At 68.9% G+C, this 57,671-nt stretch carries 48 protein-coding genes (2 of these 48 cut by a window edge); 5 read left to right on the plus strand and 43 right to left on the minus strand.

Annotated elements, in window-relative coordinates; genetic code table 11:
• The 18 genes from BVG12_RS09585 to BVG12_RS09670 form a co-directional block, all read right to left on the minus strand.
• Positions 1-183: the 5' portion of an FRG domain-containing protein gene (locus BVG12_RS09585; protein WP_075792197.1), read on the minus strand. 636 nt of this gene lie to the left of the window's left edge; 183 of the gene's 819 nt are visible here — the first part of the coding sequence; the start codon lies at positions 181-183; the stop codon falls past the left edge of the window.
• 19 nt (positions 184-202) lie between these two features.
• Entirely contained in the window at positions 203-1,801 is a 1,599-nt protein-coding gene (locus BVG12_RS09590) for a methyl-accepting chemotaxis protein (protein ID WP_075792198.1), read from the minus strand.
• Positions 1,802-1,832: 31 nt separating this feature from the next.
• On the minus strand, positions 1,833-2,915 hold the full coding sequence (locus BVG12_RS09595; RefSeq protein ID WP_075792199.1) for a porin: 1,083 nt from the start codon (positions 2,913-2,915) through the stop codon (positions 1,833-1,835).
• A gap of 159 nt (positions 2,916-3,074) precedes the next feature.
• Positions 3,075-4,028 carry a PDR/VanB family oxidoreductase gene (locus tag BVG12_RS09600; RefSeq protein WP_075792200.1) on the minus strand — a complete coding sequence of 318 codons (954 nt, stop codon included), beginning with the start codon at positions 4,026-4,028 and terminating at the stop codon, positions 3,075-3,077.
• A 16-nt stretch (positions 4,029-4,044) separates the two neighbouring features.
• Positions 4,045-5,067 (minus strand): Rieske 2Fe-2S domain-containing protein, encoded by a 1,023-nt coding sequence (locus BVG12_RS09605; protein ID WP_075796283.1) that lies wholly within the window; start codon positions 5,065-5,067, stop codon positions 4,045-4,047.
• A 17-nt stretch (positions 5,068-5,084) separates the two neighbouring features.
• Entirely contained in the window at positions 5,085-5,312 is a 228-nt protein-coding gene (locus tag BVG12_RS09610) for a recombinase-like helix-turn-helix domain-containing protein (RefSeq protein WP_075792201.1), read from the minus strand.
• 29 nt (positions 5,313-5,341) lie between these two features.
• Positions 5,342-6,310 (minus strand): VOC family protein, encoded by a 969-nt coding sequence (locus tag BVG12_RS09615; RefSeq protein WP_179966259.1) that lies wholly within the window; start codon positions 6,308-6,310, stop codon positions 5,342-5,344.
• Positions 6,307-7,803 (minus strand): aldehyde dehydrogenase, encoded by a 1,497-nt coding sequence (locus BVG12_RS09620; protein WP_075792202.1) that lies wholly within the window; start codon positions 7,801-7,803, stop codon positions 6,307-6,309. The genes BVG12_RS09615 and BVG12_RS09620 overlap by 4 nt, the downstream gene beginning before the upstream one ends.
• A gap of 7 nt (positions 7,804-7,810) precedes the next feature.
• A complete protein-coding gene (locus tag BVG12_RS09625) occupies positions 7,811-8,611 on the minus strand; it encodes an aspartate dehydrogenase (RefSeq protein ID WP_075792203.1) in 801 nt (266 codons plus the stop codon).
• Between the two features lie 10 nt (positions 8,612-8,621).
• Complete coding sequence (locus BVG12_RS09630; protein ID WP_075792204.1) at positions 8,622-10,307, minus strand: thiamine pyrophosphate-binding protein; 1,686 nt, start codon at positions 10,305-10,307, stop codon at positions 8,622-8,624.
• A complete protein-coding gene (locus BVG12_RS09635) occupies positions 10,300-11,103 on the minus strand; it encodes an SDR family oxidoreductase (protein ID WP_075792205.1) in 804 nt (267 codons plus the stop codon). Before BVG12_RS09635 ends, BVG12_RS09630 begins: the two co-directional genes overlap by 8 nt.
• 12 nt (positions 11,104-11,115) lie before the next feature.
• Entirely contained in the window at positions 11,116-11,952 is an 837-nt protein-coding gene (locus BVG12_RS09640) for an IclR family transcriptional regulator (RefSeq protein ID WP_075792206.1), read from the minus strand.
• 20 nt (positions 11,953-11,972) lie between these two features.
• A complete protein-coding gene (locus BVG12_RS09645; protein ID WP_075792207.1) occupies positions 11,973-12,866 on the minus strand; it encodes an alpha/beta fold hydrolase in 894 nt (297 codons plus the stop codon).
• Positions 12,866-13,405, minus strand: a complete 540-nt coding sequence (locus BVG12_RS09650; protein WP_075792208.1) for a cupin domain-containing protein — start codon at positions 13,403-13,405, stop codon at positions 12,866-12,868. The genes BVG12_RS09645 and BVG12_RS09650 overlap by 1 nt, the downstream gene beginning before the upstream one ends.
• Before the next feature lie 17 nt (positions 13,406-13,422).
• Positions 13,423-14,187, minus strand: a complete 765-nt coding sequence (locus tag BVG12_RS09655; protein WP_075792209.1) for an SDR family oxidoreductase — start codon at positions 14,185-14,187, stop codon at positions 13,423-13,425.
• 13 nt (positions 14,188-14,200) lie between these two features.
• Positions 14,201-15,040: an ABC transporter permease gene (locus tag BVG12_RS09660; RefSeq protein ID WP_075792210.1), complete on the minus strand. Its 840-nt coding sequence runs from the start codon at positions 15,038-15,040 to the stop codon at positions 14,201-14,203.
• Positions 15,037-16,020, minus strand: a complete 984-nt coding sequence (locus tag BVG12_RS09665) for an ABC transporter substrate-binding protein (protein WP_083685685.1) — start codon at positions 16,018-16,020, stop codon at positions 15,037-15,039. Before BVG12_RS09665 ends, BVG12_RS09660 begins: the two co-directional genes overlap by 4 nt.
• 43 nt (positions 16,021-16,063) lie before the next feature.
• A complete protein-coding gene (locus BVG12_RS09670; RefSeq protein WP_075792212.1) occupies positions 16,064-16,852 on the minus strand; it encodes an ABC transporter ATP-binding protein in 789 nt (262 codons plus the stop codon).
• Between the two features lie 323 nt (positions 16,853-17,175).
• Here BVG12_RS09670 and BVG12_RS09675 point away from each other — a divergent pair, with 323 nt between their 5' ends.
• From BVG12_RS09675 to BVG12_RS09690, 4 genes are all read left to right on the plus strand, one after another.
• Positions 17,176-17,910, plus strand: coding sequence for a GntR family transcriptional regulator (locus tag BVG12_RS09675; protein ID WP_075792213.1), 735 nt, complete (start codon positions 17,176-17,178; stop codon positions 17,908-17,910).
• A 102-nt stretch (positions 17,911-18,012) separates the two neighbouring features.
• Positions 18,013-19,323 (plus strand): MFS transporter, encoded by a 1,311-nt coding sequence (locus BVG12_RS09680; RefSeq protein ID WP_075792214.1) that lies wholly within the window; start codon positions 18,013-18,015, stop codon positions 19,321-19,323.
• A 27-nt stretch (positions 19,324-19,350) separates the two neighbouring features.
• On the plus strand, positions 19,351-20,631 hold the full coding sequence (locus BVG12_RS09685) for an MFS transporter (RefSeq protein ID WP_075792215.1): 1,281 nt from the start codon (positions 19,351-19,353) through the stop codon (positions 20,629-20,631).
• Between the two features lie 49 nt (positions 20,632-20,680).
• Positions 20,681-21,589, plus strand: coding sequence for an amidohydrolase family protein (locus BVG12_RS09690; protein WP_075792216.1), 909 nt, complete (start codon positions 20,681-20,683; stop codon positions 21,587-21,589).
• 120 nt (positions 21,590-21,709) lie between these two features.
• Here the strand turns inward: BVG12_RS09690 and BVG12_RS09695 are convergent, their stop codons facing one another.
• On the minus strand, positions 21,710-23,542 hold the full coding sequence (locus BVG12_RS09695) for a GGDEF domain-containing protein (RefSeq protein ID WP_307189109.1): 1,833 nt from the start codon (positions 23,540-23,542) through the stop codon (positions 21,710-21,712).
• 123 nt (positions 23,543-23,665) lie between these two features.
• On the opposite strand from BVG12_RS09695, the gene BVG12_RS09700 reads away from it, so the two are divergent.
• Positions 23,666-25,060, plus strand: a complete 1,395-nt coding sequence (locus BVG12_RS09700; protein ID WP_075792217.1) for an esterase-like activity of phytase family protein — start codon at positions 23,666-23,668, stop codon at positions 25,058-25,060.
• 16 nt (positions 25,061-25,076) lie between these two features.
• On the opposite strand, the gene BVG12_RS09705 is transcribed toward BVG12_RS09700, so the two are convergent.
• The 24 genes from BVG12_RS09705 to BVG12_RS09820 all read right to left on the minus strand — a co-directional run.
• Positions 25,077-26,609: a DUF4214 domain-containing protein gene (locus tag BVG12_RS09705; protein ID WP_075792218.1), complete on the minus strand. Its 1,533-nt coding sequence runs from the start codon at positions 26,607-26,609 to the stop codon at positions 25,077-25,079.
• Positions 26,610-26,657: 48 nt separating this feature from the next.
• Positions 26,658-27,200, minus strand: a complete 543-nt coding sequence (locus BVG12_RS09710) for a hypothetical protein (protein WP_083684848.1) — start codon at positions 27,198-27,200, stop codon at positions 26,658-26,660.
• Between the two features lie 39 nt (positions 27,201-27,239).
• The gene (locus BVG12_RS34695; RefSeq protein WP_075792220.1) at positions 27,240-28,532 is read right to left on the minus strand and encodes a CsgG/HfaB family protein; all 1,293 of its coding nucleotides are present in this window, start codon (positions 28,530-28,532) and stop codon (positions 27,240-27,242) included.
• Complete coding sequence (locus BVG12_RS09720; RefSeq protein WP_075792221.1) at positions 28,532-28,978, minus strand: curli assembly protein CsgF; 447 nt, start codon at positions 28,976-28,978, stop codon at positions 28,532-28,534. The genes BVG12_RS34695 and BVG12_RS09720 overlap by 1 nt, the downstream gene beginning before the upstream one ends.
• A gap of 47 nt (positions 28,979-29,025) precedes the next feature.
• The gene (locus BVG12_RS09725; protein WP_075792222.1) at positions 29,026-29,481 is read right to left on the minus strand and encodes a CsgE family curli-type amyloid fiber assembly protein; all 456 of its coding nucleotides are present in this window, start codon (positions 29,479-29,481) and stop codon (positions 29,026-29,028) included.
• Between the two features lie 88 nt (positions 29,482-29,569).
• On the minus strand, positions 29,570-30,148 hold the full coding sequence (locus BVG12_RS09730; RefSeq protein ID WP_075792223.1) for a hypothetical protein: 579 nt from the start codon (positions 30,146-30,148) through the stop codon (positions 29,570-29,572).
• Positions 30,135-30,515: a type II secretion system protein gene (locus BVG12_RS09735; RefSeq protein ID WP_075792224.1), complete on the minus strand. Its 381-nt coding sequence runs from the start codon at positions 30,513-30,515 to the stop codon at positions 30,135-30,137. The genes BVG12_RS09730 and BVG12_RS09735 overlap by 14 nt, the downstream gene beginning before the upstream one ends.
• The gene (locus BVG12_RS09740) at positions 30,509-30,985 is read right to left on the minus strand and encodes a type II secretion system protein (protein ID WP_075792225.1); all 477 of its coding nucleotides are present in this window, start codon (positions 30,983-30,985) and stop codon (positions 30,509-30,511) included. The genes BVG12_RS09735 and BVG12_RS09740 overlap by 7 nt, the downstream gene beginning before the upstream one ends.
• A complete protein-coding gene (locus BVG12_RS09745) occupies positions 30,982-32,949 on the minus strand; it encodes a secretin GspD/PilQ domain-containing protein (RefSeq protein WP_075792226.1) in 1,968 nt (655 codons plus the stop codon). Before BVG12_RS09745 ends, BVG12_RS09740 begins: the two co-directional genes overlap by 4 nt.
• A complete protein-coding gene (locus tag BVG12_RS09750) occupies positions 32,949-33,473 on the minus strand; it encodes a hypothetical protein (protein ID WP_075792227.1) in 525 nt (174 codons plus the stop codon). The genes BVG12_RS09745 and BVG12_RS09750 overlap by 1 nt, the downstream gene beginning before the upstream one ends.
• A complete protein-coding gene (locus tag BVG12_RS09755; protein WP_229503846.1) occupies positions 33,470-34,015 on the minus strand; it encodes a hypothetical protein in 546 nt (181 codons plus the stop codon). The genes BVG12_RS09750 and BVG12_RS09755 overlap by 4 nt, the downstream gene beginning before the upstream one ends.
• An 11-nt stretch (positions 34,016-34,026) precedes the next feature.
• Entirely contained in the window at positions 34,027-35,286 is a 1,260-nt protein-coding gene (locus BVG12_RS35040; RefSeq protein WP_229503847.1) for a hypothetical protein, read from the minus strand.
• Entirely contained in the window at positions 35,279-36,937 is a 1,659-nt protein-coding gene (locus tag BVG12_RS09765) for a GspE/PulE family protein (protein WP_156895837.1), read from the minus strand. Before BVG12_RS09765 ends, BVG12_RS35040 begins: the two co-directional genes overlap by 8 nt.
• A 38-nt stretch (positions 36,938-36,975) precedes the next feature.
• Positions 36,976-38,163 (minus strand): type II secretion system F family protein, encoded by a 1,188-nt coding sequence (locus BVG12_RS09770; protein WP_075792230.1) that lies wholly within the window; start codon positions 38,161-38,163, stop codon positions 36,976-36,978.
• 43 nt (positions 38,164-38,206) lie between these two features.
• Positions 38,207-39,022: a coiled-coil domain-containing protein gene (locus BVG12_RS09775; RefSeq protein ID WP_075792231.1), complete on the minus strand. Its 816-nt coding sequence runs from the start codon at positions 39,020-39,022 to the stop codon at positions 38,207-38,209.
• A gap of 2 nt (positions 39,023-39,024) precedes the next feature.
• The gene (locus tag BVG12_RS09780; protein ID WP_075792232.1) at positions 39,025-40,695 is read right to left on the minus strand and encodes a putative porin; all 1,671 of its coding nucleotides are present in this window, start codon (positions 40,693-40,695) and stop codon (positions 39,025-39,027) included.
• 223 nt (positions 40,696-40,918) lie between these two features.
• Complete coding sequence (locus BVG12_RS09785) at positions 40,919-41,287, minus strand: hypothetical protein (protein WP_075792233.1); 369 nt, start codon at positions 41,285-41,287, stop codon at positions 40,919-40,921.
• A 362-nt stretch (positions 41,288-41,649) separates the two neighbouring features.
• Positions 41,650-42,015 (minus strand): hypothetical protein, encoded by a 366-nt coding sequence (locus BVG12_RS09790; protein WP_075792234.1) that lies wholly within the window; start codon positions 42,013-42,015, stop codon positions 41,650-41,652.
• A gap of 322 nt (positions 42,016-42,337) precedes the next feature.
• Positions 42,338-43,039, minus strand: a complete 702-nt coding sequence (locus BVG12_RS09795; protein WP_075792235.1) for an energy transducer TonB family protein — start codon at positions 43,037-43,039, stop codon at positions 42,338-42,340.
• Positions 43,036-43,443: an ExbD/TolR family protein gene (locus tag BVG12_RS09800; protein WP_075792236.1), complete on the minus strand. Its 408-nt coding sequence runs from the start codon at positions 43,441-43,443 to the stop codon at positions 43,036-43,038. The genes BVG12_RS09795 and BVG12_RS09800 overlap by 4 nt, the downstream gene beginning before the upstream one ends.
• A 10-nt stretch (positions 43,444-43,453) precedes the next feature.
• Positions 43,454-43,858, minus strand: coding sequence for an ExbD/TolR family protein (locus tag BVG12_RS09805; protein ID WP_075792237.1), 405 nt, complete (start codon positions 43,856-43,858; stop codon positions 43,454-43,456).
• Positions 43,859-43,867: 9 nt separating this feature from the next.
• On the minus strand, positions 43,868-45,583 hold the full coding sequence (locus BVG12_RS09810; RefSeq protein ID WP_075792238.1) for a DUF2341 domain-containing protein: 1,716 nt from the start codon (positions 45,581-45,583) through the stop codon (positions 43,868-43,870).
• Positions 45,584-45,608: 25 nt separating this feature from the next.
• Positions 45,609-57,035: a filamentous hemagglutinin family protein gene (locus tag BVG12_RS09815; RefSeq protein WP_075792239.1), complete on the minus strand. Its 11,427-nt coding sequence runs from the start codon at positions 57,033-57,035 to the stop codon at positions 45,609-45,611.
• On the minus strand, positions 57,035-57,671 hold the end of the coding sequence (locus BVG12_RS09820; RefSeq protein ID WP_075792240.1) for a ShlB/FhaC/HecB family hemolysin secretion/activation protein. It continues 977 nt past the right edge of the window; only the last 637 of its 1,614 coding nucleotides appear in the window; the start codon falls outside the window, past its right edge; the stop codon is at positions 57,035-57,037. The genes BVG12_RS09815 and BVG12_RS09820 overlap by 1 nt, the downstream gene beginning before the upstream one ends.

Consider the following 57,671-nt stretch of genomic DNA (forward strand, 5'->3'; position numbering starts at 1 on the left):
GCGGATCGCCCTCTGCTCGCGTGCGCGCCAGCTGGCGCGGTCGGGGACATAGGCGTTCAGGTAGCGCGACAGGGATGTGAGCAGCGGCCAGGCGGCGTCCTGCTGGCCACGGAACGCCCAGCCGTCGAGCTCGGCGCTGAGCGACATGAACTCGTTCCATGTGGTCACGCGTACTTCGTCCATTGGTGTCTTTTCCGGTAACTCAGGCGGCCAGGCGTTTTTGCCACAAGCTTACCACCGGCGTCGCAGGGCCGGCGTCCCCGTCGAGCCGGAAGGTGCTGACCAGTTGCGCGAGGTGGAACGCGCGGTCCTGCAGGGCCTGCGCCGCCGCCGCCGCCTGCTCCACCAGCGCGGCATTCTGCTGGGTGCTCGCATCCATCTGCAGTACCGCCGCATTCACCTGGCCCAGGCCACTGCTCTGCTCGGCGCTGGCGGCCGCGATCTCGCTCATCGTCGCGGCCACCTCGGCGACGCTGCCCACCACGCCCCGCATCGTGGCGCCGGCCTGCCGCGCCAGCTCGCCGCCGCTGTCCACGCTGGCGCGCGACGCCTCGACCAGGCGCTTGATGTCCTGCGCGGCCGCGCCGGCGCGCTGGGCCAGCGTGCGCACCTCGCCGGCCACCACCGCGAAGCCGCGGCCCAATTCGCCCGCGCGCGCCGCTTCCACCGAAGCGTTCAACGCCAGGATATTCGTCTGGAAGGCGATGCCGTCGATGACCCCCGTGATATCGGCGATCCGGCGCGACGAGGCGTCGATCGCCGCCATGGTCTGCACCACGCGCTCGACGACCGCGCTGCTGTCGACGGCAATGCCGCTCGCTTCGCGGGCGCGGCCGCGCGCGGCGTCGGCGTGCGCGGCATTGCGGCTGACCGTGGCGCTCAATTCTTCCATGGTGGACGCCGTTTCCTCCAGGGCGCCGGCCTGCTGCTCGGTGCGTTCCGACAGATCCATATTCCCTCGCGCGATCTCGCGCGCCGCGTCGGCGATCGCGTCGGTGCCGCTGCGGACCTCGCCCACGATCCTGCGCAGGCCGCCGTTCATCTCCTTCAGCGCCTGCATCAACTGGCCCACCTCGCCGCGCGCGCCCACGTCGATCTCGCTGCTCAGGTCGCCGCCGGCAACGCGGCGCGCCACCCGCACCGCCTGGCGCAGCGGCACCGTGATCGAGCGCGTGATCCAGACACCGAAACCGACCGCCAGCACGCACGCCAGGCCCGCCAGCAGCACGATCTGCAGGCGCTTCTGCCGATACAGCCCGGCCGCGTCGCGCCCGCTCTGTTCCATCAGTTTGCCGCCGCCGGCCAGGAAGCCCTTCATGCGCCCGACATACGCCAGCTGGTCCTCGCGCAGGCTGGTCATCAGGAGCGTGGACGCATCGACCGTGCCGCCGCTGGCGGCCAGCTCGAGGAAGCGCGCCTGTCCCTGCTGGTATTTCGCGCGCAAGGCCATGACCTCGCGGTAGGCCTTGCGGCCGGCTTCGCTGGACACCATGCCGCCCAGCTTCTGCAGGCCGGCCGCGATCTTCCGCTCGCCCGCCCCGACCTCCGCCGTTTCCCGTTTCAGCACGTCCGGCCGGTCGGCCAGCAGCATGTTGCGCATCGCGATCGCATTCTCGTCCAGTTGCAGCAGCAACTCGGTGGCGAGCACCACTTGCGGATAACGGTCGTCGACGATCTGCGCCGTCGCCTGGTTCAGGGCGGCCAGGCTCTGGAGCGCGATGGCGACGATGCCGGCCAACAGGCCGATGACGATGGCGAAACCGAGGCCGAGGCGCGCGCCGATCTTGAGATTGCTGAACATGGGATTTTGCGTGGTCGTGGTCGGTAGGAAGTCAGAACAGGTGGTGCAGGCCGATGGTCGTCACCAGCTGCTTGTCGTCGGACGACGCCCCCGTGTAGTTCTGGAAAGCGAATTTCGCCGCACCGCCCGCCTTCTGGTAGGCGGCCTGGACGTAGAACTCGGTGCGCTTGGAGAACGCAAGCACGTGGCTGACGCTGACCTGGTTGTAGCGCGCCCCCTCCAGGCGGGTATGCGTGTAGCCGAAGTTGAGGGTGGTGCGCGGACCGTAGCGCCAGGCCGCCCCGAGGTCGGCATTCTTCTGCGTGAAGCCGGGCGCCGCCGGCATGGCGACCCGGCTCTGGGTGTAGAGCGCGTTCATGCGCCAGTCGCCGACCGTGTAGCCGGCGCCGCCCGCCCACGTGGTCAGGCTGTCGAACACGGTGGTCGCGTTGCCCCGGCCCAGAGTGGCCAGGTACGCCCCGGCGTAACCGGCGGCGCGGTTGTTCTGGCGGCTGTACGCCAGGACCATGCGCAGCGGCCCCTGGGCGTAGTTGGCGCCCGCGCTCAGGTTGCGGTTGCGGCTGGCGTCGCCCGGCTGCTCGCCCAGCCCGGCCATCGCGCTGACCGTCAAGCCGTCGAATGCCGGCGAGGTATAGCGCACCGCATTGTTGAACTGGTAGGTGTTGGCCAGCGTGTCCAGGTTCCCCGGGTGAAACAGGTAGAAGTTCGTCAGCTGGAATCCGTTGCTCAGCTTGCCCGCATAGTCGAACACGATGTCCGGCATGTTCCCCAGCGTGACAGTGCCCAGGCTGCCCTGCAGGCCGACCGTGGCGTTGCGGTTGAACAGGCGGCCCGCATTGACCTGGTTGCCGGTGTCGGTGGCAAAGCCGGCTTCGAGCTGGAACAGGGCTTTCATGCCGCCGCCCAGGTCTTCCGTGCCGCGGAAGCCGATGCGGTCCGGCTGCATCGTCCCCTGGTCGAGGCGGGTCACGGCGCCGCCGGCCAGATTGTTGATGTAGGCCACGCCCGCGTCCAGGCTGCCGTAGACCGTGACGTTGCTCTGGGCCTGGGCGCTCGCCGCGGCAACGCTCCCGAGCGCGGCGACGGCGGCCATGATGGACAGATGCGATTTCATATGAACTCCCCTATTGTTTTGGCGGCGGATACCGCGTTTCATGGATAAAACGGCGTTTCAGATGTGATTTGGGCGCAAAAAAAACCGGACCAGCGGTCAGGTTCTTCTTGCGGGTTTGGCGCCGGGCGCGGCGTCTCCTTCCCCGCCCGGCGCGCAGCGTTACAGGTCGAGCACCAGGCGCCGTCCCTTGCAGCCGGACACGCAGACCATCATCGTCTTGCCGGACTCGCGCTCGGCCTTGGTCAGCACCCCGTCGCGATGGTCCGGCACGCCGTCCACGACCCGGGTCTCGCACGAGCCGCACACGCCTTCGCGGCAGCTGTGGTCGACATCGACCCCGGCTTCGAGCAGCGCGTCCAGCAGCGACTTGCCGGTCGGGACGAGCACCATCTTCTGCGAGCGCGCCAGATGGCACTCGTAATCGCTGCCCTGCGCCGCGACCACCGGCTCGGCCGGGGCGAAGCGCTCGATGTGCACGTTCGGCAGGCCCAGCGCTTCGCACGTCCGCTCGAAGGCGCCCAGCATCGGCGTCGGGCCGCAGCAATAAAAGTGCGCACTGCCGGGTTTGGCGGTCAGGTAGGCGCGCAGGTCCGGCGGGCCGCCCGCTTCGTCGTCGAAGTGGGTCTGCACGCCGTCCGCGCCGAGCAGGCCCTCGACGAAGGCCGCTTCGGCGCGGCTGCGCGCGCAGTACAGCAGCTCCACCGACTTGCCCAGGCGGCGCAGCTCGTTCAACATGCCGTAGATCGGCGTGATGCCGATGCCGCCCGCGATCAGGACCGTGTGCGCCGCCGTCTCGTCCAGCGGGAAGTTGTTGCGCGGCGCGCCGATCGTGATCGTGGCGCCGACCCGCAGCTGCTCGTGCACGTAGCGCGAACCGCCGCGGCTGTTCTTATCGTGCAGCACGCCGATGACGTAGCGGTGGCGCTCCTGCGGCGAATTCCACAGCGAGTAGCTGCGCACCACGCCGTTCGGCAAGTGCAGGTCGATATGGGCGCCGGCGGCGAAAGCGGGCAGTTCGGCGCCCTGCGGCGACACCAGCTCGACGCTGACGATGCCGTTGGCTTCGAAACGCATCGCCTGCACGCGCACGACGATCTGTTGGCTGTTGCTCATGGCATGACTCCGGTATTCAGGCGGCGGTTTCGGCCGCGGCTATCTGCGCCTTGGCCAGGGCGCGCAGGTGGCGGCGCAGGCGCACGATGCCCATGTCGTGCTGGTACAGCATTTCGCGCTGGTTGGCGTCCGGCTCCATCGCTTCCAGGATCACGCGGTCCTGCTCCAGCACCTGCCAGTGGCGCGCCTCCAGGCGGTTCTTGTACAGGAAGCGCCAGGTATCGCGCTGCCAGCCCTCGACCTTGCGCACGCGCCAGAAGAACACGGCGGTGGCGCCCTCTTCCATCGGCGCGTAGCCGCCGATGATGATGAAGTTGCCGCCGGGGCCGCCGGTCTTCGGATACGGGATCTCGAGGCGCATCCACTGGATGCCGGTCTCGCCGTACTCGGTCCAGTCGAAATTCACGCCGCGCTGGCCTTCCTTCTCGAACACGAAGCCGGTCTCGGTATCGCGCACGCGGAAGGCGGCCGTCGATTCGCCCTCGGCCATCGAATGCGACTGCTTGTGCAGGAAGGTGCCGTGCATCGGGTCGAGCACGTTGTCCAGCACGTAGCGGTAGTCGCCCTCCCACTCGGCGTAGCACAGGAAGTGCGCGTAGGCGGGATCGGTCAGCTCGGGCGGCAGGTTCAGCGGCGGCGCGTCGGCCACGTCCTTGCTGGCGTTGTAGAGGAAGATCGCGCCGGCCGCTTCCTTGACGTGGAACGAGCGCGTCGCCTTGGCGCCTTCGAGCTTGCAGCCCGGGCTGCCCGGGACGCTGGTCACGACGCCGTCGAAGCGTATCTGCACGCCGTGGTAGCCGCAGGCGATGCGGTCGCCCAGCACGATGCCGAGCGAAAGCGGCGCGCCGCGGTGCGGGCAGTGGTCTTCCAGCGCGTGCAGCGTGCCGTCGGCTTCGCGCCACAGGACGAATTTCCTGCCCAGGCGGCGCAGCGACACGGGTTTGTCGGCAACGAAGCCGGACGGGCAGATCGGGTACCACAGGTCTTTCAGGCCGGCTGCGAGGACGGCGTCGACGGGATCATTGGCTACGGTGCGCATCATGTGTCCTTTCGGGTTCAGCATTCGGAGGCCAGGCGCGCGATCTCGGCCTGGTAGTTTTGTTCGGTCCAAGCGGCGCCGCCCGGATAGTTCGGGCCGGTGCGGTTCAGGTGCGCCACCAGGGCGGACAGCTCGGTGATGCCGGCCGCGAAAGCGCGTTCGATCGAATCGCCCAGCAGGTCTTCCCACGAAGTCGGTTCACGGCGGCGGGTCTGGTGGACGGTCAGGTAGCGTTGTTGGTGCATGATGTTCTCCTCTCAGTTCTCGAAAACTGTCAGTTCTTGCTTTTCTCGGTCAGAAACTTGCCTTCGGGCGCCTTGGCGTGGCGCTGGCGGCGCGTATGGCCATCCAGCCCGCCGTCGATCGCCCATTCGGCGAACACGGTCGGTCCCGGCTCGAATTCGCGCGCTTCCCACGCTTCGTCGAGCTGGTCCTCGTCGGCGTAGTACTCGATCAGGCCGCCGGCCGGATTGCGGAAGTACCAGAAATAGGCCGACGAGATCGGGTGCCGGCCCGGGCCCAGTTGCGTGTCCCAGCCCTGGCGCGACACGTGCATGCCGCCGCCGAACACTTCGTGGATGTCGCGCACCGTGAAGGCCACGTGGTTCAGGCCCGCCTTGCGGTCCGGCGTCTGCAGCAGGAACAGGTCATGGTGCCCGCCCACGTTGGCGCAGCGCAGGAACGCGCCGCGGCCCGGGTAACGGTCGGAGGGCACGAAGCCGAAGTGGCTGCAATAAAAGTCCTCGCAGGCCTTCACGTCCTTCACGAAGAACACGACATGGCCCACCTCGATCGGCTCGGCGCGCTCGTAGGACGGACTGCGCGCGTTCTTGCGCGGGTGGTGCGACCAGGTGTTCATCTGCGCGCACTCGACGTCGACGTCGTGCTTGCGGCTGACCTGGAAGCGCACCGCCAGCCCGTTCGGGTCGGTGCAGCCGATACGGTCCCCCTCGTCCACCGGGTCCGGCAGCGCGCGCACGATGGCGCGGAAGCGCTCCAGCACCTCGGCGGACGACAGCCCCCACACGACTTCGCGCAGGGTCGGCCCCGCCTCGATCGCCGGCGGCAGCGCCGGATCGTCGGAGCGCCGCACGATGACGCGGCAGGCATTCATGGTTTCGAACACCAGCGCGCTGTCGCTGTCGTCGACCAGCTTCAGGCCCCAGTCGAGGAAGAAGGTCTTGCAGCCGGCGAGGTCGTCCGCGCCGTAGGTGATTTCGTCGATACCCAGTACGTCCATCATTGCGCTCCCTGCGCCCACGGCAGCGGCATGTCGTTCATGCCCCAGTAGACGCTTTTCTGTTCCATGTATTGCAGGATCCCGAGGCGGCCCTTCTCGCGGCCGAGGCCGCTGTCGCGCCAGCCGCCGAACGGGGTCGAGATCGAGAACTGCTTGTAGGTGTTGATCCACACGTTCCCGGCCTGCACCGCGCGCGCATAGCGCCATGCCTTCTTATAGTCGCGGGTCCAGATGCCGGCCGCCAGCGCGTACACGCTGTCGTTGGCCTGGGCGATCAGGTCGGCCTCGTCGGCGAACGGCATCGCCACCAGCACCGGCCCGAAGATCTCTTCCTGGCAGATGCGCATGTCGTTGCGCACGTCCTCGATGATGGTCGGCAGGTAGTAGTTGCCCTTCTCGAACTGCGCGCCCGGCGGACGCATGCCGCCGGTGCGCAGGCGCCCGCCTTCGGCCACGCCCAGCGCCACGTACGACTCGATGCTGTCGCGATGGCGCGCCGTGATGAGCGGGCCGAGCTGGGTACGTTCGTCGGCCGGGTCGCCGACGCGCAGCGCGGCGGCGCCCTGCGCCAGGCGCTCCATGAAGCTGTCGTAGATGCCGTGCGCCACGAACAGGCGCGAACCGGCGATGCACGATTCGCCCGAGGAGCTGAAGATCCCGTACAGCACGCCCGCGACGGCGTGGTCGATATCGGCGTCGTCGAACACGATGGTCGGCGACTTGCCGCCCAGTTCCAGCGACACCGGCATCATCTTGTCGGCCGCGATGTGCGCGATGTGTTTGCCGGTGCTGGTGCCGCCGGTGAACGACACGCGCCGCACCAGCGGATGCACGGTGATGGCGTCGCCGATCACCGAGCCCTTGCCCGGCAGGACGCTGACCAGGCCTTTCGGCACGCCGGCCTGTTCGCAGATCCTGGCCAGTTCCAGGGCCAGCAGCGGCGTCACCTCGGCCGGTTTCACGACCACGGCATTGCCGGCCGCGAGCGCCGGCGCCAGCTTCTGCGCCTCGCTGGCGATCGGCGAGTTCCAGGGCGTGATCGCCGCCACGACGCCCATCGGCTCGTACACGCTCATGGTCAGGTTGTCGCCGCGCGCCGGGGTGATGGTTTCTTCCAGGGTCTCGCAGGCGGCGGCGAAGAACTGGAAGGTGGCGGCCGCGCTGGCCACCAGGTTGCGCGTTTCCGTGATCGGCTTGCCGTTGTCGAGGCGCTGCAGCTGGGCCAGTTCCTCGGCGCGCTCGCGGATCAGGCTTGCCACCTTGTACAGCACCGCCGCGCGCTCGTGCGGCTTGCGCTGGGCCCAGCCGCTGGTGCGGAAGGCATGGTCGGCGCCGGTGATCGCTTCTTCGACGTCGGCCAGGCTGGCGGCGTTCAGATAGGCGACCGGCTCGCCCGTGGCCGGGTACAGGGTGGCGTAGCGGTCGCCGCCGCCCCGGCGCCAGGTGCCCGCGACGAGAATGTCCAGGGTCGCGGTGGAATCGAATGGTGTGTTCATGATGGTCTCAGATCGACAGTGCGTGTGCGCGGTTGTTCAGGGCGCGCACGACACTGAACACGGTGAGTGCGGACGTCTTCGGATTGGCCGCCAGCGGCTTGCCGCGCATGGTCAGCTCGAAGTTGCCGAAGGCGCCGTTGGCTTCCACGTGATGCACGTTCTCGGTGGCGTGCGGGTCGGCCAGCAGGCGCACCACGGTGCGGTCCAGGCCGAGACCGGCCAGCGACAGGGTGGCGGCGACGTTGGCGTTCTTCGGATACAGGCGGGCCGCCTCGCGCGCCGAGCCTTCGAAGATCACCACCGGCCCGGTCAGCGCATCCAGGTCGTAGGCCTGCTCGGCGGGCGTGTCCTTCCAGGCGCCGGCCGGCTTGCGGCCGGTGTACACGACCGAATCGAGACCGCCGATGCGCGCCGCGGCCAGGGCGTCGATCGCCCCGATCGCGCCCGACAGCAGCTGCACCTGGGTCTTGCCGCGCTGCGCGGCCAGCTCGAGCTTCTCGGCCAGGCCTTCTTCGGACAGCGCGCCCACCGACACCACCATGCACGGGATCCCGCTTTCCAGCGCCGGGATGATGTGCTCCTGGATGGCGCGGTGGCCCGCGCATTCGACCAGGAGATCGGGCCGGGAGCCGTTCAGGGCCACGCCGACCTTCGCCTGGGGCGCCAGGCGGCGCACGGTGGCGCCGGCGCTGTCCAGGGCGTTTTCCGGCACGACGACGAGATCGAACACGACTTCCGGATCGCTCTTGAGCAGCTCCATGACGCCGACGCCGATCGCGCCGCAGCCAATCATCGATACATGCAACATGGGATTCTCCTCAGGCGGTGACGGCGGCGACGGGCTGGACCGCCTTGACCGGCGGACCGGCGAACGCCGTCTTGAAGCTGCCGATCGACAGCATGTCGATCTCCAGCAGGAAGGGTCCCGGCTCGGCGAGGGCACGCCCCAGCGCGTCCTTGACGTCGAGCAGGCTGGACACGCGGGCATGACGCAGTTGCAGCGCCTGCGCCAGCACCGCGTAGTCCGGCGTATGCAGGTCGACATAGTGGCGCCGGCCGCCATACTGCACGTCCTGGATGTTCTTGATCACGCCGTAGCCCTTGTCGTTCATCAGCACGATGACCATGTCGGCCCGCTCCTGCACCGCGGTGGCGAGTTCGCCCAGGTTCAGGATGAAACCGCCGTCGCCGGCCAGGCAGAAGGTCTTCTTGCCGGACCCGGTCACGGCCGCGCCCACGGCCGCGCCGATGCCCATCGCCAGGCCCTGGCCGATGCCGCCGCCGAGGGCGTGCACGCCGGCCAGCGGGTCGAAGATGCGCAGGTAGCGGTTGCCCCAGGTCGAGTTCGAGACCGTGACGTCGCGCACCCAGTTGAAGCTGCGCCCGGCGGCCGCCTGCAGCTTGTCGACCAGGGCGCTGTACGGACCGAGGCCGTCGACCAGGCCGGCGACGGCGCTGTCGCGCGCCTGTTGCAGGTCGCCGATGAAGTCCGGGTCGATCTTCATCATGCCTTCCAGGCGGTCGGCCAGGCCCGCCAGCGCCAGTTCGGCGTCGCCGCAGACGAAGTAGTCGCTCTTGTAGCAGCGGCCTTCGGCGGCCGGGTCGGCATCGATGCGGTACAGGGGCCGCGGCAGCTTCAGTTCGTACTTCAGGGTCTCGTTGCCGCGCAGGCGCGAGCCGACGACCACCATCGCGTCGCAGCCCTGGTAGAACTGCTCGACCGGCTTGTGCAGGTTGAAGGCGCCCAGCGATTGCGGGTGGTCTTCCGGCACCACGCCGCGGCCCTGGGTGGTGGTGACCACGCCGAAGCCCATGTCCAGCAGGCGCTGGACCTGCTTCGAGGCGCCACGGCTGCCGCCGCCCAGCCACAACATCGGACGCTTCGCCATGGCGAGTCGCCGGGCGAGTTCGTCGAGCGCGTCCTCGGACGGCGCGTTGCGCGGGACCGGCAGCGGGCGCAGGTCGGCCGGCGCGTCGATCAGCGCGGCCTGGATATCGATCGGGATCTCGACGCTGACGGGGCCCATCGGCGGAGTCAGCGCGATCTGCACGGCCAGCTTCACGGTGCTCAGCGCCGTGTCCACGCTGCGGATGCGGAACGCGGTCTTCGAAACGGCCTTCAGCATCGTGAGCTGGTCCGGGGCCTCGTGGATGTACGACAGGCTCTGGTCCAGGTAGGGGGTTTCGATCTGGCCCGTCAGGTGCAGCAGCGGCGTGCCGGCGGTCAGCGCTTCGACCATGGCGCCGGCCGCGTTGCCGGCGGCGGTACCGGTGCTCGTCAGGCAGACGCCCAGGCGGCTCGTGGTGCGGGCATAGGCGTCGGCCATGTTGGCGCCGCCCGCTTCGCCGCGCGCCGGCACGAAGCGGATCCGGCCGCGCTCGCCGAACGCATCGAGGATCGGCATGTTGTGGATCGAGATGACGCCGAACGCCGCTTTCACGCCGCACTGCTCGAGGAAGGCTGCGATGGCGCAGCCGACGGTGATTTTTTCAGAATTAAACATGACGGGAAAGTCCTCCGGAGACATCGATATGGCTACCTGTGGTGTACGAGGAAAGCGGCGAGGCCAGGAACAGGATGGCGCGCGCTGCTTCCTCGGGAAGGCCGAGACGGCCCAGCTGGATCTGTTTTTTGCGCGCCAGGTTGCGGCTCCACTGGGCCCAGTCCAGGTCGCGTTCGTCGGCGGGACGGACATCGAAGCGGCGCCGCCATTGGCCCGATTCGACCAGGCCGATCAGGATGCCGTTGACGCGCACCCGGCTCGGCGCGAATTCGGTGGCCAGCGAGCGCACCAGGTTGTGCACGCCGGCGCGGGCGGCCGACGTGGCGACCATGTGGGGCTCCGGCTGCACGGCCAGCAGCGAGTTCACGCACACGATCGCGGCGTCCTCCCGGCTTTGCAGCTGCGCCAGGAAGGCGCGGGTCGGCCGCAGGATCGAGAAGAACTTGAGTTGCAGCTCTTCCAGCCAGGCCGCGTCGCTGGTGTCGGCGAAGGTCGACACCCGCCCCTGGCCGGCGTTGTTGACCAGGATGGACGCGGCGCCCAGCTCGGTCTCGACGCGGGCGGCGAACGCGGCCACCTGGTCGGCGTCGAGCACGTCGCAGCGCTGGGCCAGCAGGCGCGCGGCGGGGAAGCGCTGGCGCAGTTGCGCCACGGCGCCCTCGAGGCGCTCGGCATCGCGGCCGCACAGGGCCACGTCGGCGCCCGCTTCGAGCAGCAGTTCGACGGTCGCGTAGCCGATGCCGGACGAACCGCCGGTCACCACGGCCACGCGGCCTGTCAGGTCAGTCATGCGCATGATCGGCCCTCCTCAACGCTGCCACAGGTTGACGACCTGGGCGCCCTGCGCCGGCGTGTGATCCAGCAGGCGCGAGAGCTCGTCGGCCGTGCCGCGCACCCGGGCCACCACGTCGTCGAGCTTGTCGGCGGCGATGCGCGGTTCGGGAATCGTGGCACCGAGGGCCGCCACCACCTTGCCGCTGTGGTCGCGCACCGGGGCCGCCACGGTCGAAATGCCGCGCTCGAAGAAGCCTTCTTCGAGCACATAGCCGCGCTCGCGGTCGCGCTGCACCAGGTTGAACAGGTCCAGCACGGTCTGCGGGGTGTTGTCGGTGTAGGACTTCAGGTGCTCTTCCGGATACAGCTCGCGCAGTTGCGGCAGGGTCATGTCCATCAGCAGTACGCGGCCCAGCACGGTCGCATGCACCGGCAGGCGGGTGCCGACGTTGACGGTGCTGGTGAACGGCGCCGCCATCGTCGACTTGGCCACGTAGATGATCGAGCGGCCGTCGCGCACCACCAGGTTGGTCGAGTAATGGATCTCGTCGCGCAGGCGCTCTAGCAGCGGCCGGCCGATCTCGGTCAACTCCAGCGAGGCCAGGTATTCGAAGCCGAGACGCAGCACGGCCATGCCGAGGCGATAGTCGCGGCCGCCCGGATTGCGCTCGACGAAGCCCATCCGCTCCAGCGTGGTCAGGAGGCGGAACACGGTGGAACGCGGCACATCCAGGCGCTTGGCCAGCTCCGGGGCCGACAGATTCTGTTCGTGCCGGCTGAATTCGCACAGCAGGCGCAGGCCGCGCTCGAGTCCGGGCACGGTGTATTTGTCGGCGCCGTCGTCGTCGGCTTGTTCAGGCTTGTTGTTCATAATGGTCTCGTGATGTGTTGTCAGTTCAGGATGGCGTGGGCGACCGCTTCCGGCTGCTCCACGTGGCAGGCATGGCCGGCATCCGGGATCAGGCCGAACGGGAAGCCGTACAGGCGCGCCACGCCGCAGCTGTCGTCGGGTGTCGTCACCGGATCGAGCGCGCCGCACCACACCTTAGCCGGCACGGTCTGCACCGCGGGATGCGCATGGTTCTCGATCGCGTCGCCGCACAGCAGGTACACCGCCTGGGTGTAGCCGGCCGGGTTCAGCTGGGCCATGTTCCAGCGCACCCAATCGCGCTGGACCGGCGTGGCGCCGGCCGACAGCAGACGCGCCGAGCGCAGCGTGGCCATACCGTGGATCCCGAGCTCCCCCAGGGCCGACAGGCGCTCGCGTTCCACTTGCGTGCCCTGCGCCAGGCGCGCCCGCACGCCGTAGCCGCGCGCCGGGCTGAGCAGCACCAGCTTGTCCAGCGAACCGGGCCAGGTGCCCGCATACGCCGCCGCCATCAGCGCGCCGAGCGAGTGGCCGACCAGGGTGAAGCGCGCGATGCCGAGCCCCCGCACCAGTTGGCGCAGGCGCGCCGCATAGGCGCGGGCATCGGGACGGGTACCGGGCAGCATGGTCGACTTGCCGTAGCCCGGCGCGTTCCAGGCGATCACCCGGGCGCCGGGGACGCTGCGCGACAAGGCCTGCGCGCAGGCGAGCCACGTCGCGGCACCGGAACCGATCCCGTGCAGCAGCACGAACACCTGGCGGCCCGCCGGCGGCGCGTCCGTACCGGCGACCAGCTCGCGGTAGCACACGACGCCGCCGTCGACGGCGATGGTGCGTTCCGGGAACAGCCGGTCCAGCTCCAGCAAGGCGGTTCGCAGGCCGTCCGCTTCCGGTGCGATGGCGTGGTTCATGGTCATCAGCCCCGTTTGATCCTGGCCAGCGGATGGTCCGGCGGATAGGTCGGCGTGATCGGCTTTTGCGCGCCGAGCATCACGCACATCAGCGCGTCCTCCTCGCCGATGTTGATCTCTTCGCGGTACACGCCGGGCGGGATGGACACGACGTCGCGGTCGGTCAGGATGGTTTCATAACGCTCGCCATCCTTTTCCAGGACCAGCTTCAGCTTGCCGCGCAGGACGAAGAACACTTCCTCGACGTCCACGTGCACGTGGGGCGGGCCTTCGTGCCCGGCCGGGATGATCATGGTCGAGAACGTGAAGTGCTCGGACGGGATCACGCTGCTGTCGTTGGCCACGCCGGTGCCGCCGGTGCCGATGTAGCGCATCTGCGCGCGGCGATATTTCGGGTCGTAGTCGGCCTGGAACTTCAGGGCGTTCCAGTCGTAGCGGCGGGTCGAGAAGCGCGCGATGCGCGTATCCATCCACGCCGCGAAGCTGGCGCCTTCGGGCTGGTCCCAGCTGCGCTTGATCTGCTGTTGTTCGGTCAAGTCGTTCATTATTCAGCTCCTGTTAATCAATTCATGACAAAGCCGCCGTTCACGGCGAGGGTCTGGCCGGTGACGAAGCGCGACAGTCCGGACAGGGCGAACAGCACGGCGCCGGTGACGTCCTCGGGAACCTGCAGGCGCTGCAGTGCGCGTCCGTCCTGGTAGGTCTGGTAGCGCTGGGCCGGCACGTATTCGGTCGCTTCGACCTTCGTCAGGCCGGGCGCGATCGCGTTCACGGTGATGTCGTGCGCGCCTTCCTCGCGGGCCAGCGAGCGGGTCATGGCGATGATGGCGCCCTTGCTGGCGACGTAGGCGAGCAGGTTCGGCGCGCCCCACAGCGGCGTATCCGACGCCAGGTTGACGATCGCGCCCCGGCCCGACGCGCGCAGCGCCGGCAGGCAGGCGTTGGTCATCAGCCAGGTGCCGCGCACGTTCACGTCCATCACCTTGTCCCACAGCGCGATGTCGATCTGGCCGGAAGCGCGGCCGCCGGAATTGGTGATGGCGGCGTTGTTCACCAGGCCATCGAGCCCGTCCAGCCAGCCGGTGGCGGCCGCGGCGCAGGTGTCGATCGACACCGGATCGGCCATGTCGAGCGCGAAGCCGTTCACGTCCAGGCCCTGTCGGCGCAGGCTGGCGACGCTGTCCGCCAGCGCATCCTGCAGGATGTCGGCCATGGCGACCTTGGCGCCGGCGGCGGCGATGGCGGCGGCGAAGGCCAGGCCCAGGCCGCGGGCGGCGCCGGTGACGAGCACCTTGCGGCCGGCCAGCAGTTGAGAAGTGTTTTCCATGATCGCTTCCTTCTTATTTGGTGCTGGTGGCGGCGCGCGGCAGGTAGTGCAGGACGCGGCGCTCGGCCCACACGACGGCGGCATAGGTCAGGATGCCGGTCAGGGTCAGTGCGGTGATCGCGACGAACACGGCGGCGGTGTTGCCCTGCCCTTCGCCGTCGACCAGCAGGAAGCCCAGGCCCTTGTTGCCGCCGACCAGTTCACCCACCGTGACGCCGATGACCGCCAGCGTCGACGCGATGCGCAGGCCGGAGAACAGGGCCGGCAACGCCGAGCGGAATTCGACCAGGCAGAAGATCTGCCAGCGGGTGGCGTTCAGCGTGCGCACGAGGTTGACCATGTCCGGATCGACGGTGCGGATCGCCGACAGCACGTTGATCATCACCGGGAAGAACACGATCAGCACGGCGACGAGGATCTTCGGATAGACGGTGTAGCCGAGCCACATCACGAACAGCGGCGCGAACGCCACCTTCGGCGCGATCTGCAGCGCCAGGATGTAGGGCGAGAGCATCGCTTCGGCACGCGGCGACAGGCCCAGCGCCACGCCGACGGCGAGGCCGAGCAGCGAGCCGAGGCCGAAGCCGGCCACCACTTCCAGCGCGGTGACGCCGAAGTGGCTGAGCAGGTCGCTGTTGTGCCACATGAAGCCGGCTTCCTGCACCACCCGGGAAAAGCGCGGCAGGATGAACTCGGGCATCCGCAGCAGGCCCGGGCCCCATTCCCAGGCGGCCAGGAACAGGGCCAGCACCAGCAGGCTGCCGGCCACCGTGTAGGCCTTTTCGCGCAGCGCCGGATTTGCCTTGCGCGGCGTGTCCACGCCCGGCGAGGCGATCGTCGTGGCCGTATTCATTTGGCACCTGCCGCGACGAACTGGTTGGTGTACAGGTCATTGACGGCCGACGCCTTGCTGACGATGCCTTCGCTAACGTAGAACTTCTGCACGTTTTCCATGCGCGCCGGATCGATATGACCGAGCGGCTTCTGGTTGGCGTACACATACTTGCGGTACATGTTCAAGGTCTTCTCGACGCTCGCTTCCTTGCCCCGGTAGGACGGGACGGCGGCCACATAGGCGGCGGTCGCGCCTTTCGGATCGTTCATGATGTCTTCCATGCCGCGCAGCGTCGCGCGCACCAGGCGCTTGAGCAGGTCGGGCTTGTTCCGGATGGTGTCGTCGGAAGCCAGGATGGCCTGGGCCATGCTCTTGAAGCCATTGGTCTCGATGATGTCGACCTTGGCGCCGGCATCGGTGGCGCTGACGATCCAGTCGGGCACGCCGGCCATCGCCTGCGACTTGCCCGCCGCGAAGACCTGCCAGACGCCCGATGGACCGGCAGCCTCGATCTCCGCATCGTTCTTGCCCAGGTCGATGGTCTTCAGGTTGCCCAGCAACGCGTAATAGGTGGTGTCGGTGTAGGACATCACGGTGATGGTCTTGCCCTTCAGGTCCGCGAGCGACTTGATGCCGCCGTTCTGGTGCACGCCGACCATGGTCAGCGAACCGGCGCCCAGCACCGCGATCGCCTTGACCGGCACGCCGTTGGCGCGCACGATGATCGGCGTGTCGCCGATCGCGCCGCCGATCACGGCGTTCCCCGAGCCGATCTGCTTGGCGACGTCGACGCCGCCGCGGGCGGCGACGAACGTGACCTTCAGGTTCTCCGCGGCGTAGTAACCCTTCTGCTGCGCCACCATCCAAGGGGCGAAGGCCAGCGTATTCGGCGGCGCCGGCAGCAGGTAGGTGACTTCTTCCACCGCCGCCAGCGCCGGGGTGGACACCCCCACCGCGAGGGCCGCCGCACAGCCGACGGCGGCGAGGATTGTATGCATGCTCATGTTGACTCCCAATAATCGTAGGTTGGTGCTGCCTTGATCAATGCAGTTCGGCTTCCTGGTCCTTGCCGACTTTCAGCAGTTCCATCAGGCGCCCCGCCAGGGGACCGATTTCAGGCAGCTTGCGGCGCTGGAACGGGTCATCGCGGTACGGCAAGTCGACCACGATCTCTTCGATGATCGTGCCCGGCCGTTCGCTCATCACCAGCAGGCGGTCCGACAGCGCGATGCCCTCGATCAGGTCGTGGGTGATGAACAGCGCTGTCTTCTTTTTCTCGTACAGCATCTTGGCCAGGTCCTGCTGCAGGATCATCTTGGTCTGGGCGTCCAGGGCCGAAAACGGCTCGTCGAGCAGCAGCACCTGCGGGTCCACGGCCAGCGTGCGCGCCAGCGCCGCGCGCTGGCGCATGCCGCCGGACAGCTGGAACGGATAATGGTCTTCGAAGCCCTTCAGGTGGCACTTAGCGAGCAGCTCGCCGGCCACGCGCCGGCGCTCCGCCGGATTGACGCCATCGATCTCCAGGCCCAGCGCGACGTTGTCGCGGATCGTGCGCCAGGGCATCAGGAGGTCCTTCTGCAGCATGAACGCGACCTTGCGCACCGGTTTGGTGACGAGTTCGCCGCCGACGTAGACCTCGCCCGCGCTGGGCAGATAGAGGCCGGCGCCCATGTTCAGCAACGTGCTCTTGCCGCAGCCCGACGGACCGATGATGGACACCACTTCGCCGCTGCGAATCGCGATGTCGACGTTGGTAACCGCCGCCCGCGGTTGAGAAGTTTGCCGGTCGATGAAACTCTTGCCGACTTTGCGGAATTCGATTTCGATCATATGTCTCTCACAGTCCTCGGCGCATTTGCGCCCCGTTTTGTCTCACTTATGAAACAACGGTTCATATATGAATAAACCAGTGAGTGAAATATAGCAGACATTTTGGGCTTTGCTAGCCCCTCGTTTCAAATAAAAATTCACGTTTTATATATGAGACATATTGCCTGCTTATCGGGTGTTTGTGTTGCATCAAGGAACAAAAACGGCGCGCTTTGGCCAAATTGGTCCCGTCATCGCCGGACGCGCAGTGAATATCGTTGACGTCCCGGAGCGGGCTGTGTAAAGTTCGGACTCAATATTCATATATATGACTAGATAACGACATGAATTTTGCACGGAGACATGACGAACGCCTGCCGCTGTACCAGCGCTTGCGGGACGAACTGAGCGAACGGATCGCCGCCCAGCAGTGGCGGCCGGGCGAGGCGATTCCGACCGAAGCCGAACTGGTCAGAGAGTTTTCCGCGTCGATCGGCACGGTCCGCAAGGCGATCGATATGCTGGTCGCCGAGGGCGCACTCGAACGCTTCCAGGGCCGCGGGACGTTCGTGCGGCGCGCCCGCTTCGATTCCTCCCTGTTCCGTTTCTTCCGCTTCCAGAAAGAGAGCGGCGCGCGCCAGGTCCCGGAGGGCCGCATCCTGCGGCGCGAGGTGATGCCTGCGCCGTCGGCCGTCGCGTCCGCCTTACGTCTCGCGCCGGGTGCGGAAGTCATCCACCTGACGCGTTTGCGGCTGCTCGACGGCAAACCGCTGCTCGCGGAGTCGATCTGGCTGCCGAAAGAGAAATTCGCGCCCTTGCTCGACATCGACACCCATGAATTCGGCGACCTGCTGTATCCCCTGTACGAGGAACGTTGCGGCCAGGTGATCGCGGCGGCCGAAGAAGACCTGACCGCCGAGGCCGTGGACGACGTGCATGCGCGCCTGCTGCAATTGACGCCGGGCGCGCCGGTCATCGTGATCGAGCGCGTGGCGCTCGGCTATGACCGCCAGCCGCTGGAGTGGCGCCGCTCGCGCGGCCCCGCCGAGCAGTTCCGCTATCACGTAGAAATCCGCTGAATGAACGACGGGCTCCGGCCCGTCCTCTCCCACTAGAGGCCAGCCCGGCGACGGGCGGGAATGGCCCGCTTTTACCTATCCATTTCGAAGCAGAGGACGACAATGCATTCCACCACTCTCGAGACCGCGCAAGCCGTCTCGCAACTCGAACGCCAGACGATGCGCAAGGTCGCATGGCGCCTGCTGCCGATACTGATGATCGGCTATTTCATCGCCTTCATCGACCGGGTCAACGTCGGCTTTGCCGCGCTGCAGATGAACCATGCGATCGGCCTGAACGCCGCCGCGTTCGGGCTCGGCGGCGGCCTGTTCTACCTCACCTATGTCCTGTTCGAGATCCCGAGCAACCTGGCGATGCAGAAGGTCGGCGCCCGGCTGTGGATCGCCCGCATCATGGTGAGCTGGGGCCTCGTGTCCGCCGCGACCGCCTTCATTTCCGGCCCGTCGTCGTTCTACGCGATGCGGATCCTGCTCGGCGCGGCGGAAGCCGGCTTCTTCCCGGGCGTCATTCTGTACCTGACGCAGTGGTTTCCCGCCGCCTACCGCGCCCGCGTCATCGCGGTGTTCATGGTCGCCGTGCCCCTGTCGAGCTTCATCGGTTCGCCGCTGTCGGCCGCGCTGCTCCAGCTCGACGGCCTGTTCGGCCTGCAGGGCTGGCAGCTGATGTTCATCATCGAAGCCGTGCCGGCAATCCTGCTCGGCCTGGTCACGCCGTGGCTCCTCTCGAACACGCCCCGGGACGCCAAGTGGCTCGACACCGAGGAAAAGGCGTGGCTCACGCGCCAATTGGACGGCGAATATGCGGCCGCCGGGAAGGCTGCCGGCAGCCAGCCGCATGGCCGCCTGCGCGACATCCTGCTGAACCGCTACGTGCTCGCGGCGGCGCTGGTCTATGCCGGCGCGTCCGGCGCCAGCCAGTGCTTGTCGCTGTGGCAGCCGCAGATCATCAAGTCCTTCGGTCTCACCACGCTGGAAACCGGCTTGCTGAACTCGATTCCCTTCGGCGTCGCCGCCATCCTGATGCTGCTGTGGGGCAGACACTCGGACCGCACCAAGGAACGTGTCTGGCACAGCGGCCTGCCGCTGGCGGCCGTCGCGCTCAGCCTGACGCTGGTCGCCTTCACGCATGCTTCGCTCGGTTTGACGGTGGCCCTGCTGGTATTTGCCGTGACCGGCACCTATATCTTCAAGGGCCCGTTCTGGGCGCTGGCCAGCGAATGGATGCCGGGCGCCGCGGCCGCGGCCGGCATCGCCCAGGTCAATGCGGTCGGCAACCTGGCCGGTTTCGTCGGTTCCGCCATGCTCGGCGCCATCAAGGAAGCGACCGGCAGTTTCGCCCTCGCCCTGCTTCCCATCGCGCTGATCTCGGCGATCGGCTGCGTCGTGCTGTGGCTGCTCGCCCGCAAGCGCTGATCCGTCGACCCGCCACTGGAGACCGCCATGTTCAACTGGTACCGCGAGATCACGCCGCGCGAACGCAAGACTTTCTGGGGCTGCTTCGGCGGCTGGGCGCTCGACGCGCTCGACGTGCAGATGTTCAGCCTGGCCATTCCGGCACTCATCGCCACCTTTGGCCTGGACAAGACGGATGCGGGCCTGATCAGTGGCGTGACGCTGGTGTCGTCCGCCCTGGGCGGATGGATCATGGGCGCCGTGTCGGACCGCATCGGCCGGGTGCGCGCGCTTCAGCTGACGATCATCTGGTTTTCGCTGTTCACGCTGCTGTCGGCCTTCGCGGGTAGTTTCACGCAGTTGCTGGTGCTGAAAGCGCTGCAGGGCTTCGGCTTCGGTGGCGAATGGGCCGCCGGCGCCGTGCTGATGGCCGAGGTGATCCGGCCGGCGCATCGCGGCAAGGCCATGGGCAGCGTGCAGAGCGCATGGGCGGTCGGCTGGGGCGCGTCGGTGCTGCTGTACTCCGCCGTGTATGTGCTGCTGTCGCCCGACATGGCATGGCGGGTGATGTTCGGCATCGGCATCCTGCCTGCCCTCCTCGTCATCTACGTGCGCCGCCACATCGCCGAGCCGGAGCGTGTGACGGCACCGGCAGCCCGGCCGATGCCCGGCGCGCAAAACCTGTTTGCCATTTTCAGGCCGGACGTCCTGCGTCTGACGCTGGTGGGCGCCCTGGTCGGCGTCGGCGCGCACGGCGGCTACCACGCGTTGATGACCTGGCTTCCGACCTACCTGAAGACGGAACGGCACCTGTCGGTGCTGGGCACCAGCGGCTACCTGGCGATCATCATCGTCGCCTTCTGGTGCGGCTGCATCGCCAGCGCCTACCTGCTGGACCGCCTGGGCCGCCGTCCCAACCTGATCCTCTTCGCCGCGTGCTGCGTCGTCACCGTATTGGCCTACGTCTTCCTTGACTTGAGCAATACCGCGATGTTGTTCCTCGGTTTTCCGCTCGGTTTTTTTGCCGCCGGCATCCCGGCCAGCCTGGGCGCCCTGTTCAACGAGCTGTATCCGAGCGAGATGCGCGGCGCCGGCGTGGGATTTTGCTACAACTTCGGCCGCATCGTCTCGGCCGGGTTCCCCGTACTGGTGGGCCATATGAGCACGAAGATGTCGCTCGGCAGTGCGATCGGGCTGGATGCCGGTATCGCTTATGCGCTGGTCGTCGTGGCCGTTCTGGCCTTGCCGGAAACCCGCGGCAGAAGCCTCGCGCAAGAGGTGCCGGGCCGACCGGCGAAGCAGCCCGCCTCGGCGGCCGCCCGGCACTGAACGGCGATGCATCCGATTGATCCGTTACCTCCGTTACCGATATCCCCACATGAACCGACGCCAATTCCAAGGCGGGCTGGCCGGCGCGATCCTGCCGCTGCTGTTGACCGGTTGCGCGAGCAGCGCCAGGCCTGACGAGAGACAGCCCATGGCAGCCATCGATACGCATGCCCACATCTTCCAGCGCGGCCTCAGGCTCGCCAACGTACGCCGCTACGCGCCCGACTACGATGCGCCGCTGTCCGCTTATCTCGACATGCTCGACAGGCATGGCATCGCACGTGGCGTGCTCGTGCAACCCAGCTTTCTGGGAACGGACAACAGCTACCTGTTGGCGGGCCTGCGCGCCAGTCCCGCCCGGCTGCGCGGCATCGCGGTCGTCGACGCCGACGTACCGCTCGCGGTACTGCGTGAGATGGATGCCGCCGGCGTCGTCGGCATCCGCCTGAACCTGGTCGGCACCGCAACCGCACCGGATTTCTCGAGCACGGCCTGGCGCGCGTTGCTGAGCCGCGTAGCGGAACTGGGGTGGCAGGTCGAAGTGCACCGGGAGGCCGGCCGGCTGGCGCAGATCCTGCGGCCGTTGCTGGACGCCGGCGTGAACGTGGTCGTCGACCACTTCGGTCGTCCCGATCCGCTGCTCGGCGTCGACGATCCGGGTTTTCGGTTTCTGCTGGAAACGGCCGCCAGCCGGCGCGTATGGGTCAAGCTCTCGGGCGCCTACCGCAACGGCGCCCATGGCCGCGGCCGGCAGGTCGCGCTCGACGCGATCCCGCTGCTGCGCGCCGCGTTCGGCATGGACCGGCTGGTCTGGGGCAGCGACTGGCCGCATACCCAGTTCGAACAGCATGTCGACTACGGCCAGACCCGCGAGGCGCTCGATGCCTGGCTTCCGGATCGGGGCGAGCGCCGCAGCGTGCTGGTCGATACGCCGGAGGCGCTGTTCCGGTTTGGATAAGGCTGCGACCGGGGGCCGGCTCCCGGGCGATTTCGGCGTTCACGTTCAGGGGCCATGCCGACTCCGACAACGACATAGCCCAGTGTCCGGGCAAGTTGCTTTTCGCGCAACGCAGCCGTCTCAGTCGCCCGGCGTCGCCGGTCCCGCACACGGCCCCATCCGTCGATCGACGAACAGGCTGTTGCCGGGAATCCGTTTTGCCTGCTTCTTGGCCTCGCTCGCGGCCGTGGCAATCTGCAGGTGGGAGCGGAAGTGGCCGGGCTCGGCCTTCACGATGCCCAGCGACAGCGTCACCAGCGGGTGCATCACCCGGTTGCCCTGGCGGTCTTCGCACAGGTAACCGCCGCGCTGCACGTCGGCCGCATCGAAATGGTTGACGATGCCGGCCGCGAACGCGGCGAGGATGGCATGGCAGCGTGCCGTCCAGTCGTCGCTCTGGAACAGCACGAGAAAATCGTCGCCGCCGATGTGTCCCACGAAGTCGCGCGCGGGATCGGCGTGCGCCTCGAGCACGTGTCCGGTCAGCTGGATCACGTCGTCGCCCTTGCGGTAACCGTAGCAATCGTTGAAGGGCTTGAAGTGGTCCAGGTCGATGTAGCATGCGGCGAAACGGGTGCCGCTCGCGATCAGCCGGTCGATGTGTTCGTTGATGGGGACATTGCCGGGCAAGCCCGTGAGCGGATTGGCATAGCGCGCCGCGCTGATCTGCAAGGCGGTGATCTCGCGCACCAGGTCGTGTCCGGTGCCCATGCCGAGGTAGCGGCCGTTGTCGGTGATGATGAAGCCATTGAACAGGTGGTGCCGCTCCGCTTCGACGACGGACTTGCTCAGGTTTTGCAGGGTGGTGTTCTGGTCCACCGAAAATGGTTTCGGATCCATGAACATCGTGCATGACTTTCGTCCATGCAGTTCGCGGATGTATTGCGTCGCGAAGCGGTCGACCAGGTTCCTCCGCGTGATCAGGCCGACCGGCACATGGTTGTCGACGACGGGAATGACTTCCAGCGCGGGATCGCGGGCGAAGACGTCGAAAATGTCGCTGTTCGTCATGCCGGGCGACGCCGGGGTGACGATGCGCAGCAGCCGCAGCGCCGTCGCCGTGCCCTGGACGACGGGCCGCTCCTGGGGAAACACGGTGACCCCGTCGAACGTCAGCGACGTGACGATGGCCGGCGGTACGACGCCATCCGGCACGGCGACGGGCCGCCCGATGTGGTAGCCCTGGCCGCAGGAGATGCCGAGATCGCGGATGAGCAGAAGTTCCGACGGGGTCTCGATCCCTTCCGCGATGACGGTCGTGCCGAGCGAATGCGCGATGTCCTGGATCGAGCGCAGGAACTGGAATTTTCCCTTGTCGCGATCGATGTCCTGCACGAAGTGCATGTCCACCTTGACGAAGGCGGGGCGCAATTCCGACCACAGGCGCAGGCTCGAAAATCCCGTGCCGAGATCGTCGATCGCGACCTGGAACCCCATCCGCCCGTAGTGCCCGACGACGTCGCGCAGGCGCTCGTAGTCGACGATCGGGTCGCCCTCCGTGAGTTCGATGACGATACGGTTCGGACTCAGTCCGCACGACCGGATGTAATCGAGCGCCGTCTCCGGCTGCACGTCGGCGCCGACCAGGCTGCGCGGGCTGACGTTCAGGAACAGGCGGCCCGGCAGATCGAGTTTGACGAACGTGTCGACGACGACTTTCCGGCACAGGCCTTCGACCTCGTTGCTCAGATCAAACATCCGCGCTGCCTCGAGCAATGCGAGCGGCGCGTGCAGAGGCGTGCCGGCGGGGCCGCGGATCAAGCCCTCGTATCCCAGGATCGCGCCATTTTGCAAATGGACGATCGGCTGGAACAGCGCCGTTAATTCTTTGTTCCTAAGGATATGGAGCAGAAGCTCTTGCATGATGACGATGCCGACATGGCCCGGATGGAGCCAAATTTCCCAAAGTAACATGGTTGTTTGACATCTTGATGACTTGCAATAGAAAAACCACTTGCAATTGCTCATGCCAGTCATCGGTCAGTCATCTTCGCGCTTTAAAGTTGACGAATTTTTAATCAACCGGAGTTGCGGACGATGAACAAATCCAAGCTTTCGATGGCCCTTCTGCTGGCGCTGTGCGGGTTGAAGCCCGCGCTGGCGGCGCCCGTGTTGCTGGCGATCGGCACGTTGAACGGCAACGGCGGCGACCTGTCTGCCGCGACGGCGGGACCGCTCGAGAACGGCACGTCCGGCAACCTGCTGGGCGGCCTCGGTTCCGGCCTGGCCTGGGCCGGCGGCAATACGTTCGTCGCGACGCCCGACCGGGGCCCGAACGCGACGGGCTGGAATGCGGCACTCGATAACACGACGTCGTACCTCTCCCGCTTTCAGACGCTCGGCCTGGGTCTCGTGAAGAACAACAGCGGCACCGGCCTCGGCTGGTCGCTCACGCCGACACTGACCGCCACGACGCTCATGTACAGCGCGACGCCGCTCGCCTATGCCGCCGGCGCGACGCCTTCCCTCAACGGCAACGGCCAGTATTACTTTTCCGGGCGCTCGGACAACTTCGATCCGGCACAGCCCTCGACCAACCCGAACAACGCACGGCTCGACCCGGAGGGCGTCCGCGTGTCGAAGGACGGCAAGTCGATCTTCGTGTCCGACGAATACGGTCCCTATGTCTATCAGATCGACCGTGCCACCGGTCGGCGCATCCGCTCGTTCGCGTTGCCGGCCAACCTGGCGGTCACCCACCTGAGCGCGCAGGGCGACATCGAAATCAGCGGCAACACGGTCGGCCGCGTGGCCAACAAGGGCATGGAAGGGCTGGCGATCACGCCGGACGGCAAGACCCTGGTCGGCATCATGCAGGCACCGCTGGAGCAGGACGCCGCCAAGAACCTGCGCATCGTGACGATCGACATCGCCAGCGGCACCACCCACGAATACGCGTACAGGCTGACCACCGGTTCCGGCGTCAGCGAGATCGTGGCCTTGAACGACCATCAGTTCCTCGTCGACGAGCGTGACGGCAAGGGCCTGGGCGACGGCTCCAAGGCGGCGGTCAAGCAATTCTTTAAGATCGACCTCAATGGCGCGCAGGACGTCACGGCGCTCAGCGGCGACCTGTCGGCAAAGGCCGTGGCGAAAAGCCTCGTTCTCGATGTGGTGGCAGTGCTTGGCGCCAACGGCATCGCGCCCGCGCAGGTGCCGGCCAAGATCGAAGGCCTGGCGTTCGGCGCGGACGTCGTCGACAACGGCGTCCTGATGCACACGCTGTACGTCGCGAACGACAACGACTTCGTTCCCGCCAGCGCGGGCGACAACAAGTTCTACGTGTTCGGCATCAGCGATGCGGACTTGAGCAAGGTCGGCGCGACCTTCACGGCCCAGCAGATTCAGGCGGACGTGCCGGAACCGTCGTCGATCGCGCTGGTGGTGGCGGGCCTGGGCATGCTGGCGGTGGGCGTACGGCGGCGGACCTGAGCCATGCGGCCGGCGCTCAGCTTGCGCCGTACGGGTCGTAGACGAATCCATTCCCGATGACGCCGACGAGTCCGGCCTTGTTTTCGGCGCTGTCGCTCAATCCGGCCAGCACATCCGCCATGCTCGCGGTTTTGTTGTCTAGGACGCCGGTCCAGAACGCCAGGCCGCCGGCTTCCGGCGCGCGGTGCAGGATGTTCTGGTAGAGGTGGGTGACGAAATCCAGATTGGAAGGATTGCTGCCGTAGATCGTCTTGAACTCCGCCGAGCCGACGAAGCCTTGCGCCACATCGCGGATCTGCATGCCGCGGTCGATCGCGTTGATCCAGAAACCCAGTCCGGCCGTGTCGGGCGTGCGGTTGAACGCGGCCTGGTAGAGGCGGTAGGCGGCGCCGCCGTTGCCGTCGACATCGAGGGCGACCGTCTTGTCCGCGAACACGATGCGCTCGACGTCGATCAACGTCTGGACCTCGCCGTTCCGGGCCGTCACCGTGTACACGGTTCCCGTGGCCGGAATCGGCAATCCCTCGGGCGCGGCGGCCTTCTGCACGACATACGCGGCGCGCACCCCAGGCAGGCGCACGGTGTCGATGCCGGCGCCGCCGTCGATGGCGTGTTCGTCGCCGAGGATCGTGACGGTATCGTTGCCGGCACCCGCGACGACATGGAGGTCACCGCCGCCGCCGTTGATCGAAATCGTGTCGTCGCCGGCGCCCGCGGCAACGATGAACGGTTCGTACAGCGTAGCGGGGAGGTCGACGTTGATATCGTCGGCCCCGCTCAGAGATGCCGGCGTCGACCAGCCGTCGTCCAGGGCGTCGGCGGCGATGCCCGCCACGCCTGCCGATACGTAAAAATGACTGCCGTCCGCATAGTCTTCCTTGTAGGCGGCGACGGTGCCTCCGACGCGGTTTTCGGTCTCGCCGTGAAAATAGGACGGTACGTTCAAGGCCAGGTCGACGGCACCGTCGAGCGACGCGGACACCACGTATTTTTCGGTACCGATGGTGACATTGCGCGCCGTCCCGGACAGGGCACCGAAAGGCAGCCACGTCAACGTCCCGGTCGCTTTGATGCTCACGTTGCCGAACGCGCCGACATACGCGGCATCGCCCGCCTTGAATTCGGTGGCGATGCGCAGATCGCCGACCGCCGAGCCTTGTTCGGCAACCGCCAGCGTCAGGTTGCGGGCCGACGTGCCATCGACGGAAACGAAGGTGTAATCGTAGTGCAGCGTGCCCGTGGCGTTCAGTGCCAGCATGCCCTTCTTGTAGAACTGGAGCCCCGTCGCGACGGCGCTGCCCGTGGCGGCGTTCGGATCGCCGAACGCGAAGCCGGTGTACGTGGCCGTCGCGCCGTCCGCGAACGTCATCTTGAGCGTGGTGCCGGTCAGCGCCCAGGACGCCAACGCCTGCGTGCCGAGCTCGTCGTCGACCATGGCCAGCGCGTCCGCCAGCATGTCCGCGGCATCGTGCAGCATCGGCACATGGAGTTCGGCCTGGTTCTGCTGGTCGATCGTGTCCTGCGAAAGCTTGATGTTTACCGTAGCCATGGCGGCGGTCCTTTCAGGTCGGCGAATTCGATTCGTCTGCGCATCGGATCAGCGCTGGCGGACCGTCAGGTTGTCCCCGCGCTGCTCGATCGTCACGTTCAGGTCGTACACGCGCTGGTCGATGTCGATCACGTTGTAACTGCCCACCTGCGTCAGGTGCATGGCGGCGCCGCCCGGCTGGATCCCGACGATCAGATTGTCGTTGCCGGTCTGCACGGACCTGAACAGGTTCGTATTGCCGGTCTGGGTCAGGTCGACGGTATTGCGGTCGCCCGTCTGGACGATGCCGGCATCGTTGCCGAAGCCCGCCTGCACGACACGCAGGCGGTTGGCGTCCCCCGTCTGCTGCGTCAGCGCCCGGTTTTGCGCGCCCGTCTGCGCGATCTCCGCGTATTGGCCGACCAGGACGTGATGCTGGTCGACGCTGGCCAGGTTCCCCTCGCCGGTCTGGGTCAGGAAGGCACTCTCGAGGGTGATCGGCGACGTGGAAAAATCGGACATCGGCGACAAGTCGCCGGCCAGCGCCGATCGCGCGGCCAGCGCCGCCAACGCCAGCGCGGCGCGCGGGCCCAAGCGCGGTAATCGTGTCATATGCTTTCCTTTCAATGCTCGGTCGCGACGCCGGACCCGCTAGCGCGGCGTTCCCTGCGTCTTCCAGTATTGTTTGAAGATGTCATCCGACGCCGGCGCGGGCTTGGCGGTGCCGGCCGCACGGGCCGGCGCCTTGCTCTCTGCGGCGCGCGCCGGCGCGGCCGCGGATGCCGGCTGCGTTGCCGCGGCCGCCCTCACCTCGGCATCCGCGACGGCCGGCGCGCTGTCCGCGGCGGGCGGCCGCGCCGCGTCCACGGCCGCCTCCGGCTTACCGCCGAAGAACGCCGCCTTGGCCGCTTCGGCGCGCGTGGCGTTCGCTTGCGTGAACGCCTCTGCCGGCTGCACGGGGTCGGCCTGCCGCGAAGCGATTGCCGTGCCGGGCTCGGAGGGCGAGCCCGCCCCGCCCGTGGTGGCGCCGGTCGGTCCCGGCGTCCCGCCGACCGGCGCGCGCAGCAGCACCGGTTCGTCGGCCGCGACCTCCGTGCCCAGCGCGTTCATGCTCTCCTTCACGTAGCGCTGGACGAGCGGCGAATAAAAGTCCTGCGGATCGTTCAGTTCCAGGAAGCGGTCGCGCATGCCCAGCACCGTGAAATGGAGCACGGCCGCTTCGATCGCCTCGCGCACCGCGAGCTGCGCGGGCTCGTTGCTGGTATAGCCCGTCTCCGCCTGCAGCAGATGCTGGTAGGAGACGAATTTGTACACGCTGGCGGAAAACTGGGTCGAATAAATCGTCTTCGTGACCGATACCGTGTCGAGCACCTGGCCATTGCGGATGTCCACGCCGCGCAGGCTGACGGTGACCTGGTCGACGCGGTACTGCGTGCTCGAACCGATGCCGAGGTAGTTGGCGCCCTTGCCGCCGGTGCGCACGTTGGACTCGTAGGCGATGACGCCGCCTTCCACGATCAGGCTGGCCGGAATCAGGTTGGGCAGGTTGACGAGCGGTTTGCCCTTGTCGGTCGGCGACTCGATGGCGCGGACGATCTTGCGTTCCGTGAGCAGGTTCTGCAAGCCCTCGCGCTCGACCGGCACGAACCAGCCGGAATCCTTGAGCGCCTTGATCAGCATCGCGGCCGCGCCCTGCGTGACCGAGGTCGAATACGAACTGTCGGGCGACGGCTTGTACTGGCCGGTCTGGTCGCGGAAGCCGTACACGGCCACGGCCAGCCGCCGTTTCGGTGGCGGCAGATGCGTCAGGTCGTTCGTGATGCGCGTCGTCGGCGTGACCTGGGCGTTGGACTTGACGTTCGAAGGCGGGACCGTCGAGCAGGCCGACAGCAGCGCCGCGGCGGCCAGCCAGGCCAGTCTTGAAAAAATCGACCGGCAACCCATCACAGTCCCGACGTATCGACGTTGTACGAACCGGTCGAGACCGTGAACGAGACGCTCGCCCCCGAGCTCTTGTCCGTCGTCTCGATGGTCACGGCGCCGTTGCCGATATCGGTGACCTTGATGGTGAAGCCGACCGTTTCGTAGGTGCCCGGCGCCAGCGCGGAACCCTTGCCGAACAGCGCGGTCAGCGCGTCCGACGACAGGCGGCTGAAGATCGCCCGCTGGAGGTTGTCGTTGAAGGTCTGCAGCGGCGACGCCTGCGGCGCCTTGAAACCGTTCTGGGCCTGGGCCGCGCTCAACAGCCCGCTCGCATTGTTCGGATTGCCCCCGAAGGTCGGATTCACCGGGTAATACACCAGTTCGGAAGCGCCGACCTGGCCGCAGGCGAAGGCGACGACGAGGGCAAGCGGCAGGCGCCGGCGGCGGGAGAGCGGGGTTGGCTTCATTTTTCCGGAGTCGGGAAGAAAATCGATCGGTTCAACACAAAGGACTGCTACAGTTCGTCGGCGCCGAGGTCGGCGTCGACGGCCAGGCTGGGAATCAAACGACCGATCATGTCGGCGTAACTCGTGTCCGCGGCCTGCTCGGCGACGGCGCGGATACGGTCGAAACGATAAGGCAGCGCCAGCGTCGCGACGCGCCGCTGGCCGTCCACGATCCAGATCTGGTTGCCCGTACGGCGCGACGGGCGCTCGACGACCGTCCGCGAATGGCTCTCGGCATCCTGTTTGTCGCGCCACGCCTCGGCGAACACCCGATAAAACTCGAGCCCTTGCGCCGAGATGGTCTGGTTGACGAGAATGCCCGCGATGCCGTCGCCGGCGCCGCGCGTCGTCGCCGCATCGTCGCCGGCCCACAGCGGCGCACAGTGCAGCAGCGCCGCCGCAGTCAGCGCCAGGGTGCGGCGGGACAGGCGCAGGCGTGGTACGGATGCGGACGGCGTGGACATGTTGAGGATGACGTACGTGAGCTCATTGACAGAAAGCCATCGTAACGAGCGTCTTTGACAAAATCATGACTGTCATCACTCTCTTGGACTATTGCGGCTGCGCGGGCACCGGGTTGCCGTCGTCGGTCTCCGGCGCCGTGCCCGCGTGTTCGAGGGGGCTGCGGAAGCGGCCTTCGCCGCTGCGCCGCAGCGCCCGCGCGCGCGCCTGGTCCGGGCCGAAGATCCAGTCGCGGTACGACGTCCCGCCGGTGAACGCCTCGTGGGCCGGATCGAAGTTGCCGATCTTGACGGGGCGTCCCGGCGCCAGGCTGTAGACGCCGATGATGCCCGCCGCACGCTCGCTCTGCACGATGCCCCACTCCGCGCGGCCGGTCAGCGGATCGGCGTAGATCATGCGGAGGTGGCGGCGCACCCCGGGAAAGCGCGGATCGCGCACCAGGTCTTCCAGCGTCATGGGTTCGCGCTGGGCGCCGCGCGGCGTGGCCTCGGCATAGCTGTTCAGCGCCTCGCTGAAGGCATTGCCGACTTCCAGCAATTGCGCTTCGCGCGCGCGCCGCTCGCGTACCGCGCCCAGCCTGATCGCGCACGCCGCCGTCAGGCCGATGACGGCGACGAGCACCACCAGCGCGATGACGGCAAAGCCGCCCGTCCGGCTACCACTGCGCATACGGCCGTCCCTCGCGGTCGGTGCCCGGCGCGCCGCTGTGGATGTCGAACACCGCGCCTTGCGCCCCATCGTCGGGCGGCTTGACGAGCCAGGTGTCGTTGCGCTCGGTGAGCGGATCGACCGGCAGCGCGGCCAGGTATTTTTTGTCGACCAGTTCCTGCAGCGACTCGGGATAGCGGCCGGTATCGCCGTGGAAGTGCGCCAGCGTGTCGCGCACCGCGCGCAGGTTCTCGGCCAGCACCGTTTCCTTGGCGGCATCGATGCGCGGCAGGTAACGCGGCATGGCGAGCGACAGCATCAGGGCGACGATGGCCAGCACGATCAGGAGTTCGATCAAGGTGAAGCCGGTGCGCCGCGCCGCTACCATGACCGGTACTCCACGCCGTTCAGGCCGATCCGTCCGGACGTCGAATACACATCGTACACGTCGTCCCCTTCGTGCGGGTCGGCGGGTTCGCTCGCGTAGCTGCGCTTGCCCCAGGTTTGCGCCGCGCCGGCGCCTGGGTCCGTGCTGAACGGGTCGCGCGGCAGGCGCCGCAGGAAATACAGTTTGCCCCGTTTCGGGTCGCGCTGGTCCGGCACGCCCTCGACCAGCGCATCGAGCGTCGGCGGATAACCCGATGCGCCGGCGCGGCGCGCGATGCGGCCGTCCTCGCCGGCGCGCTTGTAGTCGTCGAGCGCGCGGCGGATGTCGGACAGCGCGGTGCGCAGTTCGTTTTCCTGGCGCCGCTGCTGCACGACCTGCAGCGCCGGCGTCGCGACCGTCGCCAGCACGCCCAGCACCGCCAGCGCGACCAGCAGTTCGATCAGCGTGAAGCCGCGCGCCGTGCCGTTCACGCGCCGCCCTCCCCTTGGACGGGCGCGGGCGCGGGCGCCGGCACGGTGGCGGGCGGCGCGGCCGGCTCCGGCGGCATCGAAGGCGCGGCCAGCGGCGGTGCGGGCGCCGGCACGGCGGCGGGCGGCGCGACCGCCTCCGGCGGCGTCGAAGGCGCGGCCAGCGGCGGCGCGGCCGCCTCGCGCGGGGTGCCGTCCGGACGGCGCCGCGCACCGGTGTCGGTGCCGGCCGAGAAATCGGCGAGGTCCAGGCTCGGGCGCTGCAAGCCGCGCACGAGATGGGGCGTGATGGCCAGCACGATCTCGGTCTTCTGCGTGTCGTCGCGCCCGCTGCCGAACAGGCGGCCCACCAGGGGCAGGTCGCCCAGGCCCGGCAGCTTGTTGCCGTTGCTGCGCTCGGCATTGTTGATCAGGCCCGCCAGCACCTGCGTCTCGCCGTCCTTCAACTGCAGCAGCGTCGTGGCCTGGCGCGTGCCGATCTGGTACGCCACCGTGCCGTGCGGCGTGGTCAACTGGTTGACCACGTTGCTCACCTCGAGGCCGATGCGGATCGCGACGTCGTTCGCCAGCGAGATCGTCGGTTCCACCGTCAGGTTCAAGCCGACGTCGATGTAATTGACCGATTCGGATGCGAAGCCGCCCGTGCCGGGCGAAACGACGGTGCTGATGTTGGGCACCTTGTCGCCGATGAGGACCTTGGCCTTCTCCTTGTTGCGCACCCGGATGCGCGGATTGGCCAGGATGTTGGCCACGCCGTCCTTGGCGTTGGCGTTCACCGTGGCCGCCACGCCGGTCACGCCGATCGTGTCGCCGGTGAGGGCGCGCAGCATGGACACGGTCGGCGGCCCGCCGCCGGCGTCGGTCAGCGGCGCCAGCGTCACGCCGGCGGGCCAGGCCAGGCCGAGTTCCTGGATCCGCGCGCGCTGCACTTCCAGCACTTCCACGTCCAGCATCACTTCCGGTTCGGCCACGTCCTGCAACGCGATCAGGCGTTCCGCCATGCGCACCACGTCGGCATTGTCGCGCACCATGACGAGGCTGAGCTTTTCGTCGACCGCGACGTCGCGCACCTTGAGGATGGAACGCAGCACATTGGCCACGTTCTTGACGTCCGCGTAGGCCAGCTGGAACGTGCGCACCCGCATCTCCTGGTATTCCTTGGCCTTGGCCGCGTTGGCCGGATAGATGGCGATCGTGTTGGCGTCGAGGATCTGCTGTTCCAGCTGATTGCTCATCAAGAGATACAGCACCGCCGCTTCGACCGTGCTGTTGCGCAGGTGGATCGTCGCCTTGGTATCGGGCTTGATGTCCTTGTCGAACACGAAGTTCAGGCTTGACGCGGCGGCCAGCGCGTCGAACACCTGGCGCAGCGGCGCATCGCGGAACTCGAGCGTCACCGGCTTGCGCAGCGCCGGCGCGAGCGTGGTATCGGGAGGCGGCGGCGGCGGATTGCGCGCGTCGACCTCGTCGATCAGCGCCAGCGCCGCGCCATGCTGCGGTGCCTCGGCCAGGATCTGCCGCGCCTTGTAGCGCGCCAGTTCCGGCTGACGCGCCGCCAGGGCCGCCTCGGCCGCGGCGAGCAACGCCGCGTGGCGGGCATCGGCCGCGCGCAGGCGCAGCGCCGCCAGCGCGCGGCTGTTGTCCGGTTCGATGGCCAGCACGCGCCGCAACGCGGCTTCCTGCCCCGCCGTGTCGCCGGCCGCGGCGAGGCGCTCGGCCTGGGACAGCAGGGCCTGGACGGCGCGGTCGCGCGCCTTCAGGTAGCCGATCGCATACGTCGCGTTGAGCGGTTCGGCCGCGCGTGCCTCGGCCAGCCTGGCCAGGCCGGGTTCCAGCCTGTCCTGCGCGATCAACTGCTCGCCGTCGCGGTACGCGCGCTGCGCCGCGCAGCCGGCAAGCAGCGCCGCGCAGGCCAGCACGAACAGGGAGGTCGGGCGCGTTCTGGCGCCGGTTCCGAAACTTGCCATCAATCGCTTCCGATATCGAGTTGTTGTTGCTGGTTGAGAGGCAGGTAAGTCAGCGTCAGGACGGGCGGCGCGACGCGCTCCACGCGGTAGCGGCCATCGATCACCATGCCCTCCCGCGCGACGAGCACTTCCGCGCCGCGTCCCAGGAAAACCTGACGTTGGCCGTCGCCGAGGATCTTGCCGATGTAGGTGAACGGCAGGGGCGGCGGCCCTGCGGGAGCGGCCGGTGCCGCCGGCGCCGGGGGCGCAAGGGGCGTGAAATCGCGGCTGCCGAACAAGGCATCGTCGTCCTGCGCGCCGAACAGGTCGGCGCGCGGCGTCTGCGCCAGCAGCCGCGCGTCCCCGGGAGATGCCGGCGCGGCCGCCGGCGGCAAGGGCGCACGGCGTGCGGCCGGCTCCACCACGGCGTCGACGGCAGCGGCGCCGCCGGCCGAGGCGCTCCCGGCTAAGGCGCCCCCGTCGAAATACACGAGCGCGGCGCTCCCCAGCAGCGCGGCGGCCAACACGGCATGACGCGGGTTCACGGCAGCCTCCCGCCGCGCTCCGTCAGGTACAACGTCAGCCGCACGCGCGCCTCGACCACCTCGTCGCCGATCGTCTCGCGCCGGAAGCTGATCTCGTCCAGCGACGCATACGGCATGCTCAGCATGGCCGCCGCGCAAAAGCGCCAGATCGCGGCGTCCGTGCCCTTGAGCGGCAGATCGAGCTGGTACAGGTACACGCCGGCGGCCGCGTCGTAGGTTTCCTTGTAGTCGCCGCGGCTCCACTCGACGCCGTGGCGTTCGGCCAGCCCGAACAGCGTTGCGACCTGCTGCTCGGCATAGCGCCGTTCGCCCAGGCCGGCGTAGAACGCCTCGACCGGTGGTGCCGCCGGGACCGGCGCCGCGGGCGCGGCGGACACGAGCGCCCGCGGCGGCTGCAGCGCCTCGTCCCGCGCGAGCGCGCGCTGCTGGGATGCCACCCACGTCCAGGCCAGCAGGCCCGCCGCGAGCAGCGCCAGCGCGGCGCAGGCAGGTGCCCCGGCACGCCCCGCGAAGAGCCGCAGGCGCAGCGCCAGAACGGACATCGTCGTATTCATCATCGCCCCCAGGTCAGCAGGATTTCGAAACGCAGGGCCCGGTTGGGGTCCTGCTCCTCGACTTCGTGGTGGGTCAGCACCACCGTGGACAGCGACGGCTCCCGCTTGAGGCGGGCGACGTAGGCGATCATCGTGCGCGCGTCGCGCGCCTGTGCGGTCAGCCGCGCGCTGTGCTTGCCGGCATCCGGCTCCAGCGCCAGCAGGCCGACCTGCGGCGATTGCGCCTGGCCGACGGCCTCGCGCAACGCGCCCCACGGCAGGTTCAGCCGCGTGACGATGGCATTCAGCGCGGCCAGGCGCGCCGGTGCGATTGCCGGACCGGGCGGACGGGCCGGGATACGCGCCATGGCAGGCGCCTGGCGGGCCGCGCGCCCGGCCAGCGCCTGCCGGCCGCGCTCCACGCCGCCCCACGCGAGCACGGCCGAGATACACAAGGCCAGTCCGGCCGCCAGGCCCAGCGCCGCCAGCGGCCCGGTGGCGGCCAGCATGCGTGCGCTCGATCGCGGTGCGAAGTCGATCCGGACCGCCGGCCGTCGGCGGCGCGCCGAAGCCGGGCGCAGGCGGGGCACCGCGTCGCCCGCGTCCGGCCAGGCCGCCGGCGGCGCGCCGCAGACCGGCAGGTCGTCCGGCCGCGTCCGTCCCAGGCGTGCGGCTTCGCGCGCCACGTGCGTGGCCAGCCAGTCATGATCCGCGTCGTCCGGCACCGGCGCGAGACGCACCGCTTCCAGCCGCGCGCCGGTTCCCGTCCCCAGCGTCAGCACACCGTCGTGGCACAGCGCGAGCCAGGTGGCCTGCGCGCCCGGCGCGCCGCCATGGCGGTTCCAGGCCGCGACGAAGCGGCTTTCGACCGACAGCACGGGCATGCCGGCCGCGGCGGCCGCGCCCAGCAGGCCGTCCAGCAGCGCCTGCGGCAACGCTGCCGCCATGAAGGGCCGGACCGCGTCGTGATCGGCAACGAGCCGCCAGAGCGCGGGCGTCTCGCCATAGAGGGCGCGGAAGCGCACGACCGATGCGGCGTCGAGGTCCGCCGTGCGCACCGTGGCGGCGGGCGGCACGACCTGCCACAACCGGGTCGATTCGTCGTCGACCAGCAGCGCCAGCCTGCGTCCCCGCAGTCCATGCTGTTCCACCAGCGCCGCCAGGGCCGCCGCCGGCGCGCCGTGCGCACGCGCCAGCTCGCGCGTCTCGCTGCCCGCCGCGAGCAGGGCCGCGCCGCCGTGATCGACGCAGATGCGTACCGGTCGCCGCCACCTACGCATGCAGTGTCACCCTTCTGATCTCGTCGATGGTGGTGGCCCCGCGCTTGACCAGGTCCAGCGCCGCGAGGCGCAGGCTGCGCGTGCCGTTGGCGGCGGCGGCCGCCTTGATGCGGCGGATCGGCTGCTTGTCGACGATCAGTTCGCGGATCTCGTCGTTCAAGGTCAGGATCTCGGCGATCGAGCGGCGTCCCTTGTAGCCGGTGCCGCGGCAATCGCCGCAGCCGCGTCCGCGCATGAACACGTAGTCCACCACGTCCGTGCGCGCCAGGTGGGCGGACGCCAGCTCCGCGTCGGAAGGCGTGTACTGCACGGCGCAATGCGGACAATTGGTGCGGATCAGGCGCTGGGCCCAGATGCCGTTCAGTGCCGATACGAACGCGTACGGGTCGATCCCCATGTGCGTGAAGCGCCCGAACACGTCGAACACGTTATTCGCGTGGACGGTCGTCAGCACGAGGTGGCCCGTCAGCGCCGACTGCACCGCGATCTCCGCCGTCTCGCGGTCACGGATCTCGCCCACCATGATCTTGTCCGGATCGTGGCGCAGGATCGAACGCAGGCCCTTCGCGAACGACAGGCCCTTCTTTTCGTTGACGGGGATTTGCAGGATGCCGGGCAGCTGGTATTCGACGGGGTCTTCGATCGTGATGATCTTTTCGCGGCCGTTGTGAATCTCGGTCAGTGCCGCGTACAACGTGGTCGTCTTGCCGGAACCCGTCGGTCCCGTCACGAGCAGCATGCCGTACGCCTCCTGCGCGAGCACGCGCAGGGTCGCCAGCGACGGCGCGTCGAACCCGAGCGCTTCCAGGGTGAGCGAGCCGTAGGCCTCGATCATCGCGCGCTTGTCGAGGATACGGATGACGGCGTCCTCGCCGTGGATGCTGGGCATGATCGACACCCGCAAATCGATGTCGCGCCCGGCGGATTCGACGCGGAAGCTGCCGTCCTGCGGGACGCGGCGCTCGGCGATGTCCAGTTCCGCCAGCACCTTCAGGCGCGACACCACCTGCTCCGCGACCTCCACGCCATTGACGCCGGTGGCATGGTCCAGCACCCCGTCCACGCGATACTTGACGGCCAGGCCGCCGGCCGTGGATTCGACGTGGATGTCGGAGGCGCCGGCTTTCAGCGCATCGTACAGGATCGAATTCACGAGGCGCACCGCCGGACTGGCCGCCTCCGACGCCGTCGCGAACGACAGCACGGTTGCCGCCTTGCCGTCGCGCTGGGCGTCCGGCGCGCCGGCCTGCACGGAATCGAGCGCGCGCGCCGATTCTTCCTGGCGCGACAGGTAGGCCTGGATGTCCGACTCGAGTGCGAGGCGCAGCGCTGGCGCGGCGCGCGGTCCCCCACCCGCGCGCGCGGCGAGGAAGGTCTGCAGGTCCAGGTCGTACGGGTCGGCCACGACCCCGACCGCCCGGCCGGCAGCGTCGCGCAACAGCGCGCAACGCCGCTCCATCGCCTGCGCCAGCGGCAGCAGGTCGAACGCGCCTTCGCACGCCAGCATGTCGGCCGTCTCGGCCACCTCCATGCCGAGCGGCGCGGCCAGCGCGCGCACGAGGCGGCGCGGCTCCAGGCCCGACAACGTCTCCAGTTCCTCGACCAGCGCGCGGCCGGAACGCAGGCGGCGTACGCGCGCCTCCTCCACCATGCGCGGGTCCAGCACGATCGCGTCGTCGACGGGGGCGTTCACGACATGTCTCCGGCCAGGTCGAAGATCGGCATGTACAGCAGCACGACGATGGTGCCGACGACGATGCCGATGGCGGCCATCAACAGGGGCTCGAACGCCCGCGTGAATCGCTCGATCCAGCGGCCGATCTCGCCGTCGTAGAACGCGGCGGACTGGCTGAGCATCTGGCCCAGGTTGCCGCTGCGCTCGCCCACGCGCAGCATGCGCAGGGACACCGGCGTCGTCAGCCCGCATTCCTCGAACGCCGCGGACAACGGCAGACCCGATTCGATCATGGACCGTGCCCGCGCCAGGCGCGGCGCGAGCGCGGCGGACATCATGCCGTGCACCGTGCCGATCGCCTGCACGACCGTGATGCCACCTTCGGTCAGCATGCCGAGCGTCAGGTACAGGCGCGCCAGTTCGTAGATGCGGATGCGTTCGCCGACGCCCGGCATGCGTGCCAGCAGGCGCGCCGCGCTGCCGTCCGCGAGCAGGCGCCGCAGGCTGAGTGCGAGCGCGCCGACCAGCGCCGCCAGGCCCGCCGTCATGGGCACGGTGTGCGCGGCCGCGAACTGTCCCCAGGCGAGCAGCAGCCGGGACAGCCACGGCAGCGAGCGCCCGGCCCCCTGGTAGACTTCGGCGAAGCGCGGCACCACGTAGACGATCAGGAACAGGCTGACGCCGGTTCCGACCACCATCAGGATCGCCGGATAGATGGCCGCGCTGACCACCCTGGCGCGCACCGTGTCGACGCGGCTGCGGTAGTCGAGGTAGCGCGCCAGCGCGCGCGGCAGGTCGCTGGTGCCCTCGGCGGCACGGACGATGCCGACATACAGCGGCGGGAAATGAACGCCCTGCGCTGCCAGTGCACCCGACAGGCGCTGGCCGGCCCGCAGCGCCTCGAGCAGGCCGTCGAGAACGCCGGCGGCAACGGGCGCGGCTTCCTTCTCGCGCAAGGTTTCGAGCGCTTCGACGACGCCGAGGCCCGCCCCGATCAGTGCCAACAGCTCCTGCGTGAACAAGACCAGATCCAACTTGCCGCCGCCGCGCAGACGCAGCCCGCCCGCGCGCGCCGTGCGCACGTCGGCGACGACGAGTCCGCGCGCCTCCACCTGCCGGCGCGCGTCGTCGGCATCGGTGCCGGTGACGGTCAGTCGATGCATCACATTGTCGGGCGCCAGGGCGCGGATATCGAACTGCATGATTCGTCCTCGATTCTGCGGCGGGTCGTCGCGGGCGTTCGCCCTACCATTCGATATTTTCCAGCCAGCCCTTGACCCGTGTGGTCAGCCGGTCGATGTCGCCTTGCTGGCGCGCCTTCTTCTGCTCGGCGCGCGCCTGGCGCGTACGCTCGGCCTCGGCCAGCTGGCGCTGTTCGCGCTCGCGCTCGGCCTGGCGTTCCGCCTGCTCCTGGCGGCGCCGTTCCGCCTGCGTCTTGAGCGCCGCCGCGTCGAGCTTGTCGCGCAATTCGTCGACCATGTTCTCGGTCCCGACCTCGCGCAGCCGCGTCAGCATCTCGAACTGGGCGGCACTCCCCAGGCAACTCTTTTCCTGGTACAGCTTGAGCGCCGCGGTGCCGGTCTGGTGCAGGCTTTCGTTCTTCGCGCCGCACTCGGCCAGGCTCTGGCTGCGCTGGGCCAGCGCCTGTTCCAGCTGGGCGCGCGCGCTTTCCGTGGCGCGCAGCGCGGCGCTGCTGGCGGCGAGCAGCGTGTCCTTCTCGCGCACCGCCTGCTCGGCCTCGGCGAGCTTGCCGGCCAGGGCCGCCTTGTCCGCCTCGGCGGCGGCCAGCGCCTTTTCCAGCCGGGCGTTGCCGGCGCGCGCGCCGTCGGCGCCGGCACGCGCACGCGCCAGTTCGGCCGCCTGGTGCTTGACCTGCTCGTCGAGCGCGGCCTTCCCCTGGGCGAGTTCGCCCTGCTCGCGCTGCAGCGCCATCAGCTTTTGCTGCAGGCGCCGGATCTGCTCGCCGCCTTTCTTGTCCTCGGCCGCGCCGGCCGGCGTGGCGCCGAGGACCAGCGCCAGCGCGAGAAGTGCGCATGCGATGCGCGCGGGCGTGCGGTCCATGGTCAGAAGCGCGTGTTGAGGTCGATCTGCAGCAGGTCGACCGAGAATTTCGACTTGGGCGCGGCCGGCGTTTGCGCCGGCGTGGCGGAGTCGATCAGGTCGGACGACATCCAGCGCGCGTTCAGCCAGGTGTTGCGCGCCACCCCGAAGTTCGCACCGACGATATAGCCCTTGTTGTTGGTGCCGCCGAGACCGAAGTCGGAACTGGTGAACGCATCGAGCACGGCATCGCTGCCCAGATAGCGGTAACCCAGGTACGCGTTCCAGTCGCCGGCCTTGGCGACGAGCGGCATCCCGGCCGTCAGGCGGACCTGGTAGCCGTAGCCCTTGCCGTCCTGGATGGCCCGGCCGGTGCGTGCCGCGATGTCGCCGCGCTTGAACTGCAGGTTCTTGACGACGTCGGCCGTCAGCACGACGTGCATCGGGTCGAACGGCACCACGTCGAGCGACGCCGTCAGATCCAGCTCGCGGAATCCGGACGCGAGGCCCCAGTTGGTCGCGCTGTCGACGGTCAACGGCGCATTGATGCGGAACAGCGTATTGCCGCGCTGGCGATAACTCGGGCCGTATTCGGAGCGCACGACATAGTCCGGCGCGGTGCGGCGCGTGGCATCCGTTTCCTGCTTGCCTTCGATGCCGTGGAAATCGAACAGGCCGATGGCCGCCTTGAAACGGTTGTCCTTCTGTCCGAACGGCCAGTCGACGCCGCCCTGCAGCGCCAGCAGGCTGCGTCCGCGCGACTGGTTCGGCACCGACGGCGAGAGCGGAAACCAGCCGCCGGTCAGGAACAGCGCGTTGCCGTAGGCGTCCTGGGGGCGCAGGCCGAAGCTCGCGCCTTCGAAGTTCAGGTCGTCCGCCCACAGCAGATCGGTACCGAGGAACGGATTGCGGAACCGTCCGGCATTGGCGTTGAACCACGAGGCCGGCTTCCACGCGACCGACGCGCGGTCCAGCACGACGCTGCTCTTGTTGAAGAAGCCGTTCTGTCCGAGCGTCTGGTTGGTGGAGGTCGGGCCCGTCGTCGATCCGGTGGCGACGCCGATGGTGGCAGTGACGTCGTCGCTCAGCGCGACGTTGACGCCGAGGCGGGCGCGCACCCGGGCGCGCTCGGTATTCTCGCGCGTGTTCGCCGTATGCAGGTCCTTGTTCTGTCCGCCCAGCGCCAGCAGGTCCGGCGCGCGCGTGAGCGGCGTGGCCGCGTCGTAGGCATCGGGCAGCGTATTGTCCTTGCCGAGACGGGTTGCCTCGGCGCGCACGCGCACGTCGCCGTCGAAGCGGATGCGCGGCCCCGCCGCGGCGGGGGCGTCGGCGCCCGGCTCGGCGCGGGTCTGGGCCAGCACCTCGGCCTTGACCTGCTCGCGGATCTGGTTCTTGACCGATTCCGGCACATACGGCACGCGCACGATTTTCTTGCCGTCCGGGCCGGCTTCGGCCGGCATTTGCGCCAGGCGCGCGGCGGCGGCGCCTTCCGCCTCCTGCATCATCGCGTTGACCTTGGCGCGCGGCAGCACGCCGTTCTTGACCAGCGTGTCGATCAGTCCGAGTACGGTCGCGCGCAGACGCTCGAGGTCCTCGCGTTCGTCGGCGTGGGCGGGCAGCGCGGCGCCGAACAGGCTTGCGGCCAACAGGCTCAAGACAAGCGGCTTCGGCAGCCGGGGGCGGTTGATAGTCATCCGTCTTTCGTCCAATGAATTGTATAAACGATTTACGCGGCCACGTGTTCAATGGTTCTTGAACTTGGGCAAGCAAAAAAAGGTTATCAATACAGTTTGACGATTAGGTGACAGAATTGAAACTTAATGACTATCGGAAAACGCGCCGAACGGGGCCGAAAACGGCGACGGGCGGACGCGATCGTCGCGTCCGCCCGTCGGCAGCGTGTGATTCGAGGAAGGATCAGCGCTGGTTGACGATGGCGCGTGCACCGCCCGACTGAAAGATCATCGCCACCGCCGGGTTCGTGCGCGCATCCTGGTTCACGGCGGCGAAGTTGCCGTGGCCCGATTGCACGACGGTCGCCAGCGACACATGGCCGTCGGACGTGATCTGGTTGATGAGGGCGACGTTTTCGTCGAAGCGCTTGTTCGCGTGGACAATTTTCGCGATCTCGGCACTGCGGCTGGCGAAGTCGTCGGCGGAAGCCAGGTCGGTCGCCGCGAACTTGCCGTCGAGTTCGTTTCCAGGCGCGAGATCCACGTCGGCGGCGAATGCCGTGGTCGACAGCAAGCAAGTCAGGAGGAGTCCGAAGGGGAGCAGCTTGTTCATATTGCCTCGTGCGATAGTCCGTTGGTGGGACCGCCCGGCTTCGGCGGTTGGCTTGGAACTATTACACCACGGCAACTTAGTTCTGTACAGCAATTTTTGTTAATCTTCGGAATTTTTGCCGTAAACCAACATTATTTTGGGCAGGCATGTCTTTCGGATGATTTTATGCGTTTTGAATAGGCGTGCGGACAATTTCCACAGGCTGGGTTCGCGGGACAGGGATGCGCGTGGAAAGGTACTAGGCGGGGCGCGTGGCCCGGGATGGGACGGCCGGGGGCATCCGGCCGCTTTGACTCATCGAGCGCAGCCGGGGGCATCCGGCAGGCTGTCGCGTTCTGCCGCCAGGACGGCGGCGGACGCGATTAATGCTGGTTGACGATCGCGCGGTTGTTACTGCCGATCTGCATCACGACGGCGACGGCGCCGGCGTTCGATGCGTCCTGCTGGACGATGGCCAGGTTGCCCGCGCCGCCCGACTGGTCGACCGAGGCGAACACGACGTTGCCGTCGCCTTGCTGGTTGATCAGGGCAACGTTTTCGTCCCAGGCGGCGACGGTGTTGTCGGCCAGCTTGTCGGCGATCAGGGTGTTGATCGCGTCTTGGCGGGCAGCGAAGTCGGCGCTGTTGGTCAGGTCGACCAGCGTGGTGACGTCGAACGGATCGGCGAAGGCGGCACCGGCGATGGTCAGGGAGGCGGCCAGGGCCAGCGCTTTCAGAGTCGTTTTCATCAGTTTTCCTCAAGTTTATCTATTGCGGGGGCGAGATTGCGGCGCGCTGCCGCCCCCATACAGGTCAGCGCGTCGTTGCTTGCGGAGTTACGCAACCGCTCGGTACGAGGACCGCGCCACGGCTTGTCGTGCATCCTTGACATCAATCTTAGTGAGCGATTTCGATTTCTTTGTGAAAAAGGAATCAACATGCGGACATTTTTGTGAGCGCCGCGACAATGGCGCGACAGCGCACGGGCGGGCTTCCCGCGCGCTGCGCGGACGACGGACATGGAAGGCGGTGGTGCGGAACGAGACGGCCCGGCGCTGCCGGGCCGGGGGATCATATGCGGGTGCTTACGCGCAGCTTGATCGGCTGCGGCATCCTGGAGGGCGGCGGCAGAGAGAATGCAGGCAGCGCGGTGATCGCCGCCCGCAAGGCGGCGTCGACATCGTCGTCGCCTGCCGATCCCATCAGTTCGAAACGCTGCAGTTTGCCGTCGGCGCCGACCCAGACCTTGATGCCGACCTCATACTGGCGGCGCTTCAACGCCGCCTGCTTGCCCAGGTAGCGCTTCAACTCGCCCTTGAGCTGGTTGGAGTAGGAGTCGAATGGATTGAACAGGCCGCCGGCCTCGCCGGGCCCGCCCGGTCCACCCTTGCCATTGCCGATCTTGCTGAGGTCCTCGCTCGTGATGTTGCCGGCCGCGAACGCGCTGGGACCGTCGCCCGCCGGTCCGTCCATCTTGAGCTCGGGCGACGGCGCCTGTTCCACCTTTTGCTGGACCGGCTGGTCGACCTTCATCTCCTTCTGCTCCTTGGGCGGGTCCGGTTTCTTCTCGAACTTCGGCGGCGGCGGTGGCGGCGGGGGCGTGTCCGGCGTGAGCAGCGCGATCTTGGGCGGCTTGGGCGCTGCCTTGCCCTTCGTGCCGAGCATGCTCCACAAGAGCGCGCCGGCCAGGGCCAGCAACACGAGGCCCGCGCCGATGGCGAGCGCGGTCTTCTTCCAGGCGCCGCCGCGCGCCGCGTGCGTGCCGGCCGTCACGTGCCGATCCTCGCCGTCACGAGACCGACATTGGTGATCGAGAGGCGCGCGGCCAGGTCGATGATCTGCACGACCATCTCGTACTGCGCCTGTGGATCGCCCTTGATCACCAGCGTCATGTCCGGCTCGCGCCCGTGGATCTGCGTCAGCTGCGTCTCCAGCGCGTCCAGGCTCAGCGCGGCGCCGTTCAGCAGCAGGCCGCCGTCGGCCAGGATCTGCACGATGCGCGTCTCCTTGTGTTCGGCCTTGGCGGGCTTGTTGCTCGGCTTGGGCAGGTCGACCTTCAGTCCCTGCACCGATGCCGTCGTCATGACGATGAAGATCACCAACAGCACGTACGCCAGGTCGAGCATGGGCGTGACGTTGATGGTGTCGTAGGGCTTGGTCTCGTCCTGGACTTTCATCGCTGCGGCCTCATGCGCCTGCCTTGCTGGTCACCAGGCCGATGTCCGTGATGTCGGCGCGCTTCATCAGCTCGAGCACCTGCATGACCTTCAGGTATTGGGCGTGCGCGTCGCCCTTCAGCACCATCGCCTGTGACGGATTGACGCGCTTGAGTTCCTCCAGCCGCGGCCCCAGCGCGTCGAGCGTGACGGGATAGGCATCCAGGAAGATGTCGCCGTTTTCGGATATCGTCACCGCCTTCAAGTGCGACTTGGCCATGCTGGCCGTCATTTTCGCCTTCGGCAACTTGACCTTCACGCCCTGCACCGAGGCGGTGGTCATGATGATGAAGATCACCAGGAGCACGTAGGCCAGGTCGAGCATCGGCGTCACGTTGATGTCGTCGAACGGCGCGTTTTCTTCCTGCAGTTGCATCGCATGTCCTCAGGAGTAGACTTCGGCCGAGCGCGTCAGGAACTCGTCGACGAACACGGTGGTGTCGTTGCTCGCGTTCTTGATCTGCGCCGCCAGCCAGTTGTAGCCGAACAGGGCCGGGATCGCGACGCCGAGGCCGGCCACGGTCGCCACCAGCGCCGCCGCGATGCCGGGCGCGATCGCGTTCACGTTCACGTCGCCGGCCGCCGCGATGGCGGCGAACGTGATCATCACGCCGACCACGGTGCCCAGCAGGCCGAGGAACGGCCCGCCCGCCACGGCGATCGTCAGCAGCACCAGGCCGCTGTTCAGGCGCTGGGTCTCGCGCAGCATGGCCGCTTCCATCGCCGCCCGGATCGCGTCGATGGCCGGGGCCGACAGGTTCTGGGCACGGCCCTCGCGCACCTGGACTTCGAAGCGCTTCGACAGTTCGCGCAGGCCGATCGCGTACAGCCGCTGGATCGGCGAGCGCGCCAGGGCCTGGTCGAGGGCCAGCTCGGTATCCGCGTGCCCAGGCGTGAGCAGTTCCTCCGATTTTTCCTTGAACAACGCCAGGAACCGCGCATTCGTCCGGGTGGTCGTGCGCAGCGTGACCGCCTTGCTGATCATGACGTAGAAACTGACGACGGCCATGACGCCCAACAGGCCGATCACGACCCAGCCGTCGAGCGTCACGGCGCCCATCAGGATGCCGAACACGGAGCCGCCGCTCTCGGCGGCAGCATCGTCCGAGAACGACAGCAGCGGCGAATCGGGGCCCTGGCTCGCGGCCGCGGCCTGGATGAAGCCGGGACTGCGCGCCGTGGCCGCCACGCCCACTTCGTCGAGTTCGCCCTGGAACCCTTCGCCGACGGTGGCCGATCCGCCCAGGTCGGGGACCTGGAATGCGCCCGTGCCGGCCGCCACCCCGTCGACGTAGAAGGTCAGCTTGCCGCCGCCCGCGACCGCGGCGACGTGGTGCCATTCACCCGCCTTGAGCGTGCCCCCGTCCACGCGCGCGCCGCCGCCGGTCGCCGTCAGCGCGCCCCGGTTCAGCGCGATGACGAGGCTCTTGCCGCCGTCGCGCTGCGCGTACAGCGTGCCGTTGCCGGCCGCGCCGGGCTTGACCCAGGCGCTGAACGTCATGCCGCTGGCCGCGCCGACCTTCAGGCTCGCGGACGGAGCGACGTCGATCCGCGCGCCGCCGTCGAACGCGAGCGCGGCGCCGATCGGGCCGGCGGCCACCGGCTTCACGCCGTTCGCGCTGCCGTGGTTGCCGTTCGCGGTCGCGTCCTGCGCGCGGCCGTCGCCGAAGTGCCAGACCAGCAGCTGGGCGCCGTCGTAGGTCTTGGCCGGCGCGGCCGCGCTGGCCGCGTCCGGGTTGCCCCAGGCAACCACGATGTCGGTCTTCGCGCCGGCCGCCAGCTTGGGTACCGCGACCCACGCGTTGGCCAGTTCGTTCGCGGCATCGAAGCCGTCCAGGTGGTAGGCCAGCGGGGTCTTGCCGTCGGCCGCGTAGAAACGCAGGTCGGCGCCGTCCGGCCTGGCCTCGCTGAAGGTGAAATTCCCGCTGTGCAGGCGCACCAGCAGCGGCGCCGCGGCCACTTCTTCCTTGATCTCGACGCCCGTCGCCGTCGTGTCGACGGTCAGCTTCTTCTTGTGTGCCCAGGTGTCGCCCGCCCATGCCGGCAGCGCCAGCACGCACGCCGCGGCGCACAGCGCCCAGGCCTTGAACTTCGCACTCATGTGATCCCTCTCGTGGTTGATACGTTCAGTTCGCGGACTGCGTCTGCGGCGCGGCCGGCTTGTCCTGGCTGCGGCGCCGCTTCTTCTGCGCTTCCTCGTCGTCCGCTTCGTCCTCGCCATAGCCGAGCACCTCGACGTCGAGCGTGCCCTGGCGCCCCGCCCCGTCGGCCTTGGTCACGGCGCCGACGACGTCGTCCGCGCGCGGCGTACTGGCCGGCATCGCCGGCGCGGCGATCGCAGGCGCCGCCACCGGCACCGGTGCGCCGCTGATGGTGCCGCCGGCGCTGATGTTGGCCGCGTTGAGCACCGTCTGCGCCACCACCTGCACCGAGCCGCTGGAGCGCACGCCGGCATCGCCCGCGTCGAAGACGCCGCGCGGCGCGATCGGGTACACGTTCGCCGGCGGCTGGTCGGGCCGGGTGCGCAGGGTCGCGATGCCGGCGCCGGAGATCGAGCCGGACACGTCGAGCCTGACGTTGCCGTTGGCGTCGATGATGACCGCCGGCGGCGGCGCCGACACCGCCGTCTTGGCGCCGCGGCCCGCGTCGATATTCCCGTTACGCGACACCAGCGTGATGTCGCCGCCGGCCAGCGTGAACACGCGTCCCTGGTTGACGAGGAAGTCCTTCTCGACCAGGGCGCTCACCGCGCCCCCGCGGATCGTGAAGATGCCCAGCTCGGACTCCTTGCGCTCCCGGCTGCCGGCCGTCAGGCCGGCAAAGATCGAGCCGGTCGGCGCGAACAGGTCGATGGCGCCGCCCTGCTCCGTCTTGATCTGGCTGTTGTACAGCGCGATATTGCCCGTGCGGGCCCCGGCCGCGCCCGGGAACAGGCTGGCGACGAGGTTGTCGAACGCCGCCAGCTTCTTGTCCTGGCTGGTCTCGATGAGCCCGCTGAACAGGGCCTGGTCGAGCGCGCGCACGTCGTTGCGCTCCTTGGCGGCCAGCAGCGCCGCGCCGGCGTCGCGCAGGCGCTTGGCGGTCTCGGGATGGGCGGCCAGGAACGCGTCCTGGTCGACCCCCGGCAACGCGCGGAAGGCCACCCACAGCGCGCCGTCCGGCGCCTGCTCCGGCAGCGCGGGCGTCTTGGCGCGCACGAGGGCGCGCAGGGCGTCCAGGTCGGCGCCGGGGACGTCGGCCACCAGCCCGAAGCCGGCGGCGTAGGTGGCCAGTTTGGTGTAGTCGGGTGCCGCGCCGCCGGCCACCATCCGGATCGATGCCCCGCCCTCGGGCAGGTAGGCGTTGTCGAGATTGCCGCGGGTGACGAGGCCGTGGCCGTAGCCCAGGTCGATGTCGCGGCCGGCCGTCAGGTCCACGCGGCCCGATCCGGTCACGACGTGCGTGACCTCCGACGGGCTGATCGGCGTGGAATCGATGAAGTCGCGTCCCGCGCGCACCGTCAACAGATCGTCCGGCCGCGCCAGCTGGACGCGGAAACCCAGGTCGACGATGTCGCGGCCGGCCTGCAGGACGGCCGTCTTCGGCAGGTCCAGGCTCAGGCTCTGGCCGACGTCGCCGGCCAGGTCGCCGTCACGCGCGATGACGTGCGCGGGGGTGGTGTCGGCCGCGTGCAGCGTGCCGAGCGCATGCAGGGCGATGCCGCTGGTCTCGCCGCTCAACATGCCGAGGTCCGTGACGGTCGGCACCCGCGGCCTGACCGCGGTGCTGGTCAAGGTCGGGTCGTTGTCCAGCATGCGCACCGTGCCGCCCTTGAGCGAGACGTTGCCCGCGGCCAGCAGGTCGAGCTGGCCGGACGGCGCCGACGCCAGCACGAGGCCGTGGTCCAGCGCCACGTCGCCGCTCAGCGCCGCGACCTTGAGCGTGGCCGGCGCCAGCCGGTACAAGGGGACGAGCTCCGTCGCGGTGTCGAGCGAGGCCGGGTTGTTGTCCTTGGCCACGCCGGCGTGGCTCAAGGCGTCGGCGTCGTTCGCCAGGTGCACGTCGCCCCCCACCGCCGTCAGCGTCACGCCGCTGTCGGCGCGATACGTGGAAAAGCTGCTGTACTGCGCATACATGGCGCGGTACAGCTTGGCCCGTTCGGTGTCCTCCGGCGTGAGCTGCTCCTGCTGCCAGAACGTCGTGATGCCGTTGCCGCCCGCACCGTCCAGGCCCTTGAACGCAATGGCCCCGCTGCCCCGGTTGATCACGCTCTGCGCCGTCATGGTCGGGTTGTACATGCCTTCGATGGCCAGGTCGCCCCCGGCGCTGACGTCGAAGCGCGCATCGCCCAGCGCCAGGATAGGCCTGAGCGCATGCTTGTCCGGCGTGAACGGCGAATACGACGCGTCGCCGGCGCCCAGGCTGCCGTCCGCGCGCACGCTGCCGACGCCTTTCTGCACGTAGAACGACCCGCCCAGGATGTCGCCGCCGGCACGCACGCGCAGGTCGCCGCCACCGAGTTCCTTGAGCGGCGCGCCCGGCGCGCCCGTCGCATAGGCGCTCGTCGCCACGCTCGCGGAAAAGTCGATGAGCGAGCGCCCGGCACGGACGTCGACATTGCCGCCGCCAAACGTCGCGACGCCCTGGTTGAAATAGTCGTAGCGGGTCCACCAGGCGGTCTTGAGTTCGGTACCGTCGGCCAGTTTCTCGAATACCGCGTTGCCCTTCTCGTCGAGCCAGGTGCGCCCCTGGCGGAACAGCCAGTTGTTCGTCAACTGCGGCACCGTGCCCGGCAGGTAGTCGAGGTCGCCCGGCTGGGCCGGCGTGCCCTTGTCGCCGCGCACGGTCGGGTCCGGCGGTATCGCTGCGGTGCCGGGCAAGCGATAGGTGCGGTCGTCCAGCGTGGCGAAGTGCGGCCCGTTGACGTCGCGCCCCGCGCTGATCGTGATGCCGCCGCCGCCCGCGCCGAACGCCGCGGCGGTCGTCAAGCCCGGATTCTTGCGGGTGGGAGCCGCCGCACCGAACAACGTGTTGAGCTGGTCTTTCGGCGCCGTGAAATCGGCCGGCAGCGCGCTGGCCTGGCCGGCCGTGTAGACCGTGGCGCCAAACAGATTCGTTCCCACCGCCGCCGTGTCTTTGACGTCCGGCGTGCCGCTGTTGCGCAAGAACGCCGCCAGCGCCAGCGAGACGTCGCGCCCGGCCGCGATGTCGATGCGGCCCGTGCCCGTGCGCACCATGGCGACCGGCGCGTCGTCGAAGGTCGGCGGGTCGTTCGAGGCCGGGTCCTTCGGCGGGGTCAAGGTCACCTTGCGGTCGGAGAAGTTGAACAGGACGTCGCCGGCCGTGCCCACCGCCAGCGGGTTCGCCGCGCCTGCCAGCGCGCCGCCGACGAGGCGGTAGCTGGCCGACTTCCCGACGTCCAGGCTCCAGTCGGGCATGGCGAGTTTGGGATCGGACGGCTTGACGAAGCCGTCGCTGATCGAGCCGGCCACCGTCAGGTTGCCGGCGCTGCGCAAGGTCAGGGCCAGCGGCGCGCCCCCGAAGCGCCATGCCTGCAGGTTCCAGCCCCGGTCCGCGGCGTTGGCCGCGCCCTCGTTGACCGATACCGTCAGGTCGCCGGCGGACCGGACTTCCACCCCAGGCGACACGCGCACCCCGTTCGCGCCCAGGCGCTGGTAGACATCGGCGGCGGTGGAAACGAAGCTGGCGGCTTCCTTGTACATCAGGCCGTTCTTGCCGGCATTCAGGTTGCCGTTGCCGTCGGCCTGTTCGCTGATGCCGCTCGCGCTGTAGACCTGGTAGGCGTCGATGGTCGTGTCGGCGCTGCCGGTGATACGCGTGTCGAGGCGCGCGACGGCGACATCCCGGCCCGCGAGCCGGTTGGTGACGGCCACGTCCCTAAGCGGAAGTAATTGCGCTTTCAATTTGACGGCATCGGCCTGCGCCTGGACGACGGCGGCCTTCGCGTTCGCGTCCGCCGCCTGCACCACCTTGAGCGCCGCGACCGCGACCGGGTCGCCACCGCTGGCGAGGTCGATCGCCCTGGCCAGTGCGGCGGCCGCCGTGGCTGCGCCGCTTTTCGCATCCGCGATCGCCGTGGATGACGCCGCGAGCGACAGGTCGATTTTCTTGATGACGGCGTCGGCGGCGGCCCTGTTGTCCACGCGCGGCGCACGCAATAGCACGCTGCCGTTGCGTGCGGCGGTCGCGCCATACACATCGATCGCCCCGCCTTCGAGCCGGATCGCGCCGCCGCCGTCGACGCTCTCGGCCTGGGCGCCGGCACGGTTCGAAATGCCGATCACCACCCGGCCGCCGTTGCCGACGGAACCGGCGTCGCCGGATGGAGTGCCGGTCGCGTAGGCGAGCAGGCGCGCGTCGTCGGCGAGGCGTACGCTGCCGGCATCGCCGCCCGGCAGGGCCTGGCCCGCATACAACTCGATACTGCCGCCCTGGGCGCCGGACGCGTCGATCACGGCTCTGCCCGTCACGCTGACGTTGCCGTCGTCGGCAGCCAGCATGACATCATGCGCGACGATCTGCGTGTCGCCCCAGAGGTCGAGATTGCCCCGATGCGCCGTCACGCGCCGCGATTCGGTGAAGCCGCTGTCGTTCAAGCGCTGATTCAACAGGGCGAAGTCACCGGCGCCGATCCGGTCGATGTCGAGGCTGAACTTGCCCTGTTCCTGGGCACGGTCGTCGGCCGCCGCGGCTTGCCCGCGCAGCATGCCGGCCAGGTTCAGCGTGCCGGCGCTCACCGCCAGCGTGCCGGCCGCCGCGCCGGTCGCGCTCACGTCGAGCACGGCGCCGGGCGCGACGTCGATGTCGGTGCCCGACAGCGTGATGGTCCCGCCGGGAGCGTACGCGCGCGCGCCGCCGAAGTCGACGGCGCTGCCGGCGACGCTGACTAGGCCACCGTTCAGCGCCAGCCGGTGCGGCGTCGAAAACGCGATGTGTCCGGCCGGCGCCACGATCGTGGCGTCGGACACGATGTCGACGCCGCCGAAGCCCAGCGTACCGCCCAGGCCCGGCAGGCGCGCGGGCAGCGCGGCGCCGTTGTTCTTCAGGTTTAGCGTACCGCCGGAGAAGAAACTGGCCGCCGCGCCTGCGTTGGCCGCAATCCGGCTGGCGGAAAGCGTGAGGCCGGTGTTGGCCGTGACGGTGCCGGCCTTGCCGTCGGCGACGATCTCGCCGGCCGCCGCCAGCACGTTGTCGGCGAAGCCGGCCAGCTGGAAACGCTCGCTGCCGACGTCGATCCGTCCCGCCTGCAGACGCAGCGTGCCGGCATTGTCGACGGCACGCTGGGTGGTGCCGCCCCCGCCACCTTCGAGGCGGATGACGTCCGCCACCAGCGTGGCCCGGCGCGTCTGGGGCGCGATATAACTGCCATAGCCGGAGAGTCCGGCCCCCTTCAGGATCAGGCTGTGCAGCGCGGGCCCGCCGAGGTCGACGTCGCCGTACAGGTTGATCGTCTTGTCGTAGCTGTTCAGTGCCAACGCCGAAAGCAGGTTCAGCTGAGCGAGTCCGGCGCTGCCGAACTGCACGCCGGCCCCGTCCGTGCCGCTCGGCACGGCCGAGCCGAGATCGATGCCGCGCGCGCCGATCGCCAGCGCGGCGCCCGGCGCCAGGCGCAGGGTCCCATGCAGGTTCGTCGCGCCGGCGGCGTCGAGGTAGGCCGATCCGCTGGCCGCGATGGTGGCGCCGGCCGCGATGTCGAGCGTCGCCTTGGACGTCTTGGCCGCATCGTCTTTTGCGGCCTCGGCCCGGGTCAGATCGACCTGGGCGCCGCCGCTGACCCGCAGCAGCGCGCCATCGTGGTCCAGCGCCAGGTCGGCGGACGGACGCGCCGGCGTGCCGCTGGCGGACAGGACGGCCCCTGGCGCCACGCGGATCGTGCCGCTGGCCGCCAGCGTCACGTCCGGTGCGCTCAGGGGCTGGGCCGCGCTGTTACTCAGCGTGACTGTCTGCGCAAGGCTGCTCAGATGCATGCCGTCGGCGCGCTCGTCGCGCAGTGCACCGATGAGGATGCTGTCCGCGCCGAGGGCGCTGAGCTGGGCCGCCGCCAGCGTGACGCCGCTGGCGGCGCTCTGGCTGGCGTCGCCCACGATGCCGATCGTGGGGGCCGTGAAGTCGGCGAAGCCCGCGCGTCCGCCCGTCCCGCCCGCGAGGCGCAGCGTGCCGCGCAACGACATCGACGGCAGGCCGCCCTGGGCGTCGTTGACCTGCCAGCGCAGATAGCCGCCGTCCGCCGGCAGCTCGGGCAGGACCGCGCCGGCGTCGCGCGGCTTGAAGAACGTCGACGCGTCGAAGCTGGCGAACTCGGACTTGCTGCGAACGGTCTTGCCCGACTGGACGATGAAGCCGAGGGTCCGGCCGAAACTGCCCGAGCCGGCCTGCTCCAGCCGGCCGGCCATGAGCATGGACCCGTCCTGCAAGACGGTATTGCCCTGTTCGCTCATGGCCGCCGTGCCGGACGCCACCTGGACCGCGTACGCGCCCGGCAGCAACGCGAAGTGCGCGGGCAGCAGCGTGTAGCTGCCCGCCGGCAGACCGGGCATGCCGGACAGGTAGACTTTTTGTCCGGCATCGAGGCCGCCGCTGCCGGCACCGTCGACCGGCGCGACGTCGCCGGCATAGCCCGGCAGGATCGCGAACACGGTGTCCTTGCCGCCGGGGGCGCGCTTGCTGTCCAGGATGTCGCGCGAACCGCCCTTGCCGGCCGTGAAGGCATACGCGGTGAGCTTGCCGCCGCCGCTGGCGTCGACCGTCGCGCCGGGCGCCACGTCGATCTGCTGCGCGCGCGTCATGATCTGTTTCTCCGGCAGCGGACGGCTGCCGTCCGGCCCGATCACGACCTGGTTGCCGCCGGTGCCGCCGTCGTACAGGGGCACTTTCCATGCCGCGGCGCCGGGCACGCTGGGGTTCGCGACCGAGCCGAACGGGACCTCGCCCGCCCCGGCCACGGTCGTCACGCTGCCGTTGCCGTAGCTGACGCTGACGGTGCCGGCGTCGCCCAGATAAATGCCGCCGAACGGCGCGGCCAGGCGGCCCGCCTGCACGATGTACGGCGCCAGGCCGGTGACGCTGCCGCCGGCGGAATAGATCGCGCCGGCCGGCTGGCCATTGCCGGCAAAGGTCAGCGTGCCCGAACCATAGCGGCCGTCCGGCGTCACCGCCAGCGTGAAATCCGACAAGGTGGTCGCATACGTCTGCGCCGATTCGAGCTTGAGCTTGCCACTGACCGAGAACGATCCGGTGGCATAACCGTCATGGCTGTTGGTGGCGGACGCGCCGGCCAGGCCGATCAGGCGGATATCCGCCTTGGCCGCCAGTGTCACGTCGGCGAAGCCTTGCGTGGCGCCGTTGCCGATCAGGTCGAGGGTGGTCACCCCGCGCGTCGCCAGCACGCCGGCACCGGCTACGGCCGGGGCCACGGTGGGCACGTCATCCTGGCCGGCCCGGTAGTTGGTGCCGGCGATCAGGTAATTCTCGAGCTGGTAGCCGTTGTCGCCGCTTCCCAGGCGCACGTACGGCGCGGCGAGGGTCAGGGTGTGGGCCGGCTGGCCGGGCAGCGTGGCGCCGCGGTAGACGTCGGCGAGCAGCAGCGGCGTGTCGAGCACCAGGGAGTCGCGCGCCGCGAGCGTGCGGTCGCCGCTGCCCAGTCCGAACGCGATCCCGTCCGGGCCTTTCAGATCCACCTTGCCGAACTTGCCGGCGTTGACGGCGCCCGCCGGCAACCAGCCTTCGCCGCCCCGCTGCGGGAAGACCGACGTGGGCAGCGAGCCCGTCACGTACCAGCCGAGGTCCGTCCCGTCGCGCGCCTTGATGTCGGCAACGATCGCATCGCCGGCCTTGAGCCCCGTCGGTACGAACTTCCCGTCGCCGCCCGCCGCTTCGGTGACGTTCAGGATGCGCGGATTGAGCGTATCGCCGCCGTTGAACAGCAAGACGTCGAGTTCGCCTCCCGCGCTGTGGCCGCCGCCCGCGCCCGCGAGGGTGCCGTCGAACAGCAGGCCTTCCTTCGTGCGGATGTTGATCTTGCCGCCGGCGCTGGACACTTCCTGCGGCGGCGCCACCACATTGCCCGCCTTCATGCTGAGTATGCCGGCCGTGACGCCGCCGACGTCGAATACGGCGCCCTTTTCCGCGATGACGTAGCCGTTCACGCCGAGCGGATCGCCGAGCTGGCCGCGATCGCCGATCTCGATCGTGCCGCCGGCGATCGGTTCGCCGGTGGCGACGCCGTCGGCGCTGATCGTCATGCGTGCCGTGCTTCCGCCGGCCAGCACCTTCGCGTTCGGGCCGAACCAGATGCTGCGCTCGGCACGGAAGGGGGATGCGCTTCCGCCGGGCAGTGCGCTCGGCAGGTTCAGGCCGATGCGCCCGCCGCTGGTGCTCAGCGTGCCGTACACGCTGAGCTGTTCGCCGGCCACGAGATCGAGGTTGGCGAGAGGATCGAGCAACAGCGACGCCCCCTCGCCCACCGTGAGTTGGCCGGCATCGAAGCGCTTGCCGTCGGCGGAGGGCGGCGCGGCATTCGCCGTCAACGTCAGATTGGTGGTGGGACGGTTGCGCACGCCGCCCGCCAGCGGCAGCAGTTCGGGCGCGGCAACCCGCGCCATCGATCCGGACGATTGCGCCCCGGCGTCCGTGCGCAAACTCCAGCTGCGCGCACGCGGCGTGATGGTGGCGCCGGGCGCGACGTTCAGGTTGACGTTGGCGCTGATGTTGTAGCCCGTAAAACCGCCGCTCTCGAAAAACGCGGCCGGCAGCGTCAGGTCGGACGCCCGCGCGTCGCGCGCGACCGGCCCGAGGGTGACGTTGCGGCCGGTCAGGTTCAGCGTGCCGCCGGTGCCGAAGCCGTACGCGGCGAACGTCGCGTCGGACGCCAGGCGCAGTTCGGCATCGACGGGAGACGACAGCGTCAGGTTGTTGGCCTTGGCCGCCACCGTGATGCTGCCGGCCTTGCCTCCGGTCGTCTTGCCGGCCGTGTCGCGCCAGGCCCCGGCCGAGGCGTCGATGGACGCGCCCGCCCCGATCTCCAGCGTCCGCAGGGCCAGGCCGTCGCTGGCGACGGACAGATTCACGGTGCCGCCGTTCAGGGCCAGTGCGCCACTGGCGTAGCCGTCGGCATCCAGCGCCGCGCCGGTGCCGTCGTTGGTCCAGCGTCCGGCCACGTCGAGCTCCACCCCGCCCGCGACCTTCAGACTGCTCTTCGCATTCGCGGCGATCTTGCCGCCGGGGATCGTGACGTCGCTCCTGATACTGATGTTGCCGCCCGGTTGGAGTACGCCGCCGCTCGTGCGCGCGATCGACGTGCCCGCATTCAGGTCCAGCCGGCCACCCGGCGCCAGCGTCAGTGGCGCGGCGATCTCGATGTTGCCGAACGTCTGGGCGACGATATTGCTGAAGCCCCCGGCGGCGAGCGCCTCGCCATCCAGGACCATCCCCGTCGCCAGTGCGGCCTGGTCCGTATCGGTCGTCAGAAACGGCTTGCCGGATGCGGGCGCCGCCGCCACATTGGTCGGCTTGCCGAACGTCAGGTTGCCGCCGTAGCCGAACGACTGAGTACCGATCTCGAGCGTTCCGCCGGCGGGAAAGCCGGCCGCGCCCGCATCGCGCTGCCGCACGCCGGGCGAGGTGGCGCCGAGCAGATTCCCTTCCAGGGCCAGCACGGGTGCCGAGAACTGGACCTTGCCCGCGCTTGCGCCCTGGCGGTAGCCCGCCTCGAACGTGGCGGCGCTGTTCGGCAGGTCGACGATCGCGCTGTAGGCCGTGTTCGCGGTCGCCTTGGCGATGTCCACGGTGACATCGTTATAGACGAACTTGCTCGTGTTGACGTGGCCGGACAGGTAGTCCACCCATCCGCCGCTGACGTTGATGCTGCTGCCGGGACGCTGGATCACGGCGCCCTCGGCATTGAGGGCGACGGTGCCGCCGGTGGCCGTCAGCTGGCCCAGGTTCTTTTCGACCAGCGCCAGCCAGCCGCTGACGTCGGCCGCGCTGCCGGCCGCCTTGTCGCCGTTGCGGATGTCGATCCTGGCCTTGCTGGCATACAGGGGCGAATCGCGCAGGAGCGGATTGTCGGCGAGCTCGGTGCCGCGCAGGTCGACCTCGATGACATTGCTCTCCATCGACATCGGCGTGCCCGTGCTGCCGGAGACGTCGATGCGGCTGCCCGGCGCGAGGTCGATGCGTGCCGCCGTCGTCAACGGGTTGATGTCCTGGACGCCGTTGTTGGCCGCCGCGTCCGCGTCCAGGTTCAGCTGCAGGCGTTTCGCTTCGAGCGTGACGGTGCCGTTCGGCGCGACGATCGCGGCCCCGCCGCGCATGTCGATGCTCAGGCCCGCGACCTTGACTTCGGACGGCTTGAACGCCGGACTCGACGCCGCCGTCGGCCGCGCCGCCAGAAAGGCGCTGCGGCGGTCCGCCGGCAGGGTCTGGAACACGTCCATGGCGGCAGCGACGCTCAAGCCGGCCGGCAGGTCCGGACGCTCCGCGCGCACGAACGCGACGATATCGTCGAGCAGCGGCACGACGCGGGTCGTGCTGTTCTCGCCCAGCACGACGGCGCCCGAACGCTGCGCCACGAATCCCGTATTGGCGCCTGAATTCTTGGCCTGGTCGCGCGCGAACAGGTAGATGGAACCGTTCAGGTCGAGCGAGGTGGTGGCCGACACCAGGCCCTTCTGGTTGACCGCGTAGCCGATCATCGTGGCGTTGCCGCGGCCGACGTCGATGGCGCCCGTGGCGCCGTTCTCGGCCAGGCCGGTCGCGTCTTTCGGCGCCACCCCGGGCGCCGCGGTCGTCTCGTCGTTCGCCACTTCGACCAGCAGGCCGCGCAGGTTCTTGGCCTGGTTCTCGTCCGGCGACGCCAGGTACACCTTGTTGCCGGCGGCGAGAATCACCTGCCCGTCCGGCGCGCTCAGGCTGCCGTTGTTGACGACGTTGGGCGCCGCCAGCAGGAGCAGGCCGCCCGCGGCGGCAGTCAGCGTGGCGCCCGCCTCGACCTTGACCGGTCCCGCGCCGGCGCCGCCGGCGCCGCCCAGCACCGGCGTGTTGCCGGGCATGACGAGGCCGCCCTTGACCCTCTCCTCGTCGAACTTCAGGCTGCTGGCCACCAGCGCGTTGACGTTGACCTGGCTGTTCTTGCCGAACACCACGCCGCTCGGGTTGTAGATGTAGACGCGTCCATTGGCGGACAACAACCCGTCGATCACGGTCGGATTCAGTCCGCCGCCCTCGACCTTGTTGAGCAGGGTCGCGTTGGCCGACGGCTGGTTGACCGTCACCTTGGCGCCGGCCCCGATGTCGAAGCTGCTCCAGCTCACGATGTTCGTGGGGGCCGTCTGCGTGATCACGCCGGTATTGCCGGTCGTTGTATAGGTGATCGGCGCGCCGTGCCTCGTGTCGGGCGCTGTCGGCAGCGTCCCGGGCGCCGGCCGGACCTGCGACCATGCCGGCGCCGCAGCCAGCAGCAACGGCAGGCCGGCGCCGCCCAGCCCGTACCAGACCAGCAGTCCGGTCGCCTTGCCGCGTCGCATACGGCGCGGCTTGCGGTGCGCGGGTCCCATCAGTACCCCCAGCGCGCGCGTGCATGCACGCGGTTGTCGCCGGCGCGTGTCGTGTCGCCGTCGACGAACGCATGCGCGGCGTCGACCTCCAGCGACAGCCCGAACGGCGCCCCGAGGCGCAGCCCGAAACCCGCGCCGCGCAACAGGTCGCGCGGATGCTGCGGCGGGATCGTCTGCAGCGTCGAGACACGCGCGGCGTCGTAGAACACGAGGCCGGCGAACGCCCATTCGCTGGTGCCGCCAAATGGACGATAGGCCGGCGTCTGTACTTCCACGCTCGCGCGCACGCCGGCGTCGCCCGCGCGTTCGCCTTCCAGGTAGCCACGCACGCTCTCGGCGCCGCCGGCCGTGAACTGCTCGCTCGACACGAGCGGCCCCGACGCCGCCTGGCTGTCCAGCCGGCCGATCAGTGACCAATCGCCCAGGTGCGCCGTGTGCGCAAGATTGGAGCGCAGGGTCAGGAAGCTGGCACTCGCCCCGAGCCGCTTGGCGTTGAACGCGGCGTCGCGGTTGCCGAACAGGCCGCGCAGGCCCGCGCTCAGCCCGAGGTCCAGCGTGGTGGTGCTCGCGGGCAGGGTCGAGCGCATCGTATAGCCCAGCGCGGCGGGCGCGTAGTTGATGTCGGTGCGGGTGTTG

This window comes from Massilia putida (assembly GCF_001941825.1).
In the GTDB taxonomy this organism is placed as follows: Bacteria; Pseudomonadota; Gammaproteobacteria; order Burkholderiales; family Burkholderiaceae_D; genus Telluria; species Telluria putida.

Excerpts from the sequence above, each read along its gene's own strand:
- BVG12_RS09590 (WP_075792198.1), bottom strand. The coding sequence starts at position 1,801 with ATGTTCAGCAATCTCAAGATCGGCGCGCGCCTCGGCCTCGGTTTCGCC.
- BVG12_RS09595 (WP_075792199.1), bottom strand. The coding sequence starts at position 2,915 with ATGAAATCGCATCTGTCCATCATGGCCGCCGTCGCCGCGCTCGGGAGC.
- BVG12_RS09600 (WP_075792200.1), bottom strand. The coding sequence starts at position 4,028 with ATGAGCAACAGCCAACAGATCGTCGTGCGCGTGCAGGCGATGCGTTTC.
- BVG12_RS09605 (WP_075796283.1), bottom strand. The coding sequence starts at position 5,067 with ATGCGCACCGTAGCCAATGATCCCGTCGACGCCGTCCTCGCAGCCGGC.
- BVG12_RS09610 (WP_075792201.1), bottom strand. The coding sequence starts at position 5,312 with ATGCACCAACAACGCTACCTGACCGTCCACCAGACCCGCCGCCGTGAA.
- BVG12_RS09615 (WP_179966259.1), bottom strand. The coding sequence starts at position 6,310 with ATGATGGACGTACTGGGTATCGACGAAATCACCTACGGCGCGGACGAC.
- BVG12_RS09620 (WP_075792202.1), bottom strand. The coding sequence starts at position 7,803 with ATGAACACACCATTCGATTCCACCGCGACCCTGGACATTCTCGTCGCG.
- BVG12_RS09625 (WP_075792203.1), bottom strand. The coding sequence starts at position 8,611 with ATGTTGCATGTATCGATGATTGGCTGCGGCGCGATCGGCGTCGGCGTC.
- BVG12_RS09630 (WP_075792204.1), bottom strand. The coding sequence starts at position 10,307 with ATGTTTAATTCTGAAAAAATCACCGTCGGCTGCGCCATCGCAGCCTTC.
- BVG12_RS09635 (WP_075792205.1), bottom strand. The coding sequence starts at position 11,103 with ATGCGCATGACTGACCTGACAGGCCGCGTGGCCGTGGTGACCGGCGGT.
- BVG12_RS09640 (WP_075792206.1), bottom strand. The coding sequence starts at position 11,952 with ATGAACAACAAGCCTGAACAAGCCGACGACGACGGCGCCGACAAATAC.
- BVG12_RS09645 (WP_075792207.1), bottom strand. The coding sequence starts at position 12,866 with ATGACCATGAACCACGCCATCGCACCGGAAGCGGACGGCCTGCGAACC.
- BVG12_RS09650 (WP_075792208.1), bottom strand. The coding sequence starts at position 13,405 with ATGAACGACTTGACCGAACAACAGCAGATCAAGCGCAGCTGGGACCAG.
- BVG12_RS09655 (WP_075792209.1), bottom strand. The coding sequence starts at position 14,187 with ATGGAAAACACTTCTCAACTGCTGGCCGGCCGCAAGGTGCTCGTCACC.
- BVG12_RS09660 (WP_075792210.1), bottom strand. The coding sequence starts at position 15,040 with ATGAATACGGCCACGACGATCGCCTCGCCGGGCGTGGACACGCCGCGC.
- BVG12_RS09665 (WP_083685685.1), bottom strand. The coding sequence starts at position 16,020 with ATGCATACAATCCTCGCCGCCGTCGGCTGTGCGGCGGCCCTCGCGGTG.
- BVG12_RS09670 (WP_075792212.1), bottom strand. The coding sequence starts at position 16,852 with ATGATCGAAATCGAATTCCGCAAAGTCGGCAAGAGTTTCATCGACCGG.
- BVG12_RS09675 (WP_075792213.1), top strand. The coding sequence starts at position 17,176 with ATGAATTTTGCACGGAGACATGACGAACGCCTGCCGCTGTACCAGCGC.
- BVG12_RS09680 (WP_075792214.1), top strand. The coding sequence starts at position 18,013 with ATGCATTCCACCACTCTCGAGACCGCGCAAGCCGTCTCGCAACTCGAA.
- BVG12_RS09685 (WP_075792215.1), top strand. The coding sequence starts at position 19,351 with ATGTTCAACTGGTACCGCGAGATCACGCCGCGCGAACGCAAGACTTTC.
- BVG12_RS09690 (WP_075792216.1), top strand. The coding sequence starts at position 20,681 with ATGAACCGACGCCAATTCCAAGGCGGGCTGGCCGGCGCGATCCTGCCG.
- BVG12_RS09695 (WP_307189109.1), bottom strand. The coding sequence starts at position 23,542 with ATGTTACTTTGGGAAATTTGGCTCCATCCGGGCCATGTCGGCATCGTC.
- BVG12_RS09700 (WP_075792217.1), top strand. The coding sequence starts at position 23,666 with ATGAACAAATCCAAGCTTTCGATGGCCCTTCTGCTGGCGCTGTGCGGG.
- BVG12_RS09705 (WP_075792218.1), bottom strand. The coding sequence starts at position 26,609 with ATGGCTACGGTAAACATCAAGCTTTCGCAGGACACGATCGACCAGCAG.
- BVG12_RS09710 (WP_083684848.1), bottom strand. The coding sequence starts at position 27,200 with ATGACACGATTACCGCGCTTGGGCCCGCGCGCCGCGCTGGCGTTGGCG.
- BVG12_RS34695 (WP_075792220.1), bottom strand. The coding sequence starts at position 28,532 with ATGGGTTGCCGGTCGATTTTTTCAAGACTGGCCTGGCTGGCCGCCGCG.
- BVG12_RS09720 (WP_075792221.1), bottom strand. The coding sequence starts at position 28,978 with ATGAAGCCAACCCCGCTCTCCCGCCGCCGGCGCCTGCCGCTTGCCCTC.
- BVG12_RS09725 (WP_075792222.1), bottom strand. The coding sequence starts at position 29,481 with ATGTCCACGCCGTCCGCATCCGTACCACGCCTGCGCCTGTCCCGCCGC.
- BVG12_RS09730 (WP_075792223.1), bottom strand. The coding sequence starts at position 30,148 with ATGCGCAGTGGTAGCCGGACGGGCGGCTTTGCCGTCATCGCGCTGGTG.
- BVG12_RS09735 (WP_075792224.1), bottom strand. The coding sequence starts at position 30,515 with ATGGTAGCGGCGCGGCGCACCGGCTTCACCTTGATCGAACTCCTGATC.
- BVG12_RS09745 (WP_075792226.1), bottom strand. The coding sequence starts at position 32,949 with ATGGCAAGTTTCGGAACCGGCGCCAGAACGCGCCCGACCTCCCTGTTC.
- BVG12_RS09755 (WP_229503846.1), bottom strand. The coding sequence starts at position 34,015 with ATGTCCGTTCTGGCGCTGCGCCTGCGGCTCTTCGCGGGGCGTGCCGGG.
- BVG12_RS35040 (WP_229503847.1), bottom strand. The coding sequence starts at position 35,286 with ATGCGTAGGTGGCGGCGACCGGTACGCATCTGCGTCGATCACGGCGGC.
- BVG12_RS09765 (WP_156895837.1), bottom strand. The coding sequence starts at position 36,937 with ATGGTGGAGGAGGCGCGCGTACGCCGCCTGCGTTCCGGCCGCGCGCTG.
- BVG12_RS09770 (WP_075792230.1), bottom strand. The coding sequence starts at position 38,163 with ATGCAGTTCGATATCCGCGCCCTGGCGCCCGACAATGTGATGCATCGA.
- BVG12_RS09775 (WP_075792231.1), bottom strand. The coding sequence starts at position 39,022 with ATGGACCGCACGCCCGCGCGCATCGCATGCGCACTTCTCGCGCTGGCG.
- BVG12_RS09780 (WP_075792232.1), bottom strand. The coding sequence starts at position 40,695 with ATGACTATCAACCGCCCCCGGCTGCCGAAGCCGCTTGTCTTGAGCCTG.
- BVG12_RS09785 (WP_075792233.1), bottom strand. The coding sequence starts at position 41,287 with ATGAACAAGCTGCTCCCCTTCGGACTCCTCCTGACTTGCTTGCTGTCG.
- BVG12_RS09790 (WP_075792234.1), bottom strand. The coding sequence starts at position 42,015 with ATGAAAACGACTCTGAAAGCGCTGGCCCTGGCCGCCTCCCTGACCATC.
- BVG12_RS09800 (WP_075792236.1), bottom strand. The coding sequence starts at position 43,443 with ATGAAAGTCCAGGACGAGACCAAGCCCTACGACACCATCAACGTCACG.
- BVG12_RS09805 (WP_075792237.1), bottom strand. The coding sequence starts at position 43,858 with ATGCAACTGCAGGAAGAAAACGCGCCGTTCGACGACATCAACGTGACG.
- BVG12_RS09810 (WP_075792238.1), bottom strand. The coding sequence starts at position 45,583 with ATGAGTGCGAAGTTCAAGGCCTGGGCGCTGTGCGCCGCGGCGTGCGTG.
- BVG12_RS09815 (WP_075792239.1), bottom strand. The coding sequence starts at position 57,035 with ATGGGACCCGCGCACCGCAAGCCGCGCCGTATGCGACGCGGCAAGGCG.